At 51.6% G+C, this 57,671-nt stretch carries 52 protein-coding genes (2 of these 52 running past the window's edge); 13 read left to right on the top strand and 39 right to left on the bottom strand.

The genetic code is table 11. From position 1 onward, the window contains the following. Positions 1-404 carry the 5' portion of a DUF3100 domain-containing protein gene (locus J2Z18_RS21915; protein ID WP_007128343.1) on the bottom strand. The gene continues 391 nt to the left of window position 1, outside the view, so only the first 404 of its 795 coding nucleotides appear in the window; it begins with the start codon at positions 402-404; its stop codon lies off the left edge, out of view. Beyond that, on the bottom strand, positions 401-1,690 hold the full coding sequence (locus tag J2Z18_RS21910; RefSeq protein ID WP_210095311.1) for a M20/M25/M40 family metallo-hydrolase: 1,290 nt from the start codon (positions 1,688-1,690) through the stop codon (positions 401-403). Before J2Z18_RS21910 ends, J2Z18_RS21915 begins: the two co-directional genes overlap by 4 nt. Before the next feature lie 497 nt (positions 1,691-2,187). On the opposite strand from J2Z18_RS21910, the gene J2Z18_RS21905 reads away from it, so the two are divergent. Further along, entirely contained in the window at positions 2,188-3,471 is a 1,284-nt protein-coding gene (locus J2Z18_RS21905) for a glycosyltransferase family 2 protein (protein ID WP_186311123.1), read from the top strand. 43 nt (positions 3,472-3,514) lie between these two features. Here J2Z18_RS21905 and J2Z18_RS21900 read toward each other — a convergent pair whose 3' ends face one another. Together J2Z18_RS21900 and J2Z18_RS21895 are read right to left on the bottom strand one after the other, a co-directional pair. Next, on the bottom strand, positions 3,515-3,715 hold the full coding sequence (locus tag J2Z18_RS21900) for a hypothetical protein (RefSeq protein WP_007128346.1): 201 nt from the start codon (positions 3,713-3,715) through the stop codon (positions 3,515-3,517). Between the two features lie 27 nt (positions 3,716-3,742). Next, a complete protein-coding gene (locus J2Z18_RS21895; RefSeq protein ID WP_210095310.1) occupies positions 3,743-4,162 on the bottom strand; it encodes a hypothetical protein in 420 nt (139 codons plus the stop codon). Between the two features lie 361 nt (positions 4,163-4,523). Here J2Z18_RS21895 and J2Z18_RS21890 point away from each other — a divergent pair, with 361 nt between their 5' ends. Then, the gene (locus J2Z18_RS21890) at positions 4,524-7,007 is read left to right on the top strand and encodes a glycosyltransferase (RefSeq protein WP_245256119.1); all 2,484 of its coding nucleotides are present in this window, start codon (positions 4,524-4,526) and stop codon (positions 7,005-7,007) included. A 107-nt stretch (positions 7,008-7,114) separates the two neighbouring features. Here the strand turns inward: J2Z18_RS21890 and J2Z18_RS21885 are convergent, their stop codons facing one another. The 12 genes from J2Z18_RS21885 to J2Z18_RS21830 all read right to left on the bottom strand — a co-directional run bounded on the left by J2Z18_RS21885 (position 7,115) and on the right by J2Z18_RS21830 (position 18,199). Next, positions 7,115-7,864 carry a glycosyltransferase gene (locus J2Z18_RS21885; RefSeq protein WP_007128349.1) on the bottom strand — a complete coding sequence of 250 codons (750 nt, stop codon included), beginning with the start codon at positions 7,862-7,864 and terminating at the stop codon, positions 7,115-7,117. Further along, positions 7,830-8,564 carry a galactosyltransferase-related protein gene (locus J2Z18_RS21880; RefSeq protein WP_034272760.1) on the bottom strand — a complete coding sequence of 245 codons (735 nt, stop codon included), beginning with the start codon at positions 8,562-8,564 and terminating at the stop codon, positions 7,830-7,832. Before J2Z18_RS21880 ends, J2Z18_RS21885 begins: the two co-directional genes overlap by 35 nt. A 30-nt stretch (positions 8,565-8,594) precedes the next feature. Next, the gene (locus tag J2Z18_RS21875; protein ID WP_245256118.1) at positions 8,595-9,701 is read right to left on the bottom strand and encodes a class I SAM-dependent methyltransferase; all 1,107 of its coding nucleotides are present in this window, start codon (positions 9,699-9,701) and stop codon (positions 8,595-8,597) included. Between the two features lie 39 nt (positions 9,702-9,740). Then, positions 9,741-10,313 (bottom strand): methyltransferase domain-containing protein, encoded by a 573-nt coding sequence (locus J2Z18_RS21870; RefSeq protein ID WP_210095308.1) that lies wholly within the window; start codon positions 10,311-10,313, stop codon positions 9,741-9,743. Beyond that, positions 10,313-11,302, bottom strand: coding sequence for a glycosyltransferase family 4 protein (locus J2Z18_RS21865; protein ID WP_210095307.1), 990 nt, complete (start codon positions 11,300-11,302; stop codon positions 10,313-10,315). Before J2Z18_RS21865 ends, J2Z18_RS21870 begins: the two co-directional genes overlap by 1 nt. A gap of 146 nt (positions 11,303-11,448) precedes the next feature. Continuing rightward, a complete protein-coding gene (locus J2Z18_RS21860; RefSeq protein ID WP_210095306.1) occupies positions 11,449-11,973 on the bottom strand; it encodes a DUF3189 family protein in 525 nt (174 codons plus the stop codon). Between the two features lie 125 nt (positions 11,974-12,098). Then, positions 12,099-12,488, bottom strand: coding sequence for a VOC family protein (locus tag J2Z18_RS21855; protein ID WP_210095305.1), 390 nt, complete (start codon positions 12,486-12,488; stop codon positions 12,099-12,101). A gap of 149 nt (positions 12,489-12,637) precedes the next feature. Further along, a complete protein-coding gene (locus tag J2Z18_RS21850) occupies positions 12,638-13,720 on the bottom strand; it encodes a Gfo/Idh/MocA family protein (protein ID WP_007128356.1) in 1,083 nt (360 codons plus the stop codon). 540 nt (positions 13,721-14,260) lie between these two features. Continuing rightward, on the bottom strand, positions 14,261-15,043 hold the full coding sequence (locus J2Z18_RS21845; RefSeq protein WP_007128357.1) for an SDR family NAD(P)-dependent oxidoreductase: 783 nt from the start codon (positions 15,041-15,043) through the stop codon (positions 14,261-14,263). A gap of 174 nt (positions 15,044-15,217) precedes the next feature. After that, a complete protein-coding gene (locus J2Z18_RS21840; protein ID WP_007128358.1) occupies positions 15,218-15,628 on the bottom strand; it encodes a c-type cytochrome in 411 nt (136 codons plus the stop codon). A gap of 42 nt (positions 15,629-15,670) precedes the next feature. Continuing rightward, positions 15,671-17,386, bottom strand: a complete 1,716-nt coding sequence (locus J2Z18_RS21835; protein ID WP_210095304.1) for a GMC family oxidoreductase — start codon at positions 17,384-17,386, stop codon at positions 15,671-15,673. A 33-nt stretch (positions 17,387-17,419) separates the two neighbouring features. Beyond that, positions 17,420-18,199 (bottom strand): gluconate 2-dehydrogenase subunit 3 family protein, encoded by a 780-nt coding sequence (locus tag J2Z18_RS21830; protein ID WP_376773071.1) that lies wholly within the window; start codon positions 18,197-18,199, stop codon positions 17,420-17,422. Positions 18,200-18,320: 121 nt separating this feature from the next. Here J2Z18_RS21830 and J2Z18_RS21825 point away from each other — a divergent pair, with 121 nt between their 5' ends. Genes J2Z18_RS21825 through tatC form a run of 3 tightly spaced genes read left to right on the top strand, consistent with a single transcriptional unit; the run spans position 18,321 to position 19,937 of the window. Beyond that, positions 18,321-19,004, top strand: a complete 684-nt coding sequence (locus J2Z18_RS21825) for a hypothetical protein (protein WP_007128361.1) — start codon at positions 18,321-18,323, stop codon at positions 19,002-19,004. Positions 19,005-19,023: 19 nt separating this feature from the next. Continuing rightward, complete coding sequence (gene tatA / locus J2Z18_RS21820) at positions 19,024-19,209, top strand: twin-arginine translocase TatA/TatE family subunit (protein ID WP_007128362.1); 186 nt, start codon at positions 19,024-19,026, stop codon at positions 19,207-19,209. Then, positions 19,206-19,937, top strand: coding sequence for a twin-arginine translocase subunit TatC (gene tatC / locus J2Z18_RS21815; RefSeq protein WP_007128363.1), 732 nt, complete (start codon positions 19,206-19,208; stop codon positions 19,935-19,937). The genes tatA and tatC overlap by 4 nt, the downstream gene beginning before the upstream one ends. Before the next feature lie 130 nt (positions 19,938-20,067). Here tatC and bahA read toward each other — a convergent pair whose 3' ends face one another. The 4 genes from bahA to J2Z18_RS21795 all read right to left on the bottom strand — a co-directional run bounded on the left by bahA (position 20,068) and on the right by J2Z18_RS21795 (position 25,006). Then, positions 20,068-22,326 carry a bacitracin amidohydrolase BahA gene (bahA, locus tag J2Z18_RS21810; protein ID WP_210095302.1) on the bottom strand — a complete coding sequence of 753 codons (2,259 nt, stop codon included), beginning with the start codon at positions 22,324-22,326 and terminating at the stop codon, positions 20,068-20,070. Between the two features lie 96 nt (positions 22,327-22,422). Next, positions 22,423-23,589, bottom strand: coding sequence for a HAMP domain-containing sensor histidine kinase (locus J2Z18_RS21805; RefSeq protein WP_210095301.1), 1,167 nt, complete (start codon positions 23,587-23,589; stop codon positions 22,423-22,425). Continuing rightward, entirely contained in the window at positions 23,586-24,299 is a 714-nt protein-coding gene (locus J2Z18_RS21800) for a response regulator transcription factor (protein ID WP_210095300.1), read from the bottom strand. The genes J2Z18_RS21805 and J2Z18_RS21800 overlap by 4 nt, the downstream gene beginning before the upstream one ends. A gap of 134 nt (positions 24,300-24,433) precedes the next feature. Next, on the bottom strand, positions 24,434-25,006 hold the full coding sequence (locus J2Z18_RS21795) for a TetR/AcrR family transcriptional regulator (protein WP_210095299.1): 573 nt from the start codon (positions 25,004-25,006) through the stop codon (positions 24,434-24,436). A gap of 277 nt (positions 25,007-25,283) precedes the next feature. On the opposite strand from J2Z18_RS21795, the gene J2Z18_RS21790 reads away from it, so the two are divergent. Continuing rightward, positions 25,284-26,231 carry a ketopantoate reductase family protein gene (locus J2Z18_RS21790; protein WP_210095298.1) on the top strand — a complete coding sequence of 316 codons (948 nt, stop codon included), beginning with the start codon at positions 25,284-25,286 and terminating at the stop codon, positions 26,229-26,231. Positions 26,232-26,401: 170 nt separating this feature from the next. Here the strand turns inward: J2Z18_RS21790 and J2Z18_RS21785 are convergent, their stop codons facing one another. The 4 genes from J2Z18_RS21785 to J2Z18_RS21770 all read right to left on the bottom strand — a co-directional run bounded on the left by J2Z18_RS21785 (position 26,402) and on the right by J2Z18_RS21770 (position 30,711). Then, on the bottom strand, positions 26,402-28,000 hold the full coding sequence (locus J2Z18_RS21785; RefSeq protein ID WP_210095297.1) for an amidohydrolase: 1,599 nt from the start codon (positions 27,998-28,000) through the stop codon (positions 26,402-26,404). A 109-nt stretch (positions 28,001-28,109) separates the two neighbouring features. Beyond that, entirely contained in the window at positions 28,110-28,856 is a 747-nt protein-coding gene (gene map, locus J2Z18_RS21780; protein WP_007128370.1) for a type I methionyl aminopeptidase, read from the bottom strand. Positions 28,857-28,869: 13 nt separating this feature from the next. Continuing rightward, positions 28,870-29,403 carry a hypothetical protein gene (locus tag J2Z18_RS21775; protein ID WP_210095296.1) on the bottom strand — a complete coding sequence of 178 codons (534 nt, stop codon included), beginning with the start codon at positions 29,401-29,403 and terminating at the stop codon, positions 28,870-28,872. A gap of 225 nt (positions 29,404-29,628) precedes the next feature. Then, positions 29,629-30,711, bottom strand: a complete 1,083-nt coding sequence (locus tag J2Z18_RS21770; RefSeq protein WP_007128372.1) for a glycoside hydrolase family 172 protein — start codon at positions 30,709-30,711, stop codon at positions 29,629-29,631. Between the two features lie 203 nt (positions 30,712-30,914). Between J2Z18_RS21770 and J2Z18_RS21765 the strand changes: the two genes are divergently transcribed. Further along, positions 30,915-31,784, top strand: a complete 870-nt coding sequence (locus J2Z18_RS21765) for a helix-turn-helix transcriptional regulator (RefSeq protein WP_007128373.1) — start codon at positions 30,915-30,917, stop codon at positions 31,782-31,784. A gap of 133 nt (positions 31,785-31,917) precedes the next feature. On the opposite strand, the gene J2Z18_RS21760 is transcribed toward J2Z18_RS21765, so the two are convergent. The 6 genes from J2Z18_RS21760 to metE form a co-directional block, all read right to left on the bottom strand. Beyond that, positions 31,918-33,351: an MFS transporter gene (locus tag J2Z18_RS21760; protein ID WP_028404541.1), complete on the bottom strand. Its 1,434-nt coding sequence runs from the start codon at positions 33,349-33,351 to the stop codon at positions 31,918-31,920. 194 nt (positions 33,352-33,545) lie between these two features. After that, a complete protein-coding gene (locus J2Z18_RS21755; RefSeq protein WP_007130282.1) occupies positions 33,546-33,707 on the bottom strand; it encodes a hypothetical protein in 162 nt (53 codons plus the stop codon). A 213-nt stretch (positions 33,708-33,920) separates the two neighbouring features. Further along, complete coding sequence (locus J2Z18_RS21750; RefSeq protein WP_007130283.1) at positions 33,921-34,256, bottom strand: thioredoxin family protein; 336 nt, start codon at positions 34,254-34,256, stop codon at positions 33,921-33,923. Between the two features lie 26 nt (positions 34,257-34,282). Next, the gene (gene ytxJ / locus J2Z18_RS21745; protein WP_007130284.1) at positions 34,283-34,621 is read right to left on the bottom strand and encodes a bacillithiol system redox-active protein YtxJ; all 339 of its coding nucleotides are present in this window, start codon (positions 34,619-34,621) and stop codon (positions 34,283-34,285) included. Between the two features lie 254 nt (positions 34,622-34,875). Beyond that, positions 34,876-35,961 (bottom strand): aspartate-semialdehyde dehydrogenase, encoded by a 1,086-nt coding sequence (gene asd / locus J2Z18_RS21740; protein WP_077565737.1) that lies wholly within the window; start codon positions 35,959-35,961, stop codon positions 34,876-34,878. Between the two features lie 583 nt (positions 35,962-36,544). Next, the gene (gene metE / locus J2Z18_RS21735; protein WP_210095295.1) at positions 36,545-38,833 is read right to left on the bottom strand and encodes a 5-methyltetrahydropteroyltriglutamate--homocysteine S-methyltransferase; all 2,289 of its coding nucleotides are present in this window, start codon (positions 38,831-38,833) and stop codon (positions 36,545-36,547) included. A gap of 468 nt (positions 38,834-39,301) precedes the next feature. Here metE and J2Z18_RS21730 point away from each other — a divergent pair, with 468 nt between their 5' ends. Continuing rightward, entirely contained in the window at positions 39,302-40,168 is an 867-nt protein-coding gene (locus J2Z18_RS21730; RefSeq protein WP_007130287.1) for a serine/threonine protein kinase, read from the top strand. A 116-nt stretch (positions 40,169-40,284) separates the two neighbouring features. Beyond that, positions 40,285-40,560, top strand: coding sequence for a hypothetical protein (locus J2Z18_RS21725; protein ID WP_007130288.1), 276 nt, complete (start codon positions 40,285-40,287; stop codon positions 40,558-40,560). Between the two features lie 154 nt (positions 40,561-40,714). On the opposite strand, the gene J2Z18_RS21720 is transcribed toward J2Z18_RS21725, so the two are convergent. After that, positions 40,715-41,893, bottom strand: coding sequence for an MFS transporter (locus J2Z18_RS21720; protein WP_007130289.1), 1,179 nt, complete (start codon positions 41,891-41,893; stop codon positions 40,715-40,717). Continuing rightward, the gene (locus J2Z18_RS21715) at positions 41,890-42,717 is read right to left on the bottom strand and encodes a MerR family transcriptional regulator (RefSeq protein WP_210095294.1); all 828 of its coding nucleotides are present in this window, start codon (positions 42,715-42,717) and stop codon (positions 41,890-41,892) included. The genes J2Z18_RS21720 and J2Z18_RS21715 overlap by 4 nt, the downstream gene beginning before the upstream one ends. A 75-nt stretch (positions 42,718-42,792) precedes the next feature. On the opposite strand from J2Z18_RS21715, the gene J2Z18_RS30815 reads away from it, so the two are divergent. After that, positions 42,793-42,915, top strand: coding sequence for a hypothetical protein (locus J2Z18_RS30815; protein ID WP_279615613.1), 123 nt, complete (start codon positions 42,793-42,795; stop codon positions 42,913-42,915). Between the two features lie 23 nt (positions 42,916-42,938). Here the strand turns inward: J2Z18_RS30815 and J2Z18_RS21710 are convergent, their stop codons facing one another. Both J2Z18_RS21710 and J2Z18_RS21705 read right to left on the bottom strand, forming a co-directional pair. Further along, positions 42,939-45,332 (bottom strand): polyprenyl synthetase family protein, encoded by a 2,394-nt coding sequence (locus J2Z18_RS21710; RefSeq protein WP_007130291.1) that lies wholly within the window; start codon positions 45,330-45,332, stop codon positions 42,939-42,941. Between the two features lie 404 nt (positions 45,333-45,736). Then, entirely contained in the window at positions 45,737-46,150 is a 414-nt protein-coding gene (locus tag J2Z18_RS21705; RefSeq protein ID WP_007130292.1) for a YugN-like family protein, read from the bottom strand. Positions 46,151-46,330: 180 nt separating this feature from the next. On the opposite strand from J2Z18_RS21705, the gene glsA reads away from it, so the two are divergent. Further along, complete coding sequence (gene glsA / locus J2Z18_RS21700) at positions 46,331-47,272, top strand: glutaminase A (RefSeq protein ID WP_007130293.1); 942 nt, start codon at positions 46,331-46,333, stop codon at positions 47,270-47,272. 146 nt (positions 47,273-47,418) lie between these two features. Here glsA and J2Z18_RS21695 read toward each other — a convergent pair whose 3' ends face one another. Both J2Z18_RS21695 and J2Z18_RS21690 read right to left on the bottom strand, forming a co-directional pair. Further along, the gene (locus J2Z18_RS21695) at positions 47,419-48,096 is read right to left on the bottom strand and encodes a hypothetical protein (RefSeq protein ID WP_007130294.1); all 678 of its coding nucleotides are present in this window, start codon (positions 48,094-48,096) and stop codon (positions 47,419-47,421) included. Between the two features lie 372 nt (positions 48,097-48,468). After that, positions 48,469-51,195 (bottom strand): FIMAH domain-containing protein, encoded by a 2,727-nt coding sequence (locus tag J2Z18_RS21690; RefSeq protein ID WP_245256117.1) that lies wholly within the window; start codon positions 51,193-51,195, stop codon positions 48,469-48,471. Positions 51,196-52,018: 823 nt separating this feature from the next. Between J2Z18_RS21690 and J2Z18_RS21685 the strand changes: the two genes are divergently transcribed. Further along, on the top strand, positions 52,019-53,812 hold the full coding sequence (locus J2Z18_RS21685; RefSeq protein ID WP_007130297.1) for a hypothetical protein: 1,794 nt from the start codon (positions 52,019-52,021) through the stop codon (positions 53,810-53,812). A 377-nt stretch (positions 53,813-54,189) separates the two neighbouring features. Further along, positions 54,190-54,588 carry a large conductance mechanosensitive channel protein MscL gene (gene mscL / locus J2Z18_RS21680; RefSeq protein WP_276824941.1) on the top strand — a complete coding sequence of 133 codons (399 nt, stop codon included), beginning with the start codon at positions 54,190-54,192 and terminating at the stop codon, positions 54,586-54,588. 99 nt (positions 54,589-54,687) lie between these two features. Here mscL and J2Z18_RS21675 read toward each other — a convergent pair whose 3' ends face one another. The 3 genes in view from J2Z18_RS21675 to ulaA are tightly spaced (at most 58 nt apart) and all read right to left on the bottom strand, a layout consistent with a single transcriptional unit that may run on beyond the window. After that, entirely contained in the window at positions 54,688-55,434 is a 747-nt protein-coding gene (locus tag J2Z18_RS21675; protein ID WP_007130299.1) for a creatininase family protein, read from the bottom strand. 10 nt (positions 55,435-55,444) lie between these two features. Then, complete coding sequence (locus J2Z18_RS21670; RefSeq protein ID WP_007130300.1) at positions 55,445-56,437, bottom strand: phosphotriesterase family protein; 993 nt, start codon at positions 56,435-56,437, stop codon at positions 55,445-55,447. Positions 56,438-56,495: 58 nt separating this feature from the next. Beyond that, on the bottom strand, positions 56,496-57,671 hold the 3' portion of the coding sequence (gene ulaA / locus J2Z18_RS21665) for a PTS ascorbate transporter subunit IIC (RefSeq protein WP_007130301.1). 123 nt of this gene lie beyond the right edge of the window; 1,176 of the gene's 1,299 nt are visible here — the last part of the coding sequence; its start codon lies off the right edge, out of view — the gene reads right to left on this strand; it ends in the stop codon at positions 56,496-56,498.

The raw sequence follows: 57,671 nt of genomic DNA, 5'->3' as shown, positions 1-57,671 counted from the left end.
CCGATCGCTTCTCTCCGCAGGCCGAGCAGAATGGCGATCGGGAGTCCGAGCAGAATCGTCCCCAGATTTCCGATTTCCTGGATGATGAACACCCAGCCGACCTTTAAAATTTCCTCGATCCTCGGAGCGACATCCGCGCCGTATCTTGCCATAAGCGGCAGCATGATGAAAATCAAGTACTTGCTTGAGAAAGCGACATTCGCTTCGCTGTATATTTTCTTCATGAACCCTTTGCGGAAGATCGACAAACCAAGGATCATTGTAATCAATATCGCGAACACGAGCGGCAGCAAACTTATTTTAACAGACCCGACCTTTACCGCCTGAATCCCGATAAATTCGGAAACCGCTATGACGATCAGTACGAATGCGAGTAAATAGATGAATGATTGTTTCGACTTCATGCCTTGACCTCATTTCCGTTTATCGGCTTTGCACTTACAATGGACTCTAGCAGCTGCTCGTATTCGGCGAAAGATCTCCGGTACAGCTTCGAGCGATCGATTCGGCCGTTCATCCCTTCAAGCACCTGGGTCAGAAATCTCGGGAACACCTCATAAATATATTCGGGGTCAATATCTTTGAAATCATCCCCGTGAATCGTACCCGTAAAGCCGCTGTAACCGATTTGTATGCATGGCATCATAAAAGCCAGATCCCCGATATCGCCCGCTGCGCTGATGGCATTGTTGTTCCAGATCGCCTCGATTTCATCATTGCGCTGGAATGCTTCCATTACAAATTCCGACAAATATCGATCCTGAACGAACGGCAGATATCCCATCTGCGTCTTGATCTCAACCTCGCCCTGCAGCGCCAGCGCGCTCCCTCTCGCCGCATCGTCCATCTTTTCTGCAGCTTCCTTCATATACTCCACCGAAAGAGTCCGCAAGTCACTTCCGACCGTAATCCGGTTCGGAATGACATTCGTCGACATATCCGAATCAAGGACGATCGGATTCATTCGAACCTTCTCGCTGTCTTTCATTTGCTGCCTGCTGAGCCCGAGCGCCACATTGAACAGCGTTGACATACTGTAAGCATTTTTGGCGGAGAACGGATCAAACCCGGCATGCGTGGCTTTACCCGTAAATGTATACTGCTTGTACAAGAAGCCTGCCAGGTCGCAGTTAATTTCGATCGTACGCTTGTCGAACTCGCCGCCCATGGCGTGCACGCACAGCCCGATATCGATATCGTCGAAGACCCCAAGCTTCATCGCTTCGGGTTTTCCGCCGTAATACGAAATTGTTCCTTTCTTAAGGAGCTCATCCCGGTAGGCAAGATCCAGGTACTCTTCCGCGGGAACGAAAATGAACGTCAGCGTATAATCAAGATTTTCATAAGCCTTGGTCTCCACGTAGTGCTTGTACAATGCAAGCGCAATCGCCACCTGAGTGTAATGTCCGCAATTATGCGCAGCGCCGGTCGCCGGATCGGAACGCCAGTGGGAAGGTGCATAAACGGCGTCAAGCTCCGCAATGAAGGCGATGTTGAGCGGTTTCCCGGCTCCGAGCGAGGTCCGTAGCCCCGTCGTGCTGAACGTCTGAAGCTCGGCTTCAGGATTTACTTTCTTCAAGAATTCTTCAACCAGCCCGCTTGTCTTGAATTCTTTGTACCCAAGCTCGGGATGTTCGAATATCGTCCGGGCGATCTGCGCAATTTCTTCGTACTGCTCCTTAAAACTCATAGCTGCCTCCTTCATGATGAAATAATCCTAATGTTATTTTAATTCCTTTGATTATGTCAATAATAATCACGTTATATTATTTTTCTATAAACTTTATAGTGAAATGAAATAAGATACCGGTTATGCCAGTCTCCATATATCGACGATTGATCGCTAAATGGAAGATACTGTAATCCCTATCAGTTATGAAACCTCACATTCATGGACGATGAATATCGTCAAGCTTTATACAATGTGTTTTAGACTCCTCTTGGCGGGCATCGCTATGCTTCTTTTTTTTGCATCAACTACTATTTTGTCCTCGCATTCGTTGTTCACTCCTCGATTTCTGCACTTATGCATGATTCGCCTGCGCCCCATGCAAGGTTGCTGTTGGAGATTGAAACAGCCCCCAAATCCCTCTTCACCTGCGTGTCACTTGGGCATTTGCTGCATACAATGGTTAACGTAGCATGAAAGAACCGATTCAATAACCACCGATGGGAAAAGGAGACTTCATGATCGCTTTTATCATTTCTAGGGGAAGTCATTCAGGAACCCTCCAGACGGAAAAATCCCTGAAAGCTGTACTGCCTGATTGGGAAGTGATCACGATCCCCGAAACAGGCACAGCCGATCGATTGAATCAATCGCTTCAAAGCTATGACGAAGCGTTTTTTCTCACCCTGCATGGCGGCGATATCCTCCGGCCCGAATTTATGGAACAGCTTCAAGCCTGGTCGCAAGAGCTGCAGGACGGGGATGGCGGAATCGTCATTCAGCCTCGACGATCGTACACAACGCGAACCCAGGACACGATCCAAGATTGCGCGGTTCTATGGCGGACCTCGGCGGTGCTGACTGGCACGTGCCCGGGATTTGCAGAACGAAATTTCATGCCCTTCGATCCATTGGTGCTCTATGACCAATATGTCCGGATTAGGCATGCTTATCGTTGGAAAATGGTCAGCACAGACGCTTATATTCCCGCTAGAGCCTATCCTGAACGGCCTGCCAGAAATCCTGAGGTGGAAGCCAGAGAGCTTATGCCGATCATCCTGCGCAGCCAGACTCGGGTAGAAGAGCGGCCGGAGGTTTTATTTTCCCCTGTCATATCGGTTGTGATCTGCACCTACAATAACGCCGATTATCTGCCCTGGGCTGTCCGTTCCGTTATGGCCCAGAATGATCCTGCATGGGAGCTCCTAATCATTGATGACGGATCGACCGATGCAACCCCGTCGTATTTGAAGACGCTGCAGGAGGATTCGCGAATTCGCTGTTATAGGCAGCACCGAAACGTTGGTAAAGCCGCCTGCCTGAATACGGCCCTGCAAAGGGCCCGCGGCAAGTGGCTGCTGGAGCTGGACGCCGACGACTGGCTGGCGCCGGAGTGCTTGGCGCGTCTGTCAAAAGAGGCCCTAAACTCGGAGGATTCAGGGGCGATCTACGCGGACCATTATGAATGGACCGAACGCAGAAGCGGAGAGCTGGTCTTCCGTGGCGTCAAGAAACCGCCGGAAGCGCTCTCCCGTCAATGGCTTCTAGAAGAAGGACCTGCCCTGGCTCCCCGGATGTTCCGTGTCGGTCTGTTAATCAAGCTTAACGGATGGAGCACTTCGGTGCCGCAAGGAGGAAGATTATACGAGGATATTGAATTGTTGGCCCGGCTCGCCCTCGAAGAAACGATCCGCTACCTCCCACTGCCGCTTTATCACCGGCGAATTCGAAGCGGCAGCATGACGCGAATGCATGAGCGCCTTTATAAACCGTGGAGCCGGTCCATGTCGGCCAATACGTAACGACATACGTAATGGCGACCCTCGCTCCCTTTAAAAGCACAGCTTAAGGCAGGATGCGGATGAACGTGATGTTATTGCTGAATACCGTCACCACTTCCGCTGCAGGGATATAGCTGGTGCTTGCGATCTCGATCGTCACGATCCCGTCGGCGGCCGATGCCAGCCTCCCTTGCAGAAACTGTCCCGGCTGGACGAGTTCAACGGATCTCCCGATGAAACTTCTTAACGCCTCAATGAAGTTCATGGATAAACTCCCCTCCCATTATCGTATTCAGACAACGGACAACACGTTGCGAAGCGGGACGAATACAATGCTTCCGTCTGCCTCCCGCAATTGAACGAAATCTTCCCCGACCAGGATAATCGTACCGAACAATGTCCCAGCCGGGGTCTCGATCGTTGCGAGAGTTCCAACCCTTGCCCTTAAGAAGGATACGATGCCTCCTTGGGCGGGTGTCAGAGCGTCTACCCGATTCTGAAGCGCGTTCACTTGAACGGACAAGCGATCCACATGCTGTCTGAGAAGTCCCAGTTGGTCCGCCAGTCTTGCCAGCCTCGCGACCACGAACCTTTTCAGTCGCACCCAATGCTTTTGAAGGGTGCTTTTTTTCCTTTTACGGAGTGACGAATTTCTGCTCCGGACGGCTGGAATGCAATCGGAACGGTATACAAAAGTTCTGCGCAATTTCACGGCCTCTACCCCCTTCACTTGGTCATGAGTACAATATGTCGGCGCGGCGCAAGTGGAAACCTGTCGTTCTAAAGATAGTCAAATGACCTACCGATCTGTCCACTATTAGAAAGAATGCCAGGGCCCCCTACCCATTCGAGTGCAAAAATGGTGATCTACCCAAGCGGAAGTCCATATGGATACATAATTTAAGACCATAGACAATCGCGTAGGGAGGAGAATGGTGTTGAACAGACCACGGAAGAGGTCCCGGAAGCCAATAAAAAAACGAGTGTCTCTATCGGTTAAGAAACTTGGAAAACGCAACAGATCCATTCGTAATCGCAGGCTGAATGTCCCGTTTCCACTTCCGAGCACCTCTATGCATCTGAAGCCACATACGGCCCAGCCGCTGCCTCTAAGCCCTGTTGGCGTGTCCCAAGGTAAGCAGCAGAATCGATCGGAAGCTGTGCAAATACGCTCAAACCCGCCGGCAGGAGCGCGCGGGGAATATGACGTGCTGCGGTTTCCGGTAATTGATTGGGACTTCCGGTGGCAAAGGCCTCAGCAAATATCGGAGCAATTCGCCCTTCATGGCCACAGGGTATTTTATATAACGACCGACATCGCAGTGCTTCCAATGGAAGAACCCGTTTATGAAGATGTGGCGCGGCATGTCGGAATTAAACGGATCGAGCCGAACATATGGCTCATTACGCTCTGTGCCACCCGCAAGCTGAATCTGTACAGAGACCTGATGAATGAGACGGATATCCGATATCTTAGCTGGTCCATCGATTATGTCCGGGCTCGCTTTCGGATAGAGCATCTTGTTTCGATCGTCGACCTTCCGTTCTGGACACCGCTCGTAACAGCCATCGGCAATCACAAGCTCGTGTATGACTGCATGGACGAACATCAAGGATTCTCTACCAATGACAAAGCCATACTGAGCCAGGAGGAGCAATTAGTACACAGCGCCGACTTGGTTGTGGCCTCATCCCAGGCATTGTATGACCGAATGAAGGAACTTCATCCTTCCACCCTGCTTCTGCGCAATGCGGCGGATGCTTCCCATTTTTACAATCCTATGCCCGTCGCACCGGAGCTCACGTCGATTCGGGGACCGGTCATCGGGTACTATGGAGCGATTTCCGATTGGTTTGATATCCGGCTCATTGGCCAACTGGCAGCACGAAGGCCGGATTGGACATTTGTCCTGATCGGGCACACGTTTGGGTGCGACACATCTGTCGTTGAGAGCCTCCCGAACGTCATGCTCCTTGGCGAGAAGCCATATGAACGGCTTCCATCCTACCTCCACCGCTTTGATGTTGCCTTGATTCCTTTTCTGGAAAACGAGCTTACCCGCGCAACCAATCCGGTGAAGCTCTATGAATATTTGGCTGCAGGCAAGCCGGTTGTTTCCACTTATCTGCCTGAGCTGGAAACCGTCGCGGCCGGATTAACGCTCGTCGCCCGTACGCCTGAAGACTTCGAACAAGCGATCGAACGATCCCTGCAGCAGCAGGGCCCCCGAGAGGTCCAAGCCAGAATGCAATTTGCGCGGTCTCATACATGGGAAATGAGATATATAGAGCTCCATGAGCAGATCTTGTCAAGGCTGTTCCCGAAGGTGAGCGTTGTCATTTTGACGTACAACAACTGGGCTTACACGCGCCAATGTCTGACCAGCCTCCAGAAGCCGGGCCGTTATCCCAATATGGAGGTCATTGTTATCGATAACGGTTCCACGGACGAAACCAGGCAGCGCCTGGCCGAACTCGATTCCGATCTGTTCCGGATCATGTTTTCCTCGACCAATCTCGGCTTTGCCGCAGGGAATTCCCTGGGATGCCGCAAAGCCAGCGGCGAATATATCATTCTGCTGAACAATGATACCATCGTACCCGATGGGAGCTGGATCAGGCGGTTGATCCACCCATTGGCGATTGACCCGGATCTTGGCATGACCGGACCTATGTCTAATCATGTGGGTAACGATCAGGCCGTGGACCATTTCGTCGGCAATCCGGTAGAAGGCGCCCATTCGGATTGGCTGCGCGATTTTTACGAGTTTTATGAAGGAGGGAGTCGGTATACCGATCTGCTTGGCTTCTTCTGCGTAGCCATAAAACGCAGCGTGATCGAACAAATCGGAGACTTGGACAGCAATTATGGGGTCGGCATGTTTGAGGACGATGATTATTGCGAGCGGGTCAAGCGGGCCGGTTACAAACTGGCAATCATCGAGGACGCCTTTGTTTATCACCATGGCAGCGCCACGATCAAAAAGCTGAAGCAGGGCGAGTATGATCAGCTTTGGCGCAACAACAAGTCCTATTATGAACGGAAATGGAATAAAGTCTGGCAGATGCCTAAACCGCCGGAAAATCGGTTTTCCGGGGCAGTATCTTCTGAGGAAGTGGCCGCGAGGCTTGCGAACATTACCGTCGAGTGCGTACTGGTGCTCGGAGAGCGCGAGTGGAGTCGTCAGGATCCCAGATGGAAGCGGATCGTTAAGCAGCTCGCCGCCGATCGGAAACGTATCATCGTGGTTCACTTGATGAAATATCATCAACAAGATGTCATTGGCATACGGAAAGCCGGTCCGCAGGTTTATTTCACGAATCGGCTGGATTTGTTCAGCCGTGTCCGTTTCGATAGCGTAATCTATTGCGGCGAAACCGAACAACAGCCCGATGTCCATGCGCGGCGTGAACTTATCGACGGCCCCTCCTACCATGCACACCAGCTGCGCGATTTGACTGCAAAGCTCGAGAATGCCGAAGTGCTGGAAGAACTTTGCCCTGCCCAGCTGGCACGGGGATCGATTGGGTCCAAGGAGCCCCAGCCCAGCTCGTGACTTCAAGTCCACCAAGCATAATAAAGCCTTCGTCATCCCGGACCGGATTGCAGCGGTTCCGGGATGCGAAGGCTTATTCGTATTACGTTAATATGACATTCCGTTCTTTATTGTGCATCAGCATGAAGATACCGCTGTATAACCTCCGGATGAGTGCCCGTGAACGGCAACGTTGCGATGCTGTATTCGTCATGCGCAAAATTCCAGTCCGGTTCCCCCTCGTTGGTCAGAAGGTTGACATCTCCGCGCCGATTATCGTTGAACTTGATTTTTTTGCCGAGAGCGTAATGGTAGTGATAAATATTCACATCGATCCGGCTGCGCGGCACGCTCCATATGCTCTGGCCCCCGCTTGCTTCAAGCGTGCAGTGATGCCTCTCCTCGCGATACTTTATGCCGATCTTCGCTCGCCACATTCGGGTAATATCGTTGGACCACCGCTCATCCCCCGGACTGTTCACACGGAGTGTCCAGGGATCGCCCCAGAAGTTGACGAATGGAAACTGAAAAATATCCGCATCGGTTCGACGCATCAGCTCAGGCAGAACTTCGATGAAACGGTCGTCGACCATTTCATCGATATCCAAATTCATGATCCAGTCACCGGTCGCCTGTTCGATCAAAAAGTTGCGGACCTTCGATTCATTCCAGTCCTCCGTATAGGGCAGACCGGTTTGGTGCATATGATACAAGCGAATGGGAAGATGGCGCTTGTATTCCTCGATCAGCGGCACTGAACGGTCCGTGCTGCCGCCATCCACCATAATGATTTCATCCGCGTAAGCTGCAGCGCTTTCCAAATAAAGCGGTATGAACGTCTCTTCATTCAGTACCGGGACGATCAATGACAATCGCATCCCTGTCAGACTCCTTCCTTTTTTCCTGAATTAGCCGTGTCATTTCTTCCGGTTTGCCAAGTGCGGCCTTGTACCGATGATAGAGCGCATAATTGGACTCATAATTCGGATTTCCCTCAGGTCCCACAAACGGGTGCCAGAAATGCAGCAGATTCCCTTCCAGCCGAATATGCTTTCCGATAATCGTATCCAGGGAATAGGCAAAAGCCTCATCCTCCCCGCCCCATCCCACAAACCGCTCATCATACCCCCCGACAGCCTCGAAGGCGTTCCGGGTAACAAGGTTTAAGCCCCCGACAAACAAACGGGCATCGTGCGGAAGCGTTTCAAGCTCTATCTGAAGCGGCCAACCGATCTCCGCACGCAGAATGCTTTGGGAGTTATTCAGGGTCAGTCGAGTAATGCTGGTAAACGGAATGATCCATTCATGATCCTCCAGCCCGCGCACAGCCTCTTTCATCATTTCCGGATCATAGATCAAGTCCCCGTCCGCAATAATGAACCGGTCGCCATTCGCCAACGCCGCAGCCTTGTTGATCGCTTTGGAGCGGCTGAACCGCTCGTGCTCCATCAGGTCTCCGACACATACTTCGGCCCCTGGCAGCAGACGCCTGTAGAACTCCTTTACGTAGCGAAAAGCTTCGTCCCGAGGACCTCCATCCGGCTGATACGGTATCAGCACAGAAATGCCTTCGAACATCGTGCTCACCCCTTCGCCTCAGTTAGGTAATCATTTCTGAAACACGCCGAGCTCCCGCAGCTTGCCGGTTCCGAACGTGTCGGCGAGCTTCTCATATCGTGTGAAGCCGGTATTCTCCAGGATCAGCCTCTTCTCCTTACGAGGATCGTCTCCGGATTCCCAGAAGAGCAGCTGCTCGACGGATTGATCCAATTTATCAAGAAACGCTCGGCATACCTCTTCATTCTTCATGACATGATAGAAAACGGTCAGCATAATTCCGATATCATAGCTCCCAATGCTGGCACCTTCGAAAGGCTTCGGAATCCATTGAAAATGCGTATGCTCCAAATCGTTCAACGCCTTCAACATCCGGCAATGATCGGCATCATGTTCAATACCTGTCACGGAAGCCCCCTCGCGGGTAAAGCAGCGTGCATGATACCCGATATTACAGCCGATATCGACAACGCGGGTTCCGCGCAAAGGAGACACTCCCAAATAACGCATCATATAATCGAGTCTGGTCGGGTATACACGGTCTCTCTCACTGCTCCAATAATAAAACTCCGGATGCAGGATCGGCGTATAGATTAGCTGTCGCTGCTGGTCTTGGATCGTAGCGCGGACCGCTCCGGCCTGATCCTCATTGAGCCACTGTGCATAGTCTGATGAGCTCATTTCCAAATATACCCGGCGAAAGCCGAAGACGTACAGGAAGGCGGCTCGGTGATGACCGTCCTTGATATTGAAATATCCCGCAGGATTATATCGCGCTTGTATGGGATGATCCATGAAAAAGCTGCTATTTCTGAGGAGTTCATTCCTCATATTCATGAACTCCATCTGCTTCTGACGGAGCACCGCCTCCCTGTCCGGAGCTTTCAGCCCTCGGGTCGTGTAGATCTTATCGTGCCATTCCAGATAGGCTTCGGGAGAACTTTGATGCCCCATGAAATACGAATATAGGTCCCGATGAGGCGTAAAGCGCATAATGGATATATCGCTATGCAGCAAATGATGCTCGAACCATGCATCCGTAATATGATCAATCCTATGCTCCGTACGTGATGATTTCACATCGGTATCCGTAAATACTAGCTCAATCGGCACGGAGCATACCACCTTATGCGGGTTCATGCTGGTTTGATCAGCCATTCCAAGTTGCTCCTCTCACCCATTCGTCTCGGTTTAGGCTCAGTGCAGCAGACTTCCTTGCAGCAGCATCGTTGCAAAGTCGCGGCCAATGTAATCCTTGAACATCTTTTTTTCCACGACAGGATATTTTTGAAAGTCCGCTTCATTACAATCGCTGCGGTGGGTTTCATATTCATTGCCATACTCGCTTCCCTGCGGCCAATCCTGCCCGATCGGAATATTAAGCAGGACATAACGGCTGATCTCCAGACAAGATCGCAGAAGCTCATCGCCCCGCCGTTTCGTAAAATGCTCAAGAACATCGCCTAGAATAATCAAATCGTACTTTCTCTGCTCCTTCTGAGTCACTAAAAAGTCGTAGGCTTCCGTACGGTAAATCCGGTTATAGAAGAAATCGTGATAATCGTCGATGCTTCGCTCGAACACCTCAATCCCTTCGATGGTTGTCGTCCATTGCTCCCGGAACACCCTTCCCTGCCATACATCGAGAAACTCGCGGCATATCATGCCCCAGCGCCCAAAGCCCACGCCGACATCAAGCACGCTAGACGGCGCCACCCTGCGGATAAGCTCCACGCAATACGAAATATTTTGCCAATTCGAAGTTCCCATCACTTCACCTCCGTTCGGTTAAACAGATGGGATAACCAGCGCCTTGCCCCTGATTCGATGTTCCAGTTCAACTCTACGTTGTTCCGGCACTGTTGACCGATCAAGTTCAGCTCTTCCCTATGATGCATCCAGTGCTCAATGGCGTGGATGAAATCAAGCGGATGATCGGTTTTTAGAATGAGAGGATATAAATCAGAGCCGGCGGCTTCCATAATGTATCCGACGTCCGTAGACAGAACTGGCGTGCCGCAGGCAAAAGCCTCCAGCGCCGGCGCCCCGCCGCCTTCACTCGATGAGGTGATCAGAAGAAGATCAATGGAGCGGTAAAAGCGCGGCATATCTTCATAGGCATACGCTCCGCTTGTTTCCACGAGCTGGATTCCCGGATGACGGTCAAAATACTGCTTAATCGGTTCAACGAGCGAATGATAGTTTTTCGACTTCTTCCCCTTGTCGCCGGCCCACCCGATCACAAACGGTTGATCTGGACCACGGACGGATTCCGCGGGGGTAAAATGCAACGTGTTGACAAAATGTCCGATAAAATCGATACGTGCTTGAGGAACCAAATCCTGAAGAGCAGCCGTCAGCCTGCGGTTCATGGCACCGATGACGGGAATGCGGGAAAGCACCAACCGAAGGAATTCAGGGTCCGGAATGATCGGATCCATCCATTCCCGAAAGGCTTCATAATTTCGAGTGAAATAATAATAAGAAACGGCAGCGGAAGAATCGACTCGGATATGCTTGAAGATCGCCCAGGCGGCAATTCCTAAGCACATCGAGCTGATAACGCAATAACGCTGATTGATTTCTTGGGCGCCGACGGATTCAACGAGCTTTTCTGCTTCAGCAAACGACATCAGCTCGAGATTCGGATGATAACGCTGCAGAACCCGGGCTGTTTTTCCCAGAATCCACCAGTCTACATCGTACAGCAGAAGATCTTTTGGCAGTCTGACTCCCCCTTTATCCTTTACGTTCGACATGCCTCCTTTTTGGATTATATTCGAGGGTGTATCCCCTAGTTACGTGATGGACAAAATTGATGAATCGGTCTATTTCATCGGACAAATCGGTTAACCCTCTCACTTGAAAGGCATCAAAAAAAGACCCTGACGGATCAAGGTCTTTGTTACTGTCTTCTACGTTTAAAATGTTGGTTGTCGAGAATGATCACCGAATCCGTGGCTGCCCTGGCCGCCGCCGTCTCCTTCGTGTGAAGCACGAGCTCATAAATCGTCCTGCAGCATTGCTGAGCCCCATTAACCAGAAACGGAACGCCAATCACATCCAATTTCAGTCCCCGGGACAGAAATCCTCCAATGCTCATCATCATCGGCACGGTAGGCGACGTATTGGAGAAAATGATCGGTTCATCGTTCTTGAATTTATCCTGAAGCATGGAAGCCATATGAACCATTGCCGGGAGGACGGCTTTGGAATTTCCCTTTCCAACCGTGTATACCGGATTTCCGTCCTCATCCAGTCCACGAAAGATAAGCTTGCCCATATCTGAAGCCGTGAGCTGATTGAAATAATCAACGGCCAATATTTCTTCCTTTGTAAGCTTCCGGTGCGTCGGCAGCTTATTCAAATGGTAAGCGGCCGCCAGCGACGTCGTATGGGTCCCGCCGTAATCGTGGTATATGAAGATCATCCCGCCGTCCCTCCTGCCTAGGCTATTAAGTATATTATTGCCAAACAGGTGGTTCTCATTCGCCAGTATCGGCGTTCCGATATTCTGCAGCTCATGGACGGGGCCAGCGGGAAACCTTCACGATTTCATTTACTGGCGATCATTCGGATCCGTTCTCTCTCTTCATCTTTGTTCATATATTCAAATAAGCCGATTCGATTCCCCCATGGATCGGTAAACGTTCCCCATTTAACAGGAACTTCATCCCGAGTGTGGATGGTGAAGCTCTCCGTCTTTAAATGCTGGGCAAGACGTTGGCGCTCCCGTTCGATATGTTGTACACCTAAACGGATCGGACCGCTCCCCGGAGCCGGTTCGCCTTCCGCTACCTGAAGCCAGCACCCGGGAATCAGCTCCCATTCTGCAAATCCTTCATGGGGAATAAAATCGGGCTCCCGGTTCATCAACGTTCGGTACCATTCCAGCCCCTCCGGATAATTCGCAACGCGAACCTGTATCGTTATTTCAAAAATCACGCGGTTACCTCGCTTTCCATATATCCATCATCTAAGCACAATATTAATTCAATCGCTCACTCATAAATTCTTCCCGATTGCTATAAATGCAAAGAAAGCTCTGATTATTCAGAGCTTTCCTCAGATTTTATGGATATGAAAATGCAAATTTAATCCAAGTATACCGCCTGACCAAGGCGTGCGGATTCGTACAGCGCTTCAAGAATGCGGGATACCACATACGCTTGCTCCGGCGTCACGACAGGATCCTTATCCTCTTCGATTGCTTCAATCCATTTTCTCATCTCAATATCAGGCGCCGATTCCTTGCGTCCTTCATAGAAAGCGACGCCACCGGAGCTCAGCTCGATTTCCTTCGTGTATAACCGGCTGAATTGTTCCCCGTTGATCCGAAGCCCGTTCTTCATGTCTGCGCCGCCTTCGGTGCCGCTTAAGCTGCACTTCGCTTCATCGACCTCGAGCGTATTGAGCGCCCAGCTCGATTCCAAAATGATGGTCGCACCGTTCTCCATGACGATCATGCCGAAGGCCGAATCTTCAACCGTAAATTTCTTAGGATCCCATGGCCCCCATGCATTTGCCGCATTTTCCTTACTGGACAACTCATGATACGTAGTGCCAAGCACAACCTTCGGCTTGTAGTTATCCATCATCCACAGCGTCAGGTCAAGCGCGTGCGTACCGATATCGATCAACGGACCCCCGCCTTGCTTCTCCTCGTCCAAGAACACGCCCCAAGTCGGCACGGCTCTTCTGCGCACCGCATGTGCCTTTGCATAGTAGATGTGGCCGAGCTCGCCGGCTTCGCACATTTGCTTCAAATACAAGCTGTCTTCACGGAACCGGTTATTATAACCGATCGTCAGCTTCTTGCCTGTGCGCTTTGCTGTTTCCAGCATTCGCTTGGCATCCGCCGCCGTCTTGGCCATCGGTTTCTCGCACATGACATGCTTGCCCGCTTCTAACGCAGCAATCGAAATGTCGGCATGGGAATCGTTCGGAGTCAGAACATGGACAATATCGATGGTCTCGTCTTTCAGAAGCTCGGTATAATCGGTAACCACGCTGGCATCCGCGGTTCCGTACGTCTTGGCAGCTTCCTCCGCGCGCTCCTTCACGATATCGCAGAACGCAACGAGCTCCACGTTCTTCAATTTGCTAAGGCTCGGCAGATGCTTTCCGTTTGCAATGCCGCCGCAGCCGATAATGCCGATACGATATACTTTACTCATCAATCATCACCATCTCTTTGCATAAAATGTAATCGGTATGAATCCAATGCGCACGCATCAGGTGCAGACGGGTCAGGTATCGTTCTTCTATGTAATTCTGCCACATTGAACCGCTAGGGTTATCCGCCATCGGCAAGTCGGCCTGAGCCGATCATGAGAGACGGGCCGGCCTCAGGTCCTCTGTAAGCGGCAGCGCCATGAATCCTGACATCCAAATATAAGGTACCACATCTTGCGATTTTTTTTAGTCCAACTATGCGACATGTTCGACTATAAAATTACGACATCCTTCAAACATCGGAAGATAAAAACAGCACTTAAGGTGCCTATCGAAGGTGCCATGGCACATACATCATCCTCTCGCATCGCTCTTCACTTTCGACCGGCCAGGTTGAAATATTTGCCAGTCCCCTTCCAATCAACTCAGCTCTTCGGATACGAACCACAAAAAAACAGCGGATTGCCCGCTGTTCTGTGGTTGCCTGCAGGGAGCGCGTCCACTGCAAACTGCTATTGTCTTGAAGGCTGCATGCAAGCTTTTTATAGCGACGGTCCAGCTCCCCCGTCGATATTCACCGATGTTCCTGTGACGTAAGAAGCTGCTTCGGAAGCTAGGAACACGATGACTTTCGCCGCTTCATCGGTGTCGCCGATCCGGCCGAGCGGAATGTGGTGACGGGGATCCCGGGCGTATTGCTCCCATGTGAGACCCGGTTCTTCCCTCTTCCAGCGCTGCTCCAGCTGGTCGCTTCGGATCATGCCGATGCAAACGGTGTTGACCCGAATTCCGTCCTGCGCCAAATCACGGCTCATGGCCTTAGTCAGGGCTTGTCCGGCGGCACGGCTTACACTGCTGGGCATCGATGAGGCAGGCGGGGTCTTGGCTGAAGATGTCGTGACATTAATAATAGAGCCGCCGCTCGCCGCGCGCAAATACGGTACCGCCGCCCGTGAGATGCGGATCGCTCCGAACAGCTTCAGATCCAAATCGGCTGTCCATGCTTCGTCATCGATCCCTTCAAACGGCTTCGCAGCAGCGGTTCCAGCATTATTGATGACGATGTCGAGCCGGCCGTAGCGCTTGACGGTTTCCGCTACCGCCCGCTCACAGTCCGCCGGCTTCGTCACGTCGGCGCTGATGATCAGGACATCCGCTCCTGTCCGATCCTTGATGATCGCGGCCGCGTCTTCCAGCTGCTCCTCGTTCCGGGCGCAAATGGCAACCATCGCTCCTTCCGCAGCGAACGTGACAGCCGTTTCCAACCCGATGCCCTTGCTCCCGCCGGTTACGAGAGCGACTTTGCCTTGAAGTCCTAAGTCCATCTCTTTGAGCTCCTTTCGATTCCATCATTCATGTAAGATAATGTCTTTCACCTATCATTTTATCATTTGAGCCATGCGGGTAATATGAATTTCGGCAATAATGATTTCCGGCAATAAAGGAAAAGCCGATGCCCTTGATCGGACACCGGCTTGTTCTGCTATATGCTAATCCTTCTATTTCTTCTGTGCCAACCATTGCGACAGCACCGTAATATCGTCTTCCGATAGTCTGTCCTTGAACGACGGCATGCCTCCGCGGCCGTTTGAAATGATGCCGGCAATCTCTTCGGCGGAATGTTCCGCGCCTATCTTCTGAAGGCTTGGAAAGTTGCCGCCTCCGCCCAAATCCGTTGCATGGCAAGCCATGCAGTTTGCATTATACAGCGACTGCGCTTGAGCGCTGACATCCCCGCCAGTCGCTCCCTCGCCATTACCTGCATTTCCGCCATTCGCCGTATCCGGAGCCTGTTCGGTTCCGTCAGCCGGAGCGGGTTCTGTTGCATTGTTCCCTCCACCGCCGCAGGCTGCCAGCGATAGAACCAGCACGGTGATCAGTGCCGCTATGAACCAACCTTTTTTGAACATGGTGTGTACTACCTCCTTGAAGTGTGATGTGCAAGCTGCAGGTTATACCAACAACCCGCCCTTTTTGCTGTATTGGACAATCCCCTCCGCCGCGCGATAAGCTAAAGCTCCCACAGTGCCTGTCGGATTGTAGCCGCTGTTATGCGGGAAGGCGGACGCCCCGATGACAAACAAGTTTTCCATATCCCACATCTGCATATAGTTGTTCACTGCCGAAGTGTCGGGGCTTGCCCCCATGATGACGCCGCCGGTATTATGCGTGGATTGGTAAGTCGTGATTTCGTACGGCCCAAGCTCTTTCATTTTCAAAATGCGGTCGGTGCCCATCTCCTTCATAATGTCCCCGCAGCGGTCCGATAGATATCGTGCCAGCTCCCGGTCCTGCTCCTCGAAGTCGAAGGTGATCCTAATGAGCGGGTCCCCGAACGCATCCTTGTAGGTCGGATCCAAATCGAGGTAGTGATGCCGAAACGGCATCGAGGAGCCTTGGGAACCGATCGTAAGCACGCTGTTGGCGTATTTCAAGGAATTGGCCTTGAACTCTTTGCCCCAACGCGGTGAATCCTCCGGCACCGGGTTGTTCTGAATCGGACGCTGGCCCGTAAACGTATGGGCGATGTTTCCGCCATGGATGAATTTCAGATCGGAGTGATCGAAATTATCCCCGTTATAATCATCCACGCAAACGCCGAGACTGCCCGCGCCGGCGAACAGGTTGAACTTCTGATCGTCGAAAAAGCCGACCGCATTTCCTTTGATAACCTGATAGGCGTAGTTTTTGCCAATGACTCCCTTACCGGTGGCCGGATCATACGGCTTGCCAATCTTGGACAGCAGCATCAGGCGGGTGTTATTAAATACATACCCCGTTGAGACCACAATATCCGCAGGCTGTTCAATATCCTCGCCCGTTGTCATATCCGTGTACATTACTCCGGTCGCTTTGCCTCCGCTATGTAAGATCCTTCTTACGTAGGAGTGCGTCCGGATCTCGAACTTACCGGTTTTCTTCGCAACCGGGATCACGGTAACGACAGGATCGGCTTTCGCACCGTATTCGCAGCCAAACCGCTCGCAATATCCGCAATATTGGCACGCCGCCCGCGAAATGCCGTCCGGGTTCGTGTAGCTTTCGGATAGGTTCGCGGAAGGTACCGTGTACGGGTGGAGATTGAGCTTTTTAGCCGCTTCTACGAACATCTTCATCGATGGCGTATGGAGCATCGGCGGCGTCGGGTAATCGTTCGAACGCTTACCCGCGAGCGGGTTCACCTCGCCTGAGATGCCCGCCATTTTCTCGAATTTATCAAAGTACGGCTCAAGCTTGTCGTAGGTTATTCCCCAATCCTGAATCATCATGCCCGGCGGTATTTTATCTTTCCCATATCGCTCTTCCGTCATGCTGCGGATTTCAAAATCATAGGGAAGGAACCGGTACGTCTGCCCGTTCCAGTGTACGCCGGCCCCGCCTACCCCCTCTCCGAGAAGGAAGGATCCATACTGCCGCATAGGCAGGGCGCGAATTTTCTCATTGCCCCGGAACGTAATCGTTTCTTTGGACAGATCCTGCATCAGATCATAACGAAGCGCGTAACGCAGCTCGTCATGCGCCATATAGTAATCCTCCGTCACCCTCTCCTTTCCTCGTTCCAATCCGACAACAGACAGTCCCTGTTTCGTCAATTCCGATGCGATAATACCGCCGGCCCAGCCGACGCCGATTATGACAACATCCGTCTTAGGCAATTTTTTGGCCATATGTTTACCTCGCTTACGTGTATAGTGGTTGAATTACAAGTGATCTCTCAGACTCTGTGGCGGCACGACGGTGAAATCTTTCTCGATGATATTCGTGTAGGTCATCTGGTTGCCGGGATAATCCCTCATCGCCCAGCCCTGCATATTCTTGTTTCCTCCATATAAAGGATCGCTATAGACCCCTTCCAGGGTACTGCTGCGCAGCAGGTTAAAGAATCCGCTTGCGGATATCGTCGTTACGTTCACTTCATCATTCTGAAATGCGGTCAATACGGCATCCTGCTCTTCAGGAGACAGGGCCGGAAAGTCCTTCTTGTATTTCTTTTGACTGTAGTTCTGGAGCTCCCTCAAGCCGATATAGAATATCTCGCGCCGGTTAATCCGCCCCTGATAGCCTTGCGTCTTTTCGCCGACATAGAATGGCGGCTGCATATAGTCTCTGGCATTGAAGCCCCAATCCCCGGCCAGCTGGTGGTCGATAAAGAAGGCTACGCCGAGGTCCTTGGCTCCCGGGCCGTTGTCATCCGCCGGGAATATTCGCTCCACAGCTGCTTGCGTAATTGCATACTGCTCCTGCGTGAAGAACATCAAAGCTTCATTGTAGTTCGCTTCTTGCTTCTGTGGTGCCGGCGGTGTTGCAGGCTTCGCTCTCTCCTTCGGGATCAGATACCCTAGCAAGCCGCCCAGGACGACGCCTCCGACTGCATAGCAGGATCTCGTCAAGAATTTCCGTCGTGACATTCTTTGGGACTCTTTGGTTTTGGTTGCTTCACGGTTTTCATTTTGTTGTGAATGTTGATCTTGTTCGCTCAAGGCTTTGCACCCCTACTCTAGTTCATTTGGATACCGTTATTGTCCCCAGCAAAATTCCATTCATACATTATTCTCCATCCGGGCATGCTACATTTACCAAACCATATGGAGGCGAATAGTTATGAATCCATTCTGGAGTCGCTGCAAAGCTCCGATTCTAGGCTCTGCGCTGCTGCTTGCGCTCACAGCCTGTCAAAATCAAACGGACAATCAACAGAACACGCAAAAAGCTCAGAATGTGCATCCCAATGCAGCGCATCATGTGCAGGATCCGGATCTCATCCCGAGCTACCATGGCATGAAAACACGTACAACCAATGAGAATGGGGAGACGACAAGCGAAATGGGCACGACCGTATACAGCTTGATCGGCTCCTCCAGCCTGCATGAAGGGGGCGTGTCCTCCCACGTCCAATCAAGACTCGCGGGGCTGGGCATTGAAGGCATTAAGGCATTTGTCGTGAATGACACGATCATTCTGGCTCAAGCCGAATCCACCGTGTCTTCAAACCAATATGACCATATACAGAGGAGGGTATTAAGTCAGATGGACGGTTTGTCTGGTAAAGGCGAGCCGGATCCAGGCGTTACAGGGAAAGAAACCTCGCAGACCGATAATCTGTCTCAGGCGAGAGAAGAAGTGAGGAATATGTTTAATAAGCATGTGCAAATTCTCACCGTGACCCATCCGGAGGCGCCTGGCCTGATCGACCGGATCGCATCCAAGCTGCATGATTCGCCGCGAGATGCATCCATCGCCGGTGATATCACCAAGCTTCTGCAAATGACTTCGAAAGAACAATAAATGTAGGGGAGTTGATCTTATGCCACTGGGAAACATCGGAGTAACCGGATTGATTCTGATCCTGTTGATCGCCTTGATTATTTTCGGGCCATCGAAGCTGCCTGAGCTGGGGCGGGCTTTCGGACGGACGCTCAGCGAGTTTAAAAACTCGACGCGCGAGCTCGTATCCGCGAACGATACGGAAGAAGGAGACAAGCTGAAATGACGGATCGGGAGCAGGAGCAGCATCTGACGGAGCATTTTATGGAACTTCGCAAGCGGATTATGATTACATTGGGCACCTTCTTGGTTGCCCTCTGTGCCGCTTTCCTGTACGTAGAACCCCTGTACAAGATGCTGACCCGCGATGTCGAGGGTCAGCTTCAGGTTCTGGGGCCTACGGATGTTATCTGGGTGTATCTCATGATCGCAGGCGTGATCGCATTGGCGGTAACGACTCCGGTCGCAGGTTATCAGGTATGGCGGTTTGTCGTGCCGGGTCTTCGCCCTGTTGAACGCCGCATCACGCTTGCTTATATTCCGGCGATTGCAGGGTTGTTTGTCCTGGGTCTCTCCTTCGGTTATTTTGTGATCTATCCGATGGTGCTTTCCTTTCTGGATTCGCTGTCCGGCAACTTTATGACCGCATACACGGCGGAGAAGTATTTCCGCTTCATGATCAATATGACCGTACCGTTCGGCGTTCTATTCGAAATGCCCGTCGTCATCATGTTCTTAACGTCACTCGGTATCCTGAATCCGCTGCGGCTGGCCAAAATGCGAAAAGTCGCTTATTTGCTGCTGACCATTGCCGCCGTGACCATTACGCCCCCTGATTTCGTGTCCGACATTCTCGTGATCGTCCCGCTGTTCCTTTTGTATGAGATTAGTGTGGGACTCTCCCGTCTCGTCTATCAAAGAAGGCTGACAAAGCTCAATCCGATCAGCGAGTGAATGGTGGCTCGGGTGCGGCAGTGCATTGATGACAACGGAGAAAAGCCGCCATGCCGGCGGCTCTTTAGCGTGTCTATAATTTTGTAGGTTCGTTAAGCTTCAAGCCTTCATTCAGAGCGTCCCTGCAGGTTTATGGACGGATGCCTACATCATTCAGCAGGATGGTTCCGCGCTTGGTCAGGTTGAACTGGAGACGGATCTTGGTTAACTGCTCCGGATTGAAATCCGGATTCATTTTTTTGAAATCGCCTAGCCCGAGATCATAGCTCTGAAAGACGGGTTCCGAGGTCTCCCCAAAATTAGATAATGGCCATTTCAGCAGTTTGCCCTTAATGACAGGCGGCAGTTTGGATATATGGCTGAGGGGAAGGCTTGCCTGACGGCCCTTCTTGTCTTCTACCGTAATCGTAAAATTGATCAGCTCCTTCGGATCGCCGTTATCTTCTTTTCGGCGGGCATCCGCCAGCGAGAATACGATGGAGCTCTCCTCGCCTGTCTTCACCGCTCGTTCAGGGAGCGTAACCGTATAGGCTGCGGGTTCAGCCGAAGCTTTTGAATTCCAACCTAAACGGACTGCGCTGTAATCCGCTTCACCCATTTTGGCCTTCACCTTCTCCTCCTTCCATTGCTGGAGGTTCTCGCCCATTATGCTGCCGCCTGGCAACGTGGTGCTCTGGAGATCAATGTCTTCTTGATAATCCGCAAGCAGGATCGTTTGCGAATCGTTATAATTGCCGACGTACAGATTATCGGGAAGCCATTCCTTGACGTACCCCAAATCTCTGAACACCTCTCGATATTGCCCTTGGTCCTTCAGCGTGGCATCTAAAAACGAGGCTATAAACACTTTCGCAATCGCTTCCTGTTCATCCCGCGGCATGATTTGACGGACGTTAAACAGTTGGTTCCCCAAGCCTGCCACATCTCCTCTGCCCCAGCCTCCGTTAAACTGGCCGTGGTTGGCACCATAAATATAGACCAGGGCTTTCATGTAATCCGTGCCCTCCGTATACCGAATCCGATGATACTGCTTGGCACCGTCCAGGCTGCTGACATCCATATCATGAGCTCCATGCAGAGCCAAATAATGCACATCTTTCAGCGGCAGCGGTTTGCCTTGAGGCTTATATTGCCCGTCCGTGCCGGCGATGGACACCAAAGACCGGATCGAAAAGTTATAATCAAACTTGATATGGCCGCGGTCCGGATGACTCGAGAGCCTGTTGAAGGCAGCGGCGATGGTGACCGCTTCCCCGCCTCGGGAGTGCCCGATCAGCGCGATACGTTCCATATCGACCTTTTGATAAAAGGGATGGTTCGGATCGCTGTTCCAGCCCTTCCAGGTTTTCAAATGCTCCAGCAGCAGCAAACCTCTTGCCGGATTTTCATTCAGCAGCGGGCTAAGCAGGAACAGATCCTCATACGGGGAGAAATTCAGGAAATTTTCATCCACCGACACAAATATATACCCTTTGCTCGCCAGCAGTTTGCCCAGGTAATCATATCCCGCATCCGAATAATCGTTCATCAAGTGATTGCCATGGACGATGAGAACTAACGGAAAGGGGCCCTCCCCTTCGGGATACCACACTTTTCCGTTTAACGGCATGGCATCGGGGCCAAATCCAAGCGACTTCGTGCGAACGGATGACCATTTATCGACAAACTCGGAAGCATCCACCGTCTTGGTAGTCAGCGAACCGCTTTGATTGAACTCTTTTCGATAGTTGTCCGGACTTCCGTACAGCAGGCTTTTGACTGGATACTCGCCTTGCTCGGCAGGGTTTTTCATCGCCGTGCCATCATACCGGGCTGAAGTTTTCAGCTGTTTCAAGGTCACGTCCGGAGCAGCTTCATCCCCCGCACGAATCAACCAGAAGCTGCCGGAGCCGATCACGAATGCGATCAGGGATAAACAGGCCACGGCACCAATTTTCCTGGTTTTGGAAGCCTGCTTGTATCTTCCGGTTGCAACATTATAAACCAATGCACCAAACAAAGAAAAAACAACTGCAAACAACACGATGAAAACTACCGATACTTCCAACGGTCCAATGAAGCAAAATAAAAGCATGCTGAGGGAGTACAGCAATATCCAAATATAACGACTTGGCAGTTTTTTTACCCCGTGCAGCAGCCATGCAGCCAATCCGCTAATCAGCGCTACGGCGAAGACAAACAGGAATGTACCTGTGAAAAAGCGGACGAAATCTTGCCCCGTCAATAGATATCTTGCCTGAATAAGGACCAGGATCAATGCGATGACGCCAAGCCCGAGTGACGCTCCCTTCCAACCGGGCGTTAGCGGCTTTATGCGTTTCCGGCCAGTGATCCATCTTCGAATCAAGATCGGGCCCTTCTCTGTTTGTTTCTCTTCTTGTGTCTCCAAACTCTCCAGTCCTCCTGTATACCCTATATAGTTGGTTCTACATCAGAGATTACCGGACAACTCTTTCATCCCGCTTTCCCTATTCTTTCAGAAATCTTACATTTCTTCAGGCAGAAAAAGAACGAATGTCGTTTGCCCGTTCGTGGTCAGCGTGATCGTTCCCCCATGCTTTTCAATGACCTGTTTGGCAATAGCAAGGCCAAGCCCCGTACCGCCATCGCTTTTCCGGGCAAGGTCTCCGCGAACAAATGCATCGAACACCTTCCCCTGTATGTCTTCCGGAATGCCGACTCCATCGTCCGACAGGTGAATTTCCACCCCGTTACCCGCAGCTGCCAATTTCAAGCCGACGGTTGTTCCGGGCGGGTTGTATTTCAAAGCGTTGGACAGGATATTGGAAACGGCCCGGTATAACCAGGTCGCGTTAAATGGGATCCAGATTTCCCGATCGGGAATATCGTAATGGAAATAAAACTTATGCTCCTCGAATACCTCGTAATACTCGGCCGCGATGGCCCTCGTAAATTCCGTTATGTCCGAGGTCTGCACGTCAAAAGGATACTCCGGGCTATCCAGCTTGGACAGCTCAAAGATCCCGTCGATCAGCTCTAGCATCAGACTGGCTTTATTGGAGATCATGCTCAGGATTTGCGCCCTTCTCTCTTCAGAATCAACGAGCCCTACCTCCATCGCTTCGATATATCCACGAAGGGTGGTCATGGGTGTTTTTAAGTCGTGGGAAATGTCCATCAGCATTCGCTGCTTACTCTCTTCCAGCTCCCGCTTCTCCTTCTCGATTTGTTCGAGCCGCACTGCCATTTCATTGAAATCATCCTGAATTTGCGCAAGCTCATAGCTCGCTTGAAAATTCAGCCTTTCGTGGTAATGTCCGCGAGCGATGCTCCGGATGCCGTCTGCGATCGACCGAAGCGGAGTGGTTACCCGGGATGCCGTCCACCTTCCGAAGGCATATACGATGATTGCAAACAAAGCGAGAAACAGCAGAAGCGTTTTCAGAGCCATTCCATAAAATACTTTCACTTTCTCTTGCTCATGCTGTTCGCTGTTCACTCCAGGCGCGGCAGCTGGACCGCCCATAACTTCAGCCTCCACCGACTTGATCGGTCCGGAAGCCTCCCTAAAGTAATTCACCATTTGCGCATTTAATACGAACAGTGAAAACGCGGCAATGAGAGCTATCGTTATAAAGAAAAAAATATACTGACGGATCAGCGAACGCTGCAGGCGATTAGGCGATTTCATGGCTGTAACTCATCTTTCTTCGCAAACCGGTAACCGAGCCCGCGAATGGTTTTGATATAGACGGGCTTCCTCGGACAAGCCTCGATTTTGTCGCGCAGCCTGCTGATTTGGACCATGACGGCGTTATCGTCAGCAAGATAATGCTCGTCCCAGGCATACTCAAAAATTTGCTTCCTCGTAAATACGCGCCCCGGCTCCCCCATGAACAGCTTCAATAATTTGTATTCGATCGCGCTCAGCGAAATCGGCGTTCCCTTGATATATAACGTGCATTCCCGGTGATCCAGCTGCAGGTCCCCGATGCACGTGTCGGATACCCGCGGAGCTTCAGGCAGCTCATTGAACTCATATGAACGTCTCAACTGGGCCTGTATTCTCGCCATCACTTCCAGCGGGCTGAACGGTTTGGACACATAATCGTCTGCCCCCAGCTTCAGACCGGTTATTTTATCAAGCTCCTGATTTTTGGCCGAAATGAGAATGACCGGGATCTTATAATCCTGCCGCATCATGCGGAGCAGCTGAAACCCATCGATGAACGGCATCATGATATCGAACAGCGCCAGATCCACGTGCTTGCTTCGCAAATGCGCTAAGGCTTCTTTACCGTCGTAAGCTTCCAGTGTCTGATATCCTTCTGCGTCCAGATAAAGTTTAAGCATATCGATAATATCCGGATCATCATCGACTACAAGTATGGTTTTTGGCATTAATGCATCCTCCTCCAAGTAGTATATGGTTCTCCTTGGGAGGCGAATTTCCTTTTTTGCGTAGTTTCAAGAACAAGTTGGTAAATAACAAAAAGCACCCTCCGAAATCGGAAAGGCACTTTCCATCTAACCATTTAGCGGCGTCCAACAAAACCATACAAGAGAAGCTGATTAAGCTCAGCCATCTTCTTTTTATAATTCCCCGATCTTGCCCATAAAGCTTGGAGTGACCCTACGGCATTTAATAATTCCAAGAGGGTCTCCACGGAAACCGAAGCGTGAATCGCCCCTTCCTTCTTCCCCAGCTCAATATATTCCTGAATAAGCTCGATTCTAATTTGATTGGTGTTTTCGCTATATAAGCTTGCCAGCACCTGATCTTCAACGGCACCCGGTGTGCCAAGCAACTGGTAGTCTTGTTCGGCACAGATCTCCAGTACTTGGGATAGCTTGTCCTTAAAGTCGATATTTTGCTGCAAAAGCTCCTTGGCTCTTCGGATGGTGTTTTGCATCAGAACGTTTGCACATTCTTTGACCACCCCTTCTTTACTGCCGAAGTAGTTATACAGGGATACCGATGAAACGCCGGATTCTTCGGCAATGTCTTTAATGCTGACATGGATGAAGCCTTTTTCTTTAAAAAGCTTTAATGCCGCATGAATGATCGCATCCTTCTTTTGCTGCGTTCTGATTTCGAATTTGTTCATCCGCCTTCACCCGCTTCCAAATTTCATCACTTCAGGTATTTTAACATAAATCGAATAATTTTTAAATTTAATCGGTAATATTTAAAAACTTCTTGACATCCTGGTTGATGTCCATATAGAATCAAGCTGTTAATTTTTAAATTTCATAACGATTATTTAAAAACTTTGTTGAAACAAATAAGCGCATAAGCAAACACGGGTTGGATCAAATGATTCAACTCAATCATCCGTCCAATCCGACATGACGATGGGAGAGGACGCTAAAGGAGGATCCGCGATGCAAATATTAGTTTACGGCGCAGGCGTGCTGGGCAGTTATTTAGCCCACGAGCTGGAGCGCGGAGGACACAAGGTCACGATGCTGGCCAGAGGACGACGGGCGGATGAGTTGGAGAAGAACGGCAATGTCATCCGGCACTATTTACAATTTCGGACCACGGTACATAACGTACGGGTCATCCGCGAACTCCAGCCGGACGATGTTTATGACCTGATTTTTGTCGTGATGAAATACCCGGATTTCGAGTCGGTATTGCCTGCGCTTGCAGCAAACCACAGCCGCCATATCGTCTTGATGGGCAACAATGCAAGTCCAGGGCCAATGGAGGAGTATTTGCAAACCCATAGTCCGGTACCAAAAAAGGTTGCATTCGCTTTTCAGTCGATCGCTGGCTGGAGAGAGAATGGTCTTGTCATAAGTGTCCGCAGCCCAAGAACCAAAATCAACATCGGAGGTTTAGGCCAGGACCTGTCTTGGCGTTCGGTAATCGACCAGGCTTTGGTTAACACCAAATTTAAGTGGTCTTATCAGAAAGATATGGATGAATGGCTGAAAAGTCATTTTGTGTTCATCTTGCCCCTGAATTTCATAACTTCTTCCTATAACGGCCATCTGCGGAGAGCCGCAAAAGACAAGAAGCTCCTTCATCTCGTGATCGATGCTGTAGATGAGGGACATCAAGTGTTGGAGAAGAACGGTTATACGGTTACTCCCGCCGCTCAAAAGCAATTCGCCCGCAAACAAAGAAAGCTGTTTTACTTCCTGTTAAAGATAATGCTGTCAACCCCGATTAGCGGAATCCTGTTAAGCGATAAGGCCGTATCGGCAAACGAGACGACCGCTTTACAGCATGCCTTCAATCAATTGAAGAAACGGGCGAACATGGCCACACCCGCTTGGGACGAGCTTCAACGGTATTCCCCCGTTGATAGTCCGAATAAGTAGCTTCGTCAATTTAAGAAGCTTTTTCATAGAAAAAATCTCTGCTCGACCAGCGAGCAGAGATTTCATAAACATTCGATCAGATCCGGATCAAAGAGACAGCCGGAGCTGCCCCAGTTCGACCTGGATCATCCCTTAGTTAATAAACTAAGCGCTCTGCGAACCGGCATGTCCTAGGCCATATACCCTATTTCGCCATTCACAACCGTCATACACACCTTGATCTTTAGCAGATCATCCGGATCCATATCATTATGTATCATTCGGTCAACGACGGTGAAATCAGCATATTTCCCGACCTCGATGCTCCCTCTCTCCCCTGCTTCACCCGCCGCTGCTGCACTGCCCGTGGTGAACAGCTCCACGGCCTCGGTTACGCTAAGCTTTTCTTCCGGGATGTAGCCCTCATGCCGCTCACCCGGCTTTCGTCTTGTAACGGCGGCATGAATGCCAAGAAACGGATCCAACGGTTCAATCGGCGAATCGCTCCCGCCCGAGCAAGGCAGCCCGCTTCGCAGCCATTTCTTCCATGCATACAGATAGTTTGTCCGATTGGAGCCGACCCGTTCAAGCACCCAAGGGAAGTCGCTGGCAACGAACCTTGGCTGCAGATCGACGGCCAGACGGAGCTTCATTATCCGCTCAACTGTAGGCGGCTGAACAATCTGGGCATGTATGAAACGGTCCGGAAGCTTAGCATCCATCCGAAGCGGGTTGGCTTCCAGCACTTCTGCCATGCGTTCGGCAGCAGCGTCACCGATCGCATGGAAGGCCACCGGATAACCCAGCTTGCGCGCGCTTCGGACAATATGTGCAAGCTCTTCCGGCGAATGCATTGCGAGCCCGCAGGTATGCGGGGCATCGTCATACGGTTCCATTAACAATGCCGTTCTTCCGCCGACGGCTCCATCGACGAACAGCTTGATTGCACCGATGCGATTCCATTCGTCTCCGCTGCCAGCCTTCAATTGAAGATCCTCTATTTCTGCCAGAAACGCATGATACATGAGCTGATGGGTGCGAAAATGCAATCCCATCTCTCTTAGCTCCCGATGGATGCGAAGCATGTCGTCCGCACTGCCGAGAAGCCGCAGGTCTTCCGTGTGCGCAGCCGTGAGGCCAAGACGGAGCGCATCCCGGCAAGCTTCATGTAGTGCGTGTTTCAAAGCTGCAGCCTCGGGCTGCGGCTGAACGTCAAAAAAAGGAATCGATGCATTTTCATAGATCCATCCATTCATCTGTCCGCTCGGATCCCTGCCGAAGGCTCCGGATTCCGGATCCGGAGCCCCTTCGGGAATGCCTGCTTGGCGAAATGCTGCCGAATTGCCCAAATAAGCATGAAAACAGGTCCTCGTTAAAAAGATCGGATGTACCGTCGAGATTTCATCCAGCTCCAGCCGATGAGGCACCGTGCCTTCCCGGAAGCTGTTCTCGTTCCAATTCAGCCCCAGAATCCAATCTCCCGGCGGCGTTACCTCAGCACGTTTCCTCAGCATATCCAGCATTTCGTCTTTGCTTGTCACTTCCGTAAAGTCGAGCATGCCAAGCTTCAATCCATGCATGCCTAGATGCATATGGGCATCGACAAGGCCCGGAAGCACCCAGGCACCTTCCCAATCCACTATGCGATAGTCTTTACCTGCCAGCTGAAGCCGCAGATCGGCCGCGCTGCCAATGGCGCGAATGACGCCATCCTCCACAAATACGGCATCCGCAGCTGTGGGGGACTGCCTCGTCCATATTTTTCCATTCATAAATAGGACTGGTTTCATGGATATGTCCTCCGAATGTTTTTCCTCATTATATCAAATTCATAGACTTACCGAAGACGCAAAAAAGGCCCGGGAATCAACCCGAAGCCTTTGCTTCCAACACCTGGCATTATTGCATCGTCAATATGAGCGGTCCGTCCTTTGTGATGGCAATGGTATGTTCATATTGCGCGGATAGCTTTCCATCCGCCGTCCTTGCGGTCCAGCCGTTTGCATCCATCTTGCTTTCCCATACCCCCACATTAATCATCGGCTCGATTGTAATGACCATGCCTTCCTTTAAACGCAGCCCTTTTCCCGGAGATCCAAAATGAGGGATTTGAGGTTCTTCATGGATCCGCGGCCCAATGCCGTGACCGGTGAACTCGCGGACAACCCCGTATCCCCGAGCTTCGGCATACGTCTGAATCGCATGGCCGATATCACCGATCCGGTTTCCGATCTGAGCTTGCTCAATTCCTTTGTAGAGGCATTCGAGGGTTACGTCCATCAGTCCCTTCGCCTCTTCGGAAACGTCGCCGACCGCATAAGTCCAGGCCGAATCCGCCAAGCTGCCGTTCAAATTGACGACGAAATCGATCGTAACGATATCCCCGTTTGCAAGCGGCTCCTTCCGGGGATACCCGTGGCAGATTTCATCGTTTACCGACGCGCATGTTGCATACTGGTAACCGTTATATCCGATCTGTTCCGGAACAGCCCCGTGCTTCTTTAAATAGGTTTCAACAAAACGGTCGATGGCCGAGGTTGAGATGCCGGGCTTAATTAACTTCGCGACTTCGCGATGGCATGCGGCGAGCAGCTTGCCCGCTTCGTGCATGGATTGGATTTCCCTATTCGATTTTAGTGTGATCATGATCGGTTTCCTCCTATATCAGCCTTCGGCTGCCCATTTTAGTGCGTTCATAATGATAACGGTTGCGGCAAGCCGAGCCGCAAAACTTAGTGACCTGGGCCCTGCGATAGGGAATGAACCAGCGATCGCATTGTACACAGGTCTGCAGCGCAAGCGTGCTCTTCTCCATAGCCTCAAGCAGGCTGATGATCGACTCCATGTATTTTCGTCTCAACTGATCCGGTCCATCCAAGAACTCCGAGTGCAGCAGCAGCTGCTGTCCTTCTTCACCGGTATCACTGGTATGCTCGTCTGTTTCACCAGCAAACAGTGAAGCCGCCCTTGGAACTAAGCTCACCTTCAGCCGTATGGCCTGATATTGCTCGAAGAGCTTATTCAAGCGATGGAGCGTATCCATGCCGAGCCGCTTTCCGTCCCGAACCGATTCGGCCAATTCCAGCAGCATATCCCGGAGTCTCTCCTCCAAGCTTCCGCTCTCCACGCTATGCTGATTCAGCTCATTGATCACCTGCAGAAAATAATGCTCTCGGGATAGTATCGGACACATACCAGACGCCTCCTCCTTCATCGATGCTCCCCGTTCAATGGATAAATGGATTCAATCCATTTATACCATTAATATAGCTGAATTTCAACAATTTTAACCCGATTCACTAAAAAGAGCACAGACAAAAGGCGCGGCTATGTAAGCCGCACCCCATCCCGTCTATTACACGCTATGTGTTTGTTCAAAGCATTTCTCGGTTACGGTGACATGATCATGCTGCCCTTGTCAGATCACTTCCAGGTGATCTTTATCCGGCAGAGCACGGAATGTCGCATGCGGCTCGGCCTGGTACCAATACGCAACGGACGCAATATCGTCCTGCAGCGGCAAATACCTTCCACCCGAGCGCCATCCGAGAGCCTGAACCGTCACCCGCAAATCCTCCTCAAACCGGATCGGATCCATGATATGCCAGCGGTACATGCCGAAGCGCTGCTGACTGCGATACAAGCCATCCGGTTTAATGATCTGCGGCAGTCCCAAGAACGGCGTCGAGAAGGTACCGTATTCGCCGGTCGGATGCTCGAAATTCCAGGCCCCGCCGAAATAATCCTCCGTTCCGGTTCCACAGATGGTCGGAAATTCGCCATCGCCGTCCATGTAAAACTTAACCTCACCTTCGCCCCACCAGCCGGTATTGTTCACCTGCCACGCCAAATAAGTGCCGACATAGTGTCCTCTTCCTTGAATTCCGTCGATAATCGTATGAACGTCCTTATATTTCACGGGATTGCTTCGGTTCCATGCAGCATGGAAATAGGCGGTGTCCTCGGGCACCTCAGTCAACGTGTAATTAATCTGATAATACAGGATGACATCCTCTGTCGCCCGATTCTCCACGGTCAATCGCGCGTTACGGCGGAACGGCATCAGCCAGTAACTGTTCATTCCTCCTGCCGGATTTACGGAGATCGGCATGGAATTCACATTGCTGCGCTCACACCAGCCATTACAGAAGAAATCGCCAATAGGCACCTCAACGGATGGAGCCTCTTCATGATCCCAGTAAAAGCGTAAAATTAAATTCCGCCAATGGCCTGGAAACGTGGTCATCCACATATGCTGGATCGCTCCCGGACCGGTGATGTCGGCCAACACAAAGGTGGTTCCTGCCGGAATGGATACGGATGGCGATACCTTCCAGCCTTGGCCCAGATCGCGGGCACATGCTGCCCCGGTTCCTTCCGTCGCCATCGCTCCTTTCCCTTTTTCTCCAGTGAAGTTTTCCGGGCTGATTGAACGTGTGACCGCTTTAGATAAGCGCGGCAAACTTCCCAGACCCATATCCAGGCCGTTGAATGCTGACATGCTTGTTCACCCTCCATTTGTAAGCGTTCTATTGCTAATGATTTCGACAATGCAAACTTATGATATAGTTGACTTTGTACCGAGTTTAAAATATTCCGCGATTGCATGACAGATCCGATCAAGTCAATTTTTTAACCAAAATTGCTCATTATTTCGCCTGCCCGTTTGGGATCCTATGCATATTGGCCACAGGAGGTTTCATTATGGATATGAACATGCTTTCACCCTACATACGCGTAGCTTGGGATAGTATCGTGGAACCGCCTTTCATCATCCCGGAGCGTGTTCTCTATGATTACGAGCTGATGTACGTCAAGGAAGGCGAGGTCGAGGTTACTGTGGAGGAACAAACGTTTCACGGAATCCCTGGAGACCTTTTCCTGTTCAAGCCGAAGCAGCCGCATTCCATTCGGCTTCTTAACGGCAAACGCCTTCGCCAGCCGCATATTCACTTCGACTTGTTCTATCAGCCCGACAGCCCTGAAGTCAAAGTATCCTTCAAACCTCTGAAGGCGATGACCCAGGAAGAACGGAGAAGCTTTCGCGAGGATCTAACCCCGCTGCTTGATCTGCCGCTGCCCAATCACATCCGGCTTCATCAGCCGATCATTATTGAGAAGCTCCTGTTTGATATCATTCACGAGCAGGAGCGAAAATTTCCGTACCACGACATTGCCGCCAAAGGTTTATTCATTCAGCTGTGGATTCAGCTGCTGCGCGAGGTGCATTGGCACCGAAACCCGCACCTGCAATCGAAGCAGGAGCTGCTTGACCGCGTCAAGCAATATCTCAGCCATCATACGGACCACGAAATTACGCTGGACGAGCTCGCCAGACTCGCCAATCTCAGCAAATTTTACTTATGCCGCCTGTTCAAACAGGCTTATGGCATGACCCCGATTCAATACCATGTGACCGTCCGACTGGAGAAAGCCAAGCAGATGATCCAATTTACCGACCTGCCGCTCTCCCATATCGCCGAAATGCTCGGTTTTCAAAGCATTTACGCCTTCAGCCGGGCATTCCGCAAGCTAGAGAACGTTCCCCCTTCCTATTACAGGAAGAAGAGCTGATCGCGCTTTAAGCATGAGCCACCGATATAAACATGAAAAAACCATCATCCTATTTGGATCAGGATGATGGTCTAAAGCTTCATTAGAAGCAATTATCCGTTTTCAGCAGCTATCCATCCGTTATTGCCGCGGGCTATTTTATGCTGTCGTTTCGCAATCCCAATCCGGCGATGAGTGCAACGATCAGGGCTGCACTCGTTACCAGAAATGCGTCGGAATAAGGTATGGCACTCAGCGTGTAGAAGGGATTGAGCGGATCGCCGGCAGTACGGCGAGAAGAGAGCACCGCCCCGATAATGCCTGCCCCCGTTCCTGCACCAAGATACAGCGCACCTTGGTATATGCCGATTCCAACGCCCACCTCCTCTTTAGACAACGAACTGACCGCAGCGCTGTTAGCCGGAGAATTGGTCAGCGCGAATGCGATCCCTGCTCCGAGAACACCCACGGATACGATCGCTGGAGGAGATCCTGCCGCATACGTTGACAAGAATAATGTGGAGACGCCCATCAAGCTGACACCGGCAAGGATCAGTCGTTTCGTCCCCACCCGATCCGATATCCGACCGATCCAAGGGGACAGGAGCGCAACTGCTGCCCCTCCCGGCAGCAGGACCAGCCCCGCTTCCCCCGGCGTAAGCCCGTTCGATTCTGCGACTAGGAGCGGCACGAACACGAGCACTGCAAAATAAGCGAACATTGAAAAGACAGAAACCAGGATGGAACAGACGTAATACCGGTTTGCAAACAATGCCGGAGGAACGAACGGGTTGTCTACGATGGTAATTCTCCGGATAAAACCGGCCAAGGCTAACAGCGAGCAGGCAAACGTGCTTAATGACGCTAAGGAACCGAACCCGGAGCTCTCTCTAAGTGTGACGCCTAGCAGAAGCATACCTGCGGAAAGCCCCAGCAGCACGCCGCCGAGCAGGTCAAACCTTCGGCCACCTGCTCCTTCCGGCAATGGCTTCAGCTTCGGCAGCGCAAACATCGAACCGACCATGATGAGCAGGGACAGACCAAGCGTAATCCAAAACAGGGATTGCCAGCCCAATGTCTGCCCGATCATGCCGCCGAAGATCGGGCCGCCGGCAGTTCCCACGCCGATGCATCCTGCCATGATGCCTAGAACCCCGCCGCGCTTGCCCGGCGGGAACACCTTCGAAACGGCGACAATGGACAACACGGGAATGGCTGACATCCCCGCTCCCTGGACCATCCTTCCCGCAACCAGTACGATAAGATCCCTTGCGAGGGCACAAATCAAACTTCCTAGCGCTAAAATACATACCGCAATCAGAAACAGTTTTTTCAGCTCCACAACATCGGACATCCGCCCGTATAGGGGAACGCCGAAAGCCAGCATAAGCGCAACGCCGCTGACCACCCAGCTGACCTCTGCTTTAGTAGTTTCAAATTGATCGATTAAGATCGGCAGCACTGGGTTCACCATGTCAACCGTTATTGCAGCCACGAGCACAGATAGCGCGAATGTTGCGATAAAGAGCCTTGCTCCGCCCTGTCTTATTGTTGAAGTCAAAGCTTTTGTATTCGTATCATGAGTCATTCTATACGCCTCCTAAAAAATAAAATTCTTTTTTAGGAGGCTGCGTCCACTGCCTTCTTCACCGGTTTCTCACTCCATTTCATGACGAGATGCATCGATGGTCTCTCTTGGCAAACATCAGCCAACGAAAAAAGAGGCACCGACTCATCGGTGCCCCTGCGTGAAGCGTTTGACTCGCTGGAAATCACGCATGATCAGCGAGATTTGTCCGTCACGAAGGCAACATGCTTCCGGGCACCGTATTCTTCAAAGCCATAAACAATGCGGCAAAATGGGCAGACGTATCCCGTTAGCGTCATATCGCCGGATTTTTTTACGGATTGATCCAGATAAGCAGATACGAATACGGATCTCACGTTTGTTGCCTCCTCTCTCCCATAGATACGGACATTATATCCGATACGCTTATGTAAAACAATTCAATCTTGATCAGGATGGAACGCCTCAAAGATTCCTGTTTAAAGTAACCAGACGCCCCAGAGAGCCCGGTGGGGTGAAAAAACTGGTCTAACTCTTTGGCCTAGCCCCAAAAAAAGTCGATGAGCTTCCCGCTCATCGACTTCCATCATTCAGATCGCATACGCCTCATAAATCCTGTCGAGCTGTGTCCTTAAGGAATCAAATTTCACGAATCGCCCTTCCCTGATCAACTCCTTGCCATTCACAAACAAGAGCAATGCAGGCACGGAGAATATCAGAAATTCGGAGGCAATATCTCGGGCGACTTCCGCATCGACCAAACCTAATCGAATTTGCGGATAATCCGCTAACAGCGATCTCAGCTTCGGCAGGATGGCATGGCACACGCTGCAATCCTGCCGGGAAACATACACAAAGCTTAACGGATGATCATGGATAAATGCATCAATGGCTCTGACCGAGTTCAGCTCATGCAACTCTTTCATTGGGAGCTCCATCGGCTTTCGGTTCCTTAATCCAGAACCGCTTTGATATGCTCGGTCGTCACGGCCCAATGCGAGGCGGTCCAGTATTTCGCCTTGTCTTTGATGTAGATAATTTGCGGGGATTCATGCTTTACATTCAGATCCTCGGCAATCTGATTCGATACCGGTCTGGATTCGATCACCTTGACAAGTGTATAATCCACATCGGCGTTCGGAGTATCTTTCAAATATTGCTCATATTCTTTCAAAGCGTTCGCGCTCACGGGACATGTTGTGCTGTGTTTAAGGATAACTTGTCCGCGTTCCGCCGACTTCTCCAATATGTTCTTCCATTCATCCTGGGTCGTGATTTCTGTCCAATTCATATATGTTCTTCTCCTTCTGCTATAAAAATAAACGCATGCCGCTCTCTTCGCTGCACGATGCAATCTAACATTACGAGTAATGATAGCGGAAAATGGCCCACACATCAAGTTGCAAAACGCTTCGCTTCCGAAGCAGCACTTCGCATAAAAAGACATTCTCTCTTGGAAGCAGGCTATGGCTGAAGAACTTAGCTCAAGAGCACAAAGAACCAGGGCATACTTGCGCCGCCTGGTTCTTTGGGTATCCGCCGTTTTTATTTTGCTTGAATATAGCCTTCTGCCTTCAGCAGCTCCGCGATCAGAACCGCACCGCCGGCTGCGCCGCGCAGCGTGTTATGAGACAGCCCTACGAATTTATAATCGTAGATGGTATCCTCACGCAGTCTTCCGACCGAAACGCCCATGCCGCGCTCGATATCGCGATCCAGGTTCGTCTGCGGTCTGTTCTCCTCTTCGAAATAGGTGATGAACTGCTCCGGGGCGCTTGGCAGGCGGAGCTCCTGCGGTCTGCCCTTATATTGCCGCCAGCGGTCGATGATTTCATCCTTCGACGGCTTATTCTCGAACGAAGCAAAGACGGTAGCCAAATGTCCGTCCGTAACGGGTACGCGAATACATTGGGTTGTAATGATTGGGGAAGCGGCTTTCACGATCTCCCCGTTGTCAACACGTCCCCAAATCCGCAGCGGCTCCTGCTCGCTCTTCTCTTCCTCGCCGCCGATGTACGGGATGACGTTATCGAGCATTTCCGGCCAGTCGGTAAAGTTCTTGCCCGCACCGGAAATGGCCTGGTACGTCGATGCCACCACTTGCGTCGGCTTGTAATCAAGCAGGGCATGGAGCGCTGGCACATAGCTCTGAATCGAGCAGTTCGGCTTCACGGCGATGAAGCCTGTCGAGGTTCCCAGCCGTTTGCGCTGCGCCGCGATCACTTCGATATGTTCCGGGTTTATTTCCGGGATCACCATCGGCACGTCCGGCGTCCAGCGGTGAGCCGAATTGTTGGAGATGACAGGCGTTCCCGTTTTGGCGTATGCTTCTTCGAGCGCCTGGATTTCATTTTTCTTCATATCTACCGCACAGAAGACAAAATCCACCTGATCGGCAACCTGCTCCACCTGCGAAGCATCCTGGACGACGATCGGCTTCACATCCTCCGGTATCGGAGTGGCCAGCTTCCATCTTCCCTGCACGGATTCCTCATACGTTTTTCCTGCCGAGTTGCTGCTTGCTGCAATGACCGTTACTTGAAACCAAGGGTGGCCATCCAGCAGCTGGATAAAGCGCTGACCGACCATTCCTGTTCCGCCAACAATACCAACTTTAAGTTTTTGTGACATGTGTACTTCAAATCCTTTCGTAATGGCATCTTTGATTCGGGTGCACGGACCAGCTTCCGTTAGCGAAGGAGGTCATGCAGTAAGCTTTTCTCTAGATTACTATTCAAATCGTCTGAAATGGTGCACGTTTCTTACAGGGATTCCATCCATCCTGCCGGCACAAATAAAAAAATCCCACCCCCAAGACCGAAGTCTAAAGGGACGAGATTGAGTTCTCGTGGTACCACCCCAGATTTGCCGGCATGTCGCCATACCAGGCCTCATCGAGTACGGCATGCTTCCTGCATGTATATACTCTAGCTCTGTAACAGGAGCGCCTGTCACACCATCCCCTTTAAGAGGTTGTTCAAAAAGTCGTCAAACCGACTTTTTCAACTCACACTTTAACCTAGGTTCCGATGTGCTGCTCAGAGGCTTTATTCAATAAGGAATTCTTTACTCCTTCTCAGCTGCCGGAGCTCTCTGCACAAAGAATTCAATATTTACTCATCTCTTCATCGCATTTAATAAGATTATAATACATAAATCGGGATCTGGGGAATCCAATTTTTAAAAAATTTTATCAAGAACCTGTACGCTCCGCTCACACCTTAAGAGTATACTTGCCGCGGGCGATCCGGGTGGCCTCCACCATGTTGCGCAATGAATCGACCGTTTCCTCGATTCCTCTCGTTTTCAGGCCGCAATCCGGATTAATCCAGAACAGCTTCGGATCCAACACGCGCAGGGCGCGCCGGATCATACTGGTCATTTCCTCCACCTTCGGAACGCGCGGGCTATGGATATCATATACCCCCAGGCCGATGCCGAGCTTGTAAGTGTTCTCCTCGAAGCTGTGGATGAGTTCCCCATGGCTGCGCGACGTTTCGATCGAGATGACGTCCGCGTCCATCGCTTCAATCGAATCGATCATGTCATGGAACTCGCAATAACACATATGGGTGTGGATTTGCGTGGTTTCCTGGACCGTGCATGTCGTCATGCGGAATGCCGCTACCGCCCAGGACAAGTATTCGGCCTGCTCCTCCGCCTTCAGCGGGAGTCCTTCGCGAACAGCCGGTTCATCGACCTGAATCATCCCGATTCCGGCTCGTTCGAGCTCCTCAACCTCTTGACGGAGCGCATAAGCCAGCTGATACGCGATATGCTCGCGCGGGATGTCCTCTCGGACGAAAGACCAGTTCATAATCGTAATCGGTCCGGTCAGCATGCCCTTCACCGGACGTTTCGTCTGCGATTGAGCATATTTCGTCTCCTTGACCGTCATCGGTTGTTCAAACGCAACATCCCCGAATATGATCGGCGGCTTCACGCAGCGGGAGCCGTATGACTGTACCCAGCCAAACTGTGTGAATGCGAAACCGGCAAGCTTCTCCCCGAAAAATTCGACCATATCCGTACGCTCGAATTCGCCGTGCACAAGAACGTCCAGTCCGATCTCCTCCTGCAGCTTGATCCATATGTCGATCTGCTCTCGAATGAAGGCCTCGTAACGCTCCTCGGACCATTCGCCTTTGCGCCACTGCTGCCGTGCTTTCCGCACCTCCGCTGACTGCGGGAAGCTGCCGATCGTCGTGGTAGGCAGAATCGGCAGCCGCCATTTCTTCTGCTGCGCGATGTGCCGCTGCTCAAACGGTTGCTTTCGCTGCGGCTTCTTCGAGCGAAGCTCGAGGACGGCGTGCTGCACGTCCTGCCGATTGCGGGCATCGGACAGCTCCAAGGCTTCAAGATCATGATCGCAATGAGTCAGATCATCTCGAATGGACTCGACGCCTGACGATAGCGCTCTGGTCAGAAGCTTGAGCTCGTCCAGCTTCTCGTCCGCAAATGCCAGGGCATTTTGCAGCTCGGGCGGGAGCTTGGCCTCGCGCTTTGCGGTCACCGGCACATGAAGCAAGCTGCATGAGGTCTGCACGATGAGCCTTTCGGGCGCTACCACATTCGTAAGCTCCTGCAGCAGGCCGAGCTTGTCACGAAGCGGGGCTTTCCAGATTCCACGGCCGTCAATGATCCCGGCACCGAGTATTTTATCCTTCGGGAAACCGAAGGCTCGCAAGGAAGCGATATTGCCTTTCAAGCCATGTACAAAATCAAGACCGATGCCTTGAACCGGCAAGCTCACGATATCTTGGTAATTCTCCACCGATTCAAAATAGGTTTGCAGCATAATATTCAGTCCGGGTACGGATGCCGCAATTGTCTCATAAGCAGTCTTTAATCGCTTGTTATCCGCATCCTCCAATTTTGTAACCAATATCGGCTCATCCAGCTGTACCCATTTCACCCCTTCTTGTTCGAGCTCCTGAAGAATATGTACATATAATGGCAGCAGGCGGCCAAGCCAAGCGTCCGTCTCGCTTTCTGCGTAGCCCTTTGATAGCTTCAAGAAGGTCAGCGGCCCGACGATCACCGGCTTCCCTTCAATCCCGAGCTTCTCCTTCGCTTCGCGATAAGCGGCCAGCGGCTTATTTTCGGTGATGACAGGAACCGCCCCTTCGAGCTCCGGCACAATATAATGATAATTCGTGTTAAACCACTTGGTCATTTCACTGGCTGCGGCATCCTTCGTGCCACGGGCAACTCCATAATATACGGAGAGAGGAACCGTGCCTCCTTCATATCGGAAGCGCTTGGGAATGATGCCGAACATGGCGGCTGTATCCAGCATGTGATCGTAATAACTGAAATCATTTACCGGAATGAGGTCGATCCCCTTTTCCCGCTGCTTGAGCAAGTGCCCTAGCCGGATTTCCTCTAATCTGCTCTGAAATGACGGCTCATCCAGCTTGCCCGACCAGAAAGCCTCGAGCGCTTTCTTCCATTCCCTGTCCGCGCCAATTCGCGGGTATCCCAAAATACTGCTAATTGCCATTCTCGTAACACCCCTTACACACATATTTGATTACATGTAAGATATCACGGATCCCCTGGCGGGCAGTAACCGTTTTAAGCTATATCTAGTTATAGCCAAAAGCTATAGCAAGCCTTTAGGCCTTAAAATATAGCCACACCATAAAAAACCCTCCTGGCTCCTTGTATGAGTCCGGAGGGTTTGGAAACCGGTAAGAAACGAAAAATGGCCATCAAGATCCTTGCTCACAGGAACGATGCGATGCCAAAGCCGCATGATCGGTCCGAATCGGTTTCCCTCTAATTCTAGCAGTAATCAATCGTTCGGCCGAGGCTCAGTTTTAGTTCGCAACGTCTTGAATATCACATGTTCGATTGGACCTGAGGCAAATGCTGCCTGTGCCTGTTATAATGATACGGTAAGCGATCCGATCGATCATCGATCATCAATCACCTCATGTCATGGATACTAAGGGAGATACGAACTGGAATGCGTCTTTTTTCATATGCAGCTTCCTTCATCGCCGCATGGCGGGATTACCCGGCAGAAGCGGATTCCATACTCGGAAACCGATATACCGTCCAAGGCTTGCTTGGCGAAGGAAGCTACGGAATAACCTACCGATGCGAAGACTTGGAGAGCAAGGAGCTCGTAGCTGTGAAGCAGGCAAGACCGAGCAAGGGCCCTTTTGCAAAAAACCTGCTTCGCCGGGAGGCAGCCCTTCTTAAGTCCTTAGCACATCCTCATATTCCGGCATACAAAGATTTGTTTACGTACAAGAATAAGGACTTTCTGGTGATGTCCTATATCGAGGGGGATACCCTGGAGGATTTAATCTTTGACCAAGGCTTCCGGTACACGGAACAAGAATGCCTGCGAATTACGCTGCAGCTTCTGGAGATTGTGACCTACATTCATGATCAAGGAATCATTCATCTCGATCTTCGGATACCGAACGTGCTGTTTAAGAACGGAGAGCTGCAGTTAATCGACTTTGGCCTCGCACGGAGAGTCGGAGAACCCCCGCCGCTGCAAAAGCCAAAACAACGATGGACCCGCAGATCCCGTTTGGATATCTCTATACCGGCCAAGAGCGCCGAAGAAAACTCGGATTTGGCGGATATCGGTCATTTTATGCTGTTCATGCTGTACTCTGCTTATGACGTTGATGACGATCCGGATCAAAGTGAGCGAAGCTGGCAGGAAGAATTGATTCTTTCCGCTGAGTTGCACCAGATGATTGAACGCTTGCTTGGGATCCGGGAACCATACCAGGGATCCTCGCATTTCATGAATGAGCTGCGTGAGCTTTATTCGTCATATGATCCAACAATAAGCGGCATGACCGATAAATGACGATGCTTCATTTCAACCTCCACAGCGCCGGGTAAAGTTGAATACGGGGATTAATCTATGATAATATCCGATTAGCACGATGGAATGACCTCGAACAAGACAGGAGGCCAAACAGAATGTTTAAAAAAATCGTCAATAAGCTCCTTCACTCCGCATCCAGCACGCATGGACGGAAGCGTTACGGCAGCTCGGGACAGCACTATGGCAAACGTTACAGCAGTTCAGGAAAACACCTTGGTAAGCGATACAGCAGCTCAGGAAAACACTACGGCAAACGCTACAGCAGCAGCCACGGATTTTCTCGCCGCAAAGCCTCTTCCTCAGACTTCAAGCATCAGCATGGTCACCGTGGGCACGGCTACTACAAAGGCAGAAAATACAGCTCCAGCTAACCCGTAAGAAGCTCTTCTTACCCTCTTAATTATTGAGGGTTTTTTCATGCTTTTAACCGCCAAGCCTCGAGGGACCACACCTTGCATCCCTTCTAATGATTCATACACCCGCCCGGGCAGTCGACTTCAACCGCTGTTTTCGTCATCGATCCCTTTACATTGGCTCTGACAGCCGCTCTCGACCGGCTTTCCGGCCACCCGCAAACAACCCGATCGCCAGCAGCAATGCCAACAACACGACGAAGAATCCCGCCCAGCCTAGAACCTCTACAGATGCGCGACTCATCACCACTCCACCAATGCCCGAGCCTAATGCAAATCCAAATTGAATAAAGGACGTGTTCACGCTGAGGGCGATATCCGGGGACCGGGGCACCCGAGTGACGAGATATAACTGCTGTGCCGGTGATGTCGCCCATGTCGCCACCATCCATAGCATGATCATTGCAATGACACCCCACAACCACCCGTTGACCATCGAGAGCATAAACAGCATGGCTGCCTGTAGGGAAAGTCCCAAATAGATGGTGAACTTCGATCCTTTGGTATCCGCCATCGCGCCTCCCATTTTCGAGCCGATAAAACTGCAAATGCCTGCTGCGAACAGAATGATGGAGAGCTCTGCTGCCGAAAGCTCGGCGTTGGCCTGCAAATAAGGCGTGATATACGTAAATAAGGTAGAGTAAGCGCCGATATACAACAGGGTTATCATGAGTGCTAGGGCAATCTTTCTATCCTTCAAAATCGACAGCTGCATCCCGAGCGTGACGGCACTCCTTTCCCGCATCGAGGGAACTTTACGGTAAACGGCGAACAGCGGGACCAAGCTCAAGAGACCGATTACGATAAACAGTGCTCTCCAGCCCAGCCATTCGCTCAAGAACGTGCCGACGGGTACGCCAAGCACCAGGGAACCGCTCAATCCCATCAATATGATACCGATTGCTCTCCCTCGATGCTGCTCTCCGGCAAGCCTAGTGGCTACCGCCATCGCAACGACGGTGGCCACCCCTCCGCTAACCCCTTGGAATATGCGGGTAACCAGCATCATCTCAAATGAATGGCTTGCATAAACCATAAGGCTGCTTAAAATGAAAATGCCGAGCATGGTAAGCAGCACGCTTTTACGGTCTGCATTGATCGTAACCGCAATGACGACAGGGGCGCCAATGGCAGCCGAAAGGGCAAACACGGTGACAAGCAATCCGGCGGCAGAGGTTGTTACGCTTAGTTCGGAAGCCACCATTTGAATAATGCCGCTGATAATATACTCAACTGTCCCAATCAGAAAAACCGCCAAAGCGAGCAAATACACGACCCATTTATTGTTCATTCGGCTGCCCCCGCATCGATGATTGGAATTTGAACCTCGACCAGGCACATGCCCGGTTCATCCGATAAGGGCACATAGATTTCCCTTCCAGGCCGATCCTCCCGGATGAGATAGCCGTTATGTTCGATCCAGGCGGCAAGGTCAGCGCAAGCCGTTTCCGAGAATGAAGAATCGGAGCGGAACAGAAGCGTAGCCATCGTCTCAGCAGGCATGAAGCGCTGTTCAAGACCGACAGGAAGCTTGTAGGTTCCCGGTTTGGCGGCAAAGCCGACCTCCAGCTCGAATTCATCATCTTGACGGCTGCTTTCCTTCCAAAGCACCGTCTGTGGCCCAGTCAGGACAGAACGTATACTTCCTTCAAGAAGACTTTCAAAATGTTGAAATAGCTGTGGAATTTCTTCGGCATTACCAAACGACGCATACGAAATCAATTGCAGGGCATCAACCTGCTTGATGACGGCCTCCTGCTCCATCTCCATCCTTCCCTCTCGTTCCAGGAGCTGCATTCGTTTTTTAATACGTGATAGCTTGGACATTTCGTTCTCCAACAGCTGCTGAATCTCACTTTCTTTCAACCTCAGCATACCGCGGATCTGTTCCGCGGATATATCTTCTTGAAGCAGCTGAACCATTTGCTGCAGCGTGAACCCAAGCTCCTTGAAAATGACAATGCGGTTGATCTCCAGAAGCTGCTCGGCGGCGTAGTACCGATACCCGGTCGATCTATCGATCCGTGCAGGCTTGAATAACCCGATCTGATCATAATAGCGCAATGTCTGGATCGGGATCCGGCTCAGCCTCGAAAATTCGCTGATTTTAAACAATATCTCACCTTCCTCCTATGAATGTCGGATTGAGTATATACCTTCGAGTCGACTATAAAGTCAAGAGGGAATTTCATGATGAAAGGCTTTGAGATCAATACCCATGAAAAAATAAAAACCGCGAAGCTCGCGGTTCCATTTGCATCAGCGCATATTGTTATCGCCCAACCTGATCGACATCGCCGGATGAATCACTAGCCTTGAGCACGTTGGCGGTCCTTTTAATTTTCGCGATTCACCATATAATTCAGGAGATGCGTGAGAAAGGCGATCGGACGGGGAAGTTCATCCAACGCTTCCATCGCCAGGCAATAATGCTCCCACATTTCTCGTTTGGCGCCCTCTATGCCAAGGATGGTCACAAAAGTCGACGTATTGTTCTCTACATCTTGACGCGTCGGCTTCCCGAGGACAACCTGATCGCCTTCCGCATCAAGCAGATCATCCTTGATTTGAAATGCGATGCCGGCATGGTAGGCATACCGCTTCAAGGCGGAGATCTCCGTCTCGTTGACACGGGCGAGGATCGCCGGCATGACCAGTGAAGCCTCGAATGCAATGCCGGTTTTGTAGAAGCAGATCCGGTTCAGCTCCTGAAGCGTGAGCGCCGCTCCCTTGGATTGAAGGTCCATCGCCTGCCCCATGCACATCTCCCCGGCTTTCTGCGAAGAATAGCGCATCAAGCGGAGGACGACCTTAGGATCGAAACCGCTCAGGGACGCTTGTTCTTCCGTCGCCTTCTGGATCAGGTACAGACCGGTTAACTCGGCTGTTGAGCTGTCATACACCTCATGCAGGGTTGCTCTTCCCCGGCGGGTGGACGCATTGTCCTGCGATGGCAAATCATCAAAAATCAAGGAAGCGGTATGCATATACTCCAGTGATTTTAAAAGAGGGATGATCGCTGAGGCATCAAGCCCGTATTCCTTCACGCCCATCACCCATGTCAGGATGGGCCGCAGCCGCTTTCCGTCCCCATCCAGGCTGTAGTTGGCCGCTTCAATCAGCGAGGTCTTCATCGGAGGAAGATTCTCCGGCTCTGCTATGCGGAGCTGATTATTAATCTGCTCGCGGACCGACTGAACCGTATCGAAGAACTCTTCCTGCTGCTGTCTTTCATTTTTCAGTATCGTGACCATCTGGTCCCGAAGCAGTTTATCGAGAAAATCCACATCGTCCGCTTTTCGGACCATCCGCTGAATAAGGCGGTGGAGCTCTGGCTGTCCGGAGGCGAGCACGCTCATAATCTCGTTATATTGGTCTGAACCGAGCCGCGCTTTGCATCGTTTAAGACCGTTGATGGCACGATCCAGGATCACCTCGCGCGTCATGGCGTCCGAACGGTATACGTTTCGAATCAAATGCGCAATGACCGTCCAGTACAATTCGTACGGGTTGATTAAATCGGGACGCTGCTCCCTGTATTTCAAGAAATAAGTATACGGCGTTACCGCTCCATCCCTCATATCGTCGAACATATCCGCGAAGTCATCGGCCAGCTGGTTATAAATCCCGTAATAAAATGTACGCTGGTCGAAGCCCTCGTCCTCCGGAGCGCTCAATACCGAACGAACAATCAATCGGGAGGAGGAGGATTTCAAAATAATCGGCAAATAAAGCTCTTCATTGGTGTAATCGGCATTCGATAAATCCTTCACGCGGTCCAGATGCTGGGAATGAAAGAATACATAGGATTGCTCGAAGAACAGCATTCTGAATTCCGGCCGTTGATGTCCTTTAATGTATTCAAAGGCTTCGCGAAGCTCGGCGTGTATAAAGCGGATCAGGTTCATATTGGTGCCGGTCCACGTTCCAAGCGCCGGTACCGTGCCCGTAAGCAGCGCGCTCCGGATCATGCGGGAATAACGCTCCTTCTCCTGATCATTCAGCACCCCGGAATCGAGAAGATCGTCAATATACGGGTAAGTCAATCCGTAAGAATAGCCGAGTCGGATGGCATGATCCAGCCTGCGTGCACGCTCTGCGGGAAATATTTCGCCGGGGGACTCTTCCACCTCTTCGATGGCATGCATCACGACGCCGACGATGATTTTGATGAGCTTGCGCTGGGCATGCTCCGGATTCATGTCTTCCGGGATATGGCCCGCAACGTTTTTCAGCTTGTTCATCACCCAGATCACGGCGCTCTCAACGCCTTCCTTCTGGGCCCAGCGGTACAGGCCAGCCAAGCTTATGAACGGCGGCTGCTGCCCCCCGCCGGTCCCGGCAGAGCGGATCAGAAACTGTTCAAGACCATTGACGACTTGTTTGATCCGGGACTGGGTCTTCGGACAATCCAGCGCTTTGCCAAGATCTCTCATATAAATATAGGACACGCTGCGATCCAGGTAGTCCTTCAATTTCCCAGTATAATTCAGCCATCTCATATATCGATGATAATCCCGTGAATCAGGTTTGCCCGTTCCCCGGCTCATAAAGGACAGCCACGGTTGACGGCGGATATGCTTCCTGCTCCACAATCGGATATCTTCTGCCAGACCGTCCACATAGGTTTGATCCGTAACCTGTGCATGCAAGGTCTCAAAATACCGGGCAGCTTTCTGCTCTGCTTGCTGATACCACAGGTCGGCATAATCTGTAAGCTCCACATTCATTGATGCATTACCTCAGCTTCTAATTGGATTAGATACGTTAAACGTCCGAACATATTCATTCCTTTATACGTGAAAGAACTCCATCGGTTACGAAATCGTCATCAGAAGATCAGCGATCGTCCAAAATCCGGGATACGCCAGCCTGCCGCGCAGCTAAAACGCTTTGAATCGTCTTTCATATCCAGTCTATGCATGTTCCGTTCCCTCTACCTCAAGCAGCAAACCTTTTCGTTATCGTTTTTTCCGTGATCGTGATAACATCCGGGGGGTCTATTGCTGTATCTTTTAGCATACACAATAAAGGCTGCCGATGATCAGCAGCCTTTATCGTTCAGGTATGATGCTTACTTATCTCTCAAATCGGAACCAGCCAGGATCAACGTCCTGCCGCTGCGTTCTCCCGTTTATTGAAGATATCCTGCTTCTACTTCCTGCAGTGCTTGCTTGGCTTGTTCAACCCATTGGTCATCCAAAGAGGCATCCGGATCAATCGGCGACTGAAACTGATCAAACAACGCTCCGATCAATCGCGGCCTCGCATGCTTGTCCGTCCCTGTATTGTAGATATGACGGAACACAAAGGGACGTCCGAGTTTGACCGTGGCCTTACACCCGCCGCATTCCCCGTCAAGGCTGCCCCTCGTGACATGAAACGGGATCCGCAGCCATACCATTCGTTCATGATCCAGGCGCTTGTCCAAATACCCGTGCTTATAATCCCAGTTGCCCGCTAAAGAGAACTGATGGGTGCAAAAGTATTTATCGATTTCGTCGAATCTGCCTTCGATGTTCTCCAGCCTAGATTCCAGGTTTCTCATTCGCTTAGCCCCCTTGCCCGTTATATATTAAAGGATGGACTCAGGCAGCTGCTGCTATACTTTTCAAGCGGCAGAAATCCATGAACCAAAACTATGAAATGCATAATGAAGGGATAAAGCGGCTTCCATCAACGAATGCTATGACCAATTCTTTATATATTTGCCAAAGGAGATGGGAACGTGCCATCTTATGACATCGGAACGATACGAGAACGGCTGGCGGAATGGGTGGAAGCGAGCCGTCCATACGCCGCAAGCGGAAGAGTTGCGTCCTACATTCCCGAACTGTCCAAATCCCCGCACAATGCCCTCGGTGTCAGCCTGCTGCATGCAAGCGGCGAATCCGCGACTGCAGGTGATTGCGGAAAAAAGTTCACGATGCAGAGCATCTCTAAAGTCTTTACGCTGATACTTGCATTGATGGATAACGGTGAAGAGGAGGTGTTCCGTAAGGTCGGCATGGAGCCGACCGGCGACAACTTCAACTCCATGCTGAAGCTGGAGCTCGTTCGCCCGGGCATTCCGTTCAATCCGATGATCAACGCAGGGGCCATCACGATTTCATCGCTAATCCGGGGCAGCAGCCCGGAGGAGGTATACGGACGGATCCTCGATTTCCTGCGGGTGCTTGCCGGCAACCGGCAGCTAAGCTGCGATGAGGCAGTGTACCGCTCCGAATCCGAAACCGGCAATCTGAACAGGTCCATTGCTTATTTTCTCAAACAAAACGGGGTGCTCTCGGGAAATGTCGAGGCTGTGCTTGACGTCTACTTCCGGCATTGCTCCATTCAGGCCGATTGCGCCGACCTGGCCCGCATGGGGCTGGTCCTTGCTTGCGGAGGTCTCGATCCGCTCACGGGAAACCGGCTGATCCCAAGGCGATACGTTCAGATCGCCAAAACCTTCATGACGACATGCGGAATGTACAATGCGTCAGGCGAATTCGCCATTCAGGTCGGGCTGCCCGCCAAAAGCGGGGTCTCCGGCGGCATCTTAGCGCTTGTCCCCGGACAGTACGGCATTGGCGTATTCGGCCCCGCGCTTAACGACAAGGGAAACAGCCAAGCTGGCGTGCATTTACTGGAGGTTATATCGAGAGAGCTTGATTGGAGCATGTTTTGACAACCAAACGGGACCAGCTGTGCACCTGATTAGGGCATGTCCGTTCGATGGATACCGCCAGGGGTAAGAGCTCTCACATTTACATAAAAAAGAAACCGCGCAGCATACGCGGTTTCTTCAATTGACAGGGACATCCGTTCTGCAAGCTACCGGTTGAAAAACAGCTTTTTGATCCGCTCGGCGAATTCCTGCAGATTAACGCTGGACGGATCGAGCCGATAATACCCGTTCTTCACCGCCTCCAATACCCACAGCGGCAGCTTCTTGCCTTCGATGAGCGGATACACATTGTCGTACGCCCACAGAAGATGCTCCCATCGCCTGTCGTTACCGCTCTGGATATACTCTGAAACATCCAGCACTTTGCCACGGCCGTTTTGCAGCAGCACATTTTTCAAATGAATATCTCTGGGATTGAGCCCTTTCTCCCTGACGAAGCTTCGTGCTGCCTCCACATCATCAATGACTTGCCTCGGTACCGGCACGCCGTACAGTAGACAATCATACAATGTCATCCCGCTCTCCCGGCTGATCGCCACATAACGCTCTCCCGCACCGTAAAACGTAGGGAAATAAGGGCTTCCTTGCAGAGAGCTGTACACGCGAATTTCGGCTTCCTTTTTGGGAAGCGCTTCTGCCGCGTACAACTTGTAAGCATAGTGTGGCAGCGGTTCATAGACAAATACCGCAGCATCTGTGCCGATCCCGATGCAGTGCAGGTCATTCGATTCGCCTTCAATGGTCACCGGATCGTTAGTTCCCTGCTTCATGACCTCCATGCTGGATAAAGCCTTTTCAGCCTGCTTCCATTCTTCCGTGTTCATAAGCCACCTCATTTGGCTATCAGCATAACTTGCATAGATCTTTACGCTCGAAAGGATCAGCGTTTTGCAGGCTCGCACTTGTGCTTGTCCACTTATGACTGTAAATGCCGTGCGGGACCTTTGACAAGCAACAATCGGAATAAGGGCTAGCGTTCCATTGCCGATCCTGGACAGCTTCTTGGTTATTACTTGTATCAGATCATATATTATACTCTTCAACTCACCTTCTTAGTATAAACGCTAGACGAAATTCTGGGCAAATGCCTGAAATGAGCACCCATACGATCCATTCGCACAAAAAAGAGAGCATGGAAAGGGTTAATTTCCAGCTCTCTCTTCATGGACCAAATAAAATGAATTCTTATAACTATTTCATTGCCAGGACTGGATGAACGCGCGGATTACGCTTTGGATCCCATTCCGGGCATTTGCCTGGATGTCCTCCTCCCCCGAGCGTTCCAGATGCTTCAGCGCATTTTCCAACTGATGAACGGCTTGTTCGAGGCGTCCCTCCCCATAGTGGAAATGCGCTTGCCGAATTGCATTTGTAAGCTGCTGCGCGAGCGGGTGTCGAACCTTCCCTTGGTCGATTTGGGACTCCAGCCAATCCGGCAGCTGATCCGGCGTGACTGTCTCCGTATAGGATATGGATGCATCATCATAATACGCCTTCGTCGTCCACAGCTGGGAGCAGAACAAGACCAATCTTACGTAAGCTGCATTCTCCGGAGCGACGGCGCTCATCTCAAGCTGCTGCCATTTGCCACTGCCTGCTGTAATTTGAAGCGAGGTCCCGCCCACTTGCTTATGGTTGGCATCATAGTAGTTCATTGATGCAAGGGTGCGTCCTTCCTTAAGGTAAACCTGGAATCTCGCCGTATACGCCGTCCCGGGCTTCACGGGAACGGAATCGGATGCAACGGCCACCGTTTCCGTCGCGGAAGCATCCGTGATGTACAAGCTGCTCGGGCCGCTTACGCTCTGCTCATTGCTTAATCCGAAAGACACGTTCGGCGTTTTATTGAACAAGGGGCTCCAGCCGGGGATCATGCCGTTCTCTGCAGATTGGTCAAAGCTTCCGTTCAAGATTGGGAGCTCGATCGGAATGTGAACGGCTCCGTCGCCTTTCGTCACTTCGATTTTTTTAAGTAAGGTATCATCCGAATAATAGATATGTCCGTCATCACCGAGCGTCATCAATGGCGTTGTCGACAGCGTGACCGCCGCTTCCGGCTCGTTCGGATCGATCACGGTAATCCTGCCCGCAAGCGTGGTGTACATATAACCGTCTTCGCCCCACCGGATGTGTGCCGGGCGCCATCTTCCATAATTGGATACGGACGGATAAATATTCGCGCTCTTCACGATGTTCATCGTCTCCGGGTCCATGGCGAAGATCGTCCCGTCCGCCGCTGCCCACAGCAATCCGTCAGGGCCGATGCTGAGTCCGCTGATCATCCCTGGTTGAACGGTTGCGCCCGGGATCGAAGGAACGAATTCCTGAAGCTTTTTACCGCTGGCGATATCCCACACAAATATTTTGGCTGCCGTCTCCGTCGGATCGATGCCAAGCCCGCCGGCCACGGTAGTCGAACCATACAGCTTCCCGTTGCGGACGGCAAGGCCGACAATCGATTGGTTGTGCACGACATCTTCATAGACGGTAAACCCTTGCTCAGGCCCGAGCGAAGGATCATACACGGTCAGCGAGCCTCCCAGCTCGCCGTAGTCCGGGATCGTGCCGATAAACAGCTTGCCATCGCCAGGCGTCATGATGAACGGCCTGTCCTGGTGGGGAATTTTATAAATCTCTTTCGGATTCACCCCATCCTGGATCGGCTGATTGACGTCCAGCTCCCAAATGCGGCCTCCCGGATAGAGACCGAAGTACATTTTGTCACCGAGTGCAGCCATGCCTTCGGCCTGACCTAAGGAGAAGGTCTCGATTTCGCCGGTGATCGGGGAATATGAAGCCCCTTTTCCTCCAGGATAGCCGCTCATGTACAGCTTGCCGTCGGGCCCTTTCTCCAGCGTTTGGATCGGAATCGGATTACCAGAGAACGGGTAGGTAACCGACTTGACCTTCTTCGTCTCCAAATTCATATAAGCAACCGCCCCCGACCACATGACGGTCGCAAGCGATTTTCCCGGGAGATCCGGATCATTCGGCATCTCGATCCAAGCGGTATTGCGAAGATAGGTGGTATATTCGATTCCGGTGTCGACCGCCTCCATCGAGATGAGATCCAGCTCCATCAATCGGTTGTTCTGTACGAAATACACCTTATTGCTGCCCGGCTCGCCATACGATAAACGAATCCCCTTATTGTCCAGAAAATAGGTGTCGCTCCAAGCCCCGGCTTCCGTGTCATAGAACAGCAGTGCGTTATTCCCTCCGCTCAAGCCGGCTACGATATACTTGCCGGCAGCATCAAGCTGATAGACTTGCGCATTCTGCACCGCACCGCCGTATGTCGGCAGCGGAATAGGCTCTTTCTCCCCCGTTTCCACGTTCACTTTCACAAGGCTTCCCTGAATGCCGATCCCAGCATACAAGTATCCGTTATGGTAGGCCGTGGCCCGGGTATAGCTCTGGCCAGGCATCACGCTGCCGTAATCTCTCATCTCGCCGGTGGAGGGATCATAGCGGCCTACCTTGGCATTCGGATAAGAACCGAAATAGACCCTGCCCTGCTCGTCATATGTCAGCCCATAAACAACGCTCTCTCCGATCCCGCCCAGATCGCGCAGCTCTTTCGTTGCAGGCGAATACGTATACAGCTTGCCGTTACCGCCAATATAGACTGTACCGTCCGGCAGGGTTACATGAGTCCAGGAGCTCTCGGTTCCTTCCAGTCTGTATTTGCGCAGCACCTCCCTGCTGACCAGATCAACAACCTGGAAGATGGCCGGCTTGCCCGTTACCGTCGTATACATGACATCCCTGCCATCTTCTTTGCCGAAAGCTGCATCAAAAATGGCTACATTCTCAATTGGGGAACCGATGGTTACCGGTTCGCCGAATGCTTTGTCCACCCGTGCATCCGCTGGAGCGGCGAGCCACCATTGCGATACGAGAACCAGCATGAGCGCAAGCATGAAAACCAAGCTCTTTTTTGCGTAAACGACCCTTTTTTGCATAAATGAGATCCCCCGTTTCTTGTCTTTTGTGAAAGCGCTTTACATCCATTCGTCAGCAAAATTTACCTTATAAGTTCGCTATCCCCCTCCTCGTACCGTAATCCGCGTGTAACGCGTCCAATTTCAATGTCAAACCGTTGGATTCGATTTCGCCTCTTCCCCCCTTCGTGATCACGACCTTCACCATCACGACCGTCATGATCGGTAATCTATTGGACGTCCCGCCATTCGCCTTCCAAGATGAGTTGCTGGGGCTGCATCGGTTCAGCTCCTCCATCACCAACCTAGAAGCAGCTATAGGCACCTTTAGTATATGAATGCCTTCTTTTTTTCGTAAAGGAGCGTATTTCCACCATCTGTGATTTTTCGCACCCGTTGCAATTTCGAACCTGCGCAGTATTCCAAACAACGGGCATTCGGCTTGTGGAATTTGCTAAATGGATAGAAATACATAAACACATTCGGATTTAATCTTCCCCGGGTTAGACTCTAGGACCTTTTAACGGCGAACAGCGGAAACCATGACGCATGGTTAAGGACGGACTCTGGCCCCGTAACTTTTTACCTGAGCGGTTAGCCTCAAATTTTCCAGTTTTATCAATTTTCTCTTTCAGCGTTATTTCACTTTAATCAGGGACTAGTTCCATGTTACCCGAACGTATATTCCTGATTGTGCGATAGGCAGAGTCCTGTAAGAACAAGGGCTCATCCCTTTCCAAATCATCAGTGATATAATAACCCCGTTTACAAAGAAAGAGTTTTGGAGGAATGGAGGGAAACTATGAATGTACGAGCATGCCAGAAGCTTGCCGGCCTTCTAATGGCACTGCTTCTGGTAGGGTTGCAGACACCGGCATATGCAGAGCAGGCCAAGGTGAAAGCTACCTGGGTATGGCAGACCGAATGGATCAAGGATGGCGGTGAAGAGCTCCTTGATTATTCGCATGAGGAAGGCATTAACCTGATCTATTTGCAAATTAATCGTCAAATGTCTGCAGAGATTTATCAAACCTTTGTCGAGAAGGCCCATGCGGCTAATATTGCAGTCCACGCGCTGGGGGGCGATCCGGGGTGGGCGCTTGAGAAGCATTTGCCGGATATGCTGGGCCTTGCCGATTGGGTGAATGACTATAACGCAGGCGTGCCGGAGAACGGCCGGTTTGACGGGCTCCATCTTGATATCGAGCCCTACGTGCTGCCCGAATGGGAAATTCGTCAGGAAGAGGTTATATCATCCTGGAAGAGCAATATAAGCGCTTTTCTTAGCCGTATCTCGGGAAGCGGGCTAGAGCTAGGGATCGATATCCCCTTCTGGTTTGATTCATACACCCTGGAAGACGGCACTCCGATCAATGAATGGCTCATGGGATCCTTTGACCATGTCACCGTTATGTCTTACCGGAACCAGTTGGATTCCGAGCATGGAATCCGGTCCCTGACCCAGGCTGAGCTCGAGCTGGCGGATCGGCTCGGAAAGCGGGTCGTAGTGGCGGTGAATACGAAGGAGATGCCCGGCGAAGCCCACACGACATTCCATGGACTTGGCCGGGAATATCTGTCCAGCACATTGGAACAATTATCCGCCGATCTGAGCTCTTACAGCTCATTCGCGGGACTGGCTATCCACGACGCCCGAAGCTGGAGGGACATGCCGACAGGCGGTGACGGGGCTACACCCCCTAACGGAGAGAACCCTGCGCCGAATCCGACCCCTCCTACAACCCCTGATCCTGGTGGCGGCGGGACGGTTCCGGATGCGGACCCGATTGAGCGGGATTCCCGGGTAAGAGGCACCTATATTTGGGAAGCGCGTGACGTGGTTGAAGACGGTCAAGGCATTTTGGCGTTTGCGAAGGAGAAGAAACTGAATTGGCTGTATGTAAGGTTGGATTTGGAACAGCCGTTCGATTCGTATTCTTCTTTTGTCAAACAAGCCTCCGCAGCAGGCATTGAAGTACATGCCATGGGCGGCCATCCGATATGGGCGCTGCAGGAGAACCGTCCACGGATGATGAAACTGGTGAACTATGTAAAAGAATATAACCGCTCCGTTGCCGGCGATGAACGATTCCATGGCATTCATCTGGATATCGAGCCGTATGTCCTGCCCGCCTGGTGGGCCGATTCGGACCGGGTTATTGCGGAATGGACGTCCAATTTGGACGCCTTCGTAAGCGAGCTGAAGAAGGACTCCAGCCTTGAAGCCAGCATGGATATGGCCGTCTGGCTTGACAAGCACAAGGCTCCCGGCTCAGACATATCCCTCAGCAAATGGATGATCGACCGGATGGATCATGTATCGTTGATGGCCTTCCGTGACACCGCAGCAGGCTCGAACGGGATCGTCAGCGTCTCCAAAGAGGAAATCGGATTTGCTAATGAGCTTGGAAAGCCGATCATCCTCTCTGTAGAAATGAAAGCAAGCCATGAAGGCAACCATATCACCTTCTATGAAGAAGGCGCGGCCTACATGGAAGAAGAGCTGGCAAAGCTGCCTGAATTGCTGCAGGATTCCCCTGCTTACGCCGGCAATGTGGTTCATGCTTACGAATACTGGAAGAACGCTAAGCCTTGACGGTTTTGCGTAAATAATTTGGGGTGTCCCGCATGATCTCGGATCTGGAGGGCGCCCCTTGTTCCGTTTGGCGAGAATCGTCATCAAGGGTGTGAACTTGTCTATTTGTGTCTATGGTTGTTGAAAGAAAAAAGATTGACGAACCGAAATCTTGACGCTACCATGATGAAGGACATTTCGTAAGGGGCATTCTTCTCTCGAAATAGGTCCGATCATCGAACGGCTGGCGTTTGAACAGCGCAAAACTTCTGAAACCAAGCACATATCAGATAAGGATAATCTCGATTCCCCGTACATAGATCTGATGCTAGGGTCAGAGAATTTCAGCGCATGGATGAACGCTATTTCATCTAAAGAAGGAAAGCAGGTGATTAATTATGAATCTGTTAAAAGAATTTAAAGCCTTTGCGCTGAAGGGGAACGTATTGGATCTGGCCATCGGGGTCATCATCGGTTCCGCCTTTGGTAAAATCGTATCCTCGCTGGTTAGCGACATTATCATGCCGCTGATCGGCTTGCTGATCGGCGGCGTTGATTTATCCGGGTTGAAGACAACCCTTGGAGACGCAACGATTACGTACGGGATATTCCTGCAGACGGTCGTGGACTTTCTGATCGTATCTTTCTCGATTTTCATGTTCATTCGAACCCTCAACCGCTTCAAGCGAAAAGAAGAAGCCAAACCGGACGAGCCTCCTGCTCCATCCAAGGAAGAGGTGCTGCTAACCGAAATCCGCGATCTGCTGAAGCAGCAAAACGAAGCAGGCCGCTCGTAAGCGCTAAGGGAGTATGTTTTCGATTAATCGAAAACATACTCCCTTTTTTGATGAAGCCTGTTAAAGCCGCCCCCTTCATAAAGGCACCGAGCAGCTCCATTAAGCTTCCCTGCGCTGTTGAAGCCGCTGCTTCGCCCCAAGGATCATGGCGGTCATCGCGGCCAGCGACGCCTCGATCACTTGCTCTCCCTTCTCTTTCGTAGCCAGCGTCGCATCGCCCAAAACAGCCGAAGAGGTGAAGGTTTCCCATGGTGTTGGGGTGCAATCGGCTTCAAGCCCGATTTGGGGTATATCCCGGATCGCCTTGTCCATGTCGACATATTCTTCGGCAAGATAGAGCATGTAGGAGGTCTCAAGCTCGCATGCGTGAAAATACGATGCGTGGGTGGACGGCGTCTCGCGAATCCTGGATATGGCCTCTCCGGTACCCGGATAGAAGAAATAATAGACTTTCAATTCAGGGTGATCATTGTACAGCATTCGGGCGGCGTCTTTTAATGCGGGCATGTTCCCGAGGTGTCCGTTCAGCATGACAAAAATTCGGAAGCCTTGCCGTACCAGACTCTCGCCGATATCATAGAGGATTCGGATCAGCGCTTCATTGGATACGCTCAGGCTGCCGGGGAAATGCTGAAGACTCCAAACCTGCCCGTAAGGCAGCGTCGGCAGCGCCAGGCTGTCCGTAAGTTCTGCCAGACGCTCGGCCAGACGCTCCGCCAGCAGATTATCCGTTCCTAGCGGCAGATGGGGTCCATGCGCCTCAACGGCGCCGACCGGCAATATCGCGCAGCCCTTGCGTTTAATCAGCTCGCCGATGTCGTAAGCATTCTGCTGTTGATAATCCATCCAAATCCCCCTATCGCTTAAAAGCGAAGCAGTTTGCCGGATTATCGACGAAAAACCGGCGGATCAGCTCCTGTCCGTCAAACCCCGCCCGCTCGGCCTCATCGATGAATCGCGGCACCCACTTGGCAATGATGAACTCCAATCCGGGACCGTGGTCATAGTGCTTGTAATACGATTTGCGGGCGGTATCCCCGCTGATCAGAATTTGACCGGCGTATCCTTTGCGGACAAGCTCCAGAATGAGCTCGATCCGGGTGCTCTCTGGAGCGTATTTGATTTTGCCGATGCCATCGAACGACAAGTAGGCCCCTGTTCTTGCAATCTGTTCATGATAATACGGATCCGGATTACGATCCATATGACCGAGGCTTAAGTAACTCAGGTCCACGTTCTCGCTTCGCAGCAGCTCGATCTGCTCCAAAGCCATCGTGCCGACTTCGGTGTGGGAATGAACCGGAGCCTTCGTCTCATGATGGGCCCGGGCTACCGCGCGCAGCGTCTTCTCCTCGAGCGGGGTTATCCGGTTATATCCGGTTCCGAATTTCACCTGACCGGCGCGAAACGGCGTTCCTTCCAGACCTTCTTCCACTTCCCGGATGACGAAATCAGCCAATTCATTGATGGTAGCACTCTCAATCCATTCATAGTACGTACGGTAATTACCGATGATCGGCTTGAGCTCTTCCTTGATAGACGCATCCCAGAGGAAGCTCTTGTTAAAGCCTGCCGTCCCGATGATCCGGACGCCCGTTTGTTCCATGATGTCGTGGACGGCAGGCACGTCACGTCCGTAATCGACGGCCGTGGCGTCTACAATCGTCTGTCCCCCGTGCTTTTTGAAATCAAGGACATCCTGTTTGGATTTAGCCGGGTCATCGAGCAGGAGATCATCCTCCCCCCGCTCGGACCAGTAGGCAGGGCGGCACACGATATGCTCGTGAGAATAGGTGAAGCCTAGTTCTTCTTTGGGAATATCCGCGTCAAGCGTTCGTATAAAGCTCATGTTGTGTTCCCCTTTCTTCTCCATAATTGATTCCGATCAGGAAGATCGGCACGCCGATTCAGAACAACAGCTCCGACAAGAAGCGGATGATCGGTCCGAGGATAAACATATCCGAATCGGCGGCCCACATGGCCGTATCCGGGATGGTGGTCGAGATCAGGAATCGCACCATGATGAATTGACCCCATGCCACGACGGTAGATGTGATGAATCCGCCTAGCAGCGCTCCGCGGACGCCTCCTGTCGAATTGCCGAACACGCCGGCGGTGGCGCCATGGAAGAACAGGACGATCATCGTCGGAACAAAGATATACGACATCGTGTTCCCAAGGACGACAAGCCAGATTAACGCACCGGCGAATGCGCCGACGAATCCGAGCACGACGGCATTCGGGGCATAAGGGTAGGTCACCGGTGAATCAAGCGCAGGTTTCGCGCCAGGCACGAGCTTCGTCGCAATCCCGTTAAAAGCCGGCACCAGCTCGCCGATGAACATCCGGACCCCCAGCAGCACGATCGCGATGCCCCCGGCGAAAGTAAACGATTGCATGATGGAATAGACCAAAAAGTTCTGCTCTCCGGACTGGGCGATCAGCTCCTGTGCAGCAGGCGTTCCTTTCAGCGAGAGAATGATCGCGCCAATCAGGAACAGCACACCCATGCTAAGCGCCGTGATGACGTTCGAATCCCTTAGGAATTCAAGCCCTTTCGGTACCTTGATCTTCTCCGAATCATTCTCCTTATTGCCGATCCACTTCCCGAGCAGGGCCGCAAGCAGCGCGACGGATGCCGAGCTGTGCCCAAGCGCGATGTTATCGTTTCCGGTAATTTTTCGCATAAACGGCTGCGTGAGCGCAGGCTGAAACGTCCAGTACAGGCCAAGGATAACCGCTAGGAACAGCACAAGCTTCCATTGCGGGACGCTCCCGCCTGCCGTGTGCACGACGATGCCCGCAAATACGGTGGTGGTCCAGAACATCATATGTCCGGTCAGGTAAATATACTTGAACCGGGTAAACCGGGCGAGCAGGACGTTGATCATAAATCCGGCCAGCATCGCCAGCGTAATCGCGCTTCCGTATTGGGCATTAAACGAATCCTGGCCCAGAAACTGCCCTAGCGATTCCGATTTAAGGCCGAACACTTCCTTCCACATCGGTTCGAAAACATTGAGTGCTTTCACAATAACGTCGGATCCTGCGCCGATGATCAAGAAGCCGATAATCGCCTTGAA

Source organism: Paenibacillus lactis (assembly GCF_017873605.1).
Classification (GTDB): domain Bacteria; phylum Bacillota; class Bacilli; order Paenibacillales; family Paenibacillaceae; genus Paenibacillus_AQ; species Paenibacillus_AQ lactis.
The sequence above is the reverse complement of the archived record's forward strand: the minus strand, read 5'-3'. Positions and strand labels throughout refer to the sequence as shown.

Excerpts from the sequence above, each read along its gene's own strand:
- J2Z18_RS21910 (WP_210095311.1), bottom strand. The coding sequence starts at position 1,690 with ATGAGTTTTAAGGAGCAGTACGAAGAAATTGCGCAGATCGCCCGGACG.
- J2Z18_RS21905 (WP_186311123.1), top strand. The coding sequence starts at position 2,188 with ATGATCGCTTTTATCATTTCTAGGGGAAGTCATTCAGGAACCCTCCAG.
- J2Z18_RS21900 (WP_007128346.1), bottom strand. The coding sequence starts at position 3,715 with ATGAACTTCATTGAGGCGTTAAGAAGTTTCATCGGGAGATCCGTTGAA.
- J2Z18_RS21890 (WP_245256119.1), top strand. The coding sequence starts at position 4,524 with ATGCATCTGAAGCCACATACGGCCCAGCCGCTGCCTCTAAGCCCTGTT.
- J2Z18_RS21885 (WP_007128349.1), bottom strand. The coding sequence starts at position 7,864 with ATGCGATTGTCATTGATCGTCCCGGTACTGAATGAAGAGACGTTCATA.
- J2Z18_RS21880 (WP_034272760.1), bottom strand. The coding sequence starts at position 8,564 with ATGTTCGAAGGCATTTCTGTGCTGATACCGTATCAGCCGGATGGAGGT.
- J2Z18_RS21875 (WP_245256118.1), bottom strand. The coding sequence starts at position 9,701 with ATGGCTGATCAAACCAGCATGAACCCGCATAAGGTGGTATGCTCCGTG.
- J2Z18_RS21870 (WP_210095308.1), bottom strand. The coding sequence starts at position 10,313 with ATGGGAACTTCGAATTGGCAAAATATTTCGTATTGCGTGGAGCTTATC.
- J2Z18_RS21865 (WP_210095307.1), bottom strand. The coding sequence starts at position 11,302 with ATGTCGAACGTAAAGGATAAAGGGGGAGTCAGACTGCCAAAAGATCTT.
- J2Z18_RS21860 (WP_210095306.1), bottom strand. The coding sequence starts at position 11,973 with ATGATCTTCATATACCACGATTACGGCGGGACCCATACGACGTCGCTG.
- J2Z18_RS21850 (WP_007128356.1), bottom strand. The coding sequence starts at position 13,720 with ATGAGTAAAGTATATCGTATCGGCATTATCGGCTGCGGCGGCATTGCA.
- J2Z18_RS21845 (WP_007128357.1), bottom strand. The coding sequence starts at position 15,043 with ATGGACTTAGGACTTCAAGGCAAAGTCGCTCTCGTAACCGGCGGGAGC.
- J2Z18_RS21840 (WP_007128358.1), bottom strand. The coding sequence starts at position 15,628 with ATGTTCAAAAAAGGTTGGTTCATAGCGGCACTGATCACCGTGCTGGTT.
- J2Z18_RS21835 (WP_210095304.1), bottom strand. The coding sequence starts at position 17,386 with ATGGCCAAAAAATTGCCTAAGACGGATGTTGTCATAATCGGCGTCGGC.
- J2Z18_RS21825 (WP_007128361.1), top strand. The coding sequence starts at position 18,321 with ATGAATCCATTCTGGAGTCGCTGCAAAGCTCCGATTCTAGGCTCTGCG.
- tatA (WP_007128362.1), top strand. The coding sequence starts at position 19,024 with ATGCCACTGGGAAACATCGGAGTAACCGGATTGATTCTGATCCTGTTG.
- tatC (WP_007128363.1), top strand. The coding sequence starts at position 19,206 with ATGACGGATCGGGAGCAGGAGCAGCATCTGACGGAGCATTTTATGGAA.
- J2Z18_RS21805 (WP_210095301.1), bottom strand. The coding sequence starts at position 23,589 with ATGAAATCGCCTAATCGCCTGCAGCGTTCGCTGATCCGTCAGTATATT.
- J2Z18_RS21800 (WP_210095300.1), bottom strand. The coding sequence starts at position 24,299 with ATGCCAAAAACCATACTTGTAGTCGATGATGATCCGGATATTATCGAT.
- J2Z18_RS21795 (WP_210095299.1), bottom strand. The coding sequence starts at position 25,006 with ATGAACAAATTCGAAATCAGAACGCAGCAAAAGAAGGATGCGATCATT.
- J2Z18_RS21790 (WP_210095298.1), top strand. The coding sequence starts at position 25,284 with ATGCAAATATTAGTTTACGGCGCAGGCGTGCTGGGCAGTTATTTAGCC.
- J2Z18_RS21785 (WP_210095297.1), bottom strand. The coding sequence starts at position 28,000 with ATGAAACCAGTCCTATTTATGAATGGAAAAATATGGACGAGGCAGTCC.
- map (WP_007128370.1), bottom strand. The coding sequence starts at position 28,856 with ATGATCACACTAAAATCGAATAGGGAAATCCAATCCATGCACGAAGCG.
- J2Z18_RS21775 (WP_210095296.1), bottom strand. The coding sequence starts at position 29,403 with ATGTGTCCGATACTATCCCGAGAGCATTATTTTCTGCAGGTGATCAAT.
- J2Z18_RS21770 (WP_007128372.1), bottom strand. The coding sequence starts at position 30,711 with ATGTCAGCATTCAACGGCCTGGATATGGGTCTGGGAAGTTTGCCGCGC.
- J2Z18_RS21765 (WP_007128373.1), top strand. The coding sequence starts at position 30,915 with ATGGATATGAACATGCTTTCACCCTACATACGCGTAGCTTGGGATAGT.
- J2Z18_RS21760 (WP_028404541.1), bottom strand. The coding sequence starts at position 33,351 with ATGACTCATGATACGAATACAAAAGCTTTGACTTCAACAATAAGACAG.
- J2Z18_RS21750 (WP_007130283.1), bottom strand. The coding sequence starts at position 34,256 with ATGAAAGAGTTGCATGAGCTGAACTCGGTCAGAGCCATTGATGCATTT.
- ytxJ (WP_007130284.1), bottom strand. The coding sequence starts at position 34,621 with ATGAATTGGACAGAAATCACGACCCAGGATGAATGGAAGAACATATTG.
- asd (WP_077565737.1), bottom strand. The coding sequence starts at position 35,961 with ATGTCACAAAAACTTAAAGTTGGTATTGTTGGCGGAACAGGAATGGTC.
- metE (WP_210095295.1), bottom strand. The coding sequence starts at position 38,833 with ATGGCAATTAGCAGTATTTTGGGATACCCGCGAATTGGCGCGGACAGG.
- J2Z18_RS21730 (WP_007130287.1), top strand. The coding sequence starts at position 39,302 with ATGCGTCTTTTTTCATATGCAGCTTCCTTCATCGCCGCATGGCGGGAT.
- J2Z18_RS21725 (WP_007130288.1), top strand. The coding sequence starts at position 40,285 with ATGTTTAAAAAAATCGTCAATAAGCTCCTTCACTCCGCATCCAGCACG.
- J2Z18_RS21720 (WP_007130289.1), bottom strand. The coding sequence starts at position 41,893 with ATGAACAATAAATGGGTCGTGTATTTGCTCGCTTTGGCGGTTTTTCTG.
- J2Z18_RS30815 (WP_279615613.1), top strand. The coding sequence starts at position 42,793 with ATGATGAAAGGCTTTGAGATCAATACCCATGAAAAAATAAAAACCGCG.
- J2Z18_RS21710 (WP_007130291.1), bottom strand. The coding sequence starts at position 45,332 with ATGAATGTGGAGCTTACAGATTATGCCGACCTGTGGTATCAGCAAGCA.
- J2Z18_RS21705 (WP_007130292.1), bottom strand. The coding sequence starts at position 46,150 with ATGAGAAACCTGGAATCTAGGCTGGAGAACATCGAAGGCAGATTCGAC.
- J2Z18_RS21695 (WP_007130294.1), bottom strand. The coding sequence starts at position 48,096 with ATGAACACGGAAGAATGGAAGCAGGCTGAAAAGGCTTTATCCAGCATG.
- J2Z18_RS21690 (WP_245256117.1), bottom strand. The coding sequence starts at position 51,195 with ATGCTTGCGCTCATGCTGGTTCTCGTATCGCAATGGTGGCTCGCCGCT.
- J2Z18_RS21685 (WP_007130297.1), top strand. The coding sequence starts at position 52,019 with ATGAATGTACGAGCATGCCAGAAGCTTGCCGGCCTTCTAATGGCACTG.
- mscL (WP_276824941.1), top strand. The coding sequence starts at position 54,190 with ATGAATCTGTTAAAAGAATTTAAAGCCTTTGCGCTGAAGGGGAACGTA.
- J2Z18_RS21675 (WP_007130299.1), bottom strand. The coding sequence starts at position 55,434 with ATGGATTATCAACAGCAGAATGCTTACGACATCGGCGAGCTGATTAAA.
- J2Z18_RS21670 (WP_007130300.1), bottom strand. The coding sequence starts at position 56,437 with ATGAGCTTTATACGAACGCTTGACGCGGATATTCCCAAAGAAGAACTA.